Below are 57512 nucleotides of genomic sequence, written 5' to 3' on the forward strand. Positions count from 1 at the left end.
ACTCGGCCGCGGCGTGGCTCGCCGCGCAGGGCGGCTGGCATCTCGCGCTCGCCGTGTGGGCCGCGCCCGCGCTCGTCACACTCGCGCTGTGGCGGGCGAAGGCGCCACGCGACGCCGTGCGCGCAACGGCCGTATCGGCCCCGCTCACCGCGTTCGCCCGCATTCCGCGCGCGTGGCAGCTCGCGCTGTTCTTCGGGCTCAGCAACAGCGGCTACGCCAGCCTCGTCGCGTGGCTGCCCGCGTTCTACCGCGGCATCGGCATGAGTCCGCAAGCGAGCGGCAACCTGCTCGCGTGGATGGCGCTGTTCCAGGCGACCGGCGCGCTCGCGATGCCGATGCTCGCAAAACGCTCGCCCGACCGTCGCGCCGCGCTGTGGCTCACGCTCGCGCTGCAGGCGGCCGGCTTCGTCGGGTTCGCGACGCTGCCCGCGGTCGCGCCGTGGCTCTGGGTCGCGAGCGTCGGCCTCGGTCTCGGCGGCTTCTTCTCGATGAGCCTGATCGTCACGCTCGACCACCTGCCCGATGCCCGGCTCGCCGGCGCACTCGCCGCGTTCGTGCAGGGCATCGGCTTCCTGACCGTCGCGGCGAGCCCCTGGCTGATCGGCTGGCTGCGCGACGCGGGCGGCGGCTTCGCGATCGCGTGGTGGATGCATCTCGGCGTGATCGCCGCGATGGCCGCGCTGAATGCCGCGTTCGCGCCCGCCGGCTACCGGCACAGCATGGCGCGCATCACCGGCGCCGCCCGCTAAAGCCCCCCTTCGAATCCGGACGTTTCGCCGGCCGCTTCCGGCGCGACGTCCAGCCGCCCGCGCATGGCCGGGCGCGGGCAGTCACGCCCATCGGCCGCTGGTTCGCTGCACGACAAACAACATCAATTGGTATTGGAGACAGACATGAAAAAACTCGTTCTGGCCGTTGCGCTCGCGCTGACGGCCGGCGCCGCCGCCGCGAAAGACCCGGCGGTACTGCGCCTCGGCGTCGCCCCCAGCTATGCGCCGTTCGAATCGCTCGCGCCCGACGGCAAGCTCGTCGGCTTCGACATCGATCTCGGCAATGCGATCTGCGAACGGATGAAGGTGCGCTGCGTGTGGGTCGAGAACGCGTTCGACGGGATGATCCCCGCGCTGAAGGCGCGCAAGTTCGACGGCGTGCTGTCGTCGATGAGCGTGACCGAGAAGCGCCTCACGCAGATCGCGTTCACGGACAAGATCGACAACGTGCCGCCCCGGCTCGTCGCGCGGCGCGGCTCGAACCTGCAGCCGACGCCCGAATCGCTGCAGGGCAAGAGCGTCGGCGTCGAGCAGGGTTCGACGCAGGAGACTTATGCGCGCACGTACTGGGAGCCGAAAGGCGTGATCGTCCGCACGTACCAGACGCAGGATCTCGTCTACCAGGACCTGCTGTCGGGGCGGCTCGATGCGTCGCTGCAATCGTCGGTGCAGGCCGACCTCGGTTTCCTGAAAACGGCCAAGGGAGCGAACTTCGAATTCGCGGGGCCGGCGCTGCATGACCCGAAGACGCTCGGCGTGGGTTCGGCGATCGGCGTGCGCAAGGATGACGACGCGCTGCGCACGCAGATCAACCAGGCGCTGGCGAGCCTGATCCAGGACGGGACGTACCAGCGGATCGCGAAGAAGTATTTCTCGTTCGACATCTACAACTGACGGGAACGAACGGACAATGCAAAGCGGCGTCACGCATGCGTGCGCGACACCGCTTCTTCGTTGACCGAATGATATCGACTACGCCGCTCGCTGCAACAGGTCGGTGGCGAACGACTTCGCATGCGCGACGGCTTCCTGCGCGTCGCCGAACACACCGAGTTCATCCCAGTGTTCTTCGGCCGCGTACGTTCCCTTCACGGCGAGCGCCCGCTGAACGCTCAACTGCGCGGCGTATTTGCCGTCCTGCAACGGCCGGGCCGTTGCAACCACCTTGTGCGGCGGGCTGGCCCGCTCCGGCTGAACCAGTTCGACGGCGCCACCGGCCACGTCGACATACATCAACTCGTTCCTGGTGTTGCAGTCCGGGCAGTAGAAACACCACCCCGCGTCCTCTTGACGGGGCCTGACCTGCCCGCGAGCCAGCACGGCGCGGCATGCAACGTTTTCGCAGATGAACGGCATGGCAGTCTCCGAAGTTGTTTGTCGGAAATCCTAGCATGTCCGTCCGCCGTCAACCACCGGCATCGGCGAGATTGCCTTGCGGTTGGTCAGGTTCGGGCGCACCAGCCCCTGGCACGGCTCGCACGCATGTCGACCACGCGCTCGCAAGCCTCTCGTCAGCCGGGATACACTGTCTGCCCGACCCACGAATCAAGCCATCCTCCATGTTGATCCGCGTTGCCACGCCGTCCGATGCCATCCCGCTTGCCGAATTGAAGCGCGACACGTTTCGCGAAACCTTTCTGCAAGACGGATTCAATATCGACTACCCGCCGCACGATCTGGCTGCGTACGAGACTCAAGCCTACTCGGTGGAAACGGTCACGGGCCAGCTCAACGATCCCCAGTGCCGCACGTGGGTCGCCGAAAGTGACGACGGCCGGCTGGTGGGGTATGCACACGCGGGGCCGTGCAAGCTCCCGCACCCGGAGGTTGCCGACGGGTCGGGGGAGATCCATCAGATCTACCTTCGGCGCGGTACGCAAGGGACCGGCGCCGGGCGCGCGTTGTTCGATTCCGCACTGGATTATCTGGCCACGGAACGCCCCGGCCCGGTGTGGCTCGGCGTGTGGTCCGGTAACGCGAAGGCCATCGCCTTCTATGAGAAAGCCGGTTTCAGGAAGGTCGGCACGTACGATTTCAAGGTCGGTGAAGCGACCGACCTGGAGTTCATCTACCGTCGTTGACGCCATGGATCGAGAACCGGTGCGATTGACACGCTCCGGTCAATCGCGAAAGGGCGCGAAACCCGGAGAAGAACGGAACGCAGCCTGTCTCTCCGACATTCTGTCGCACTCCTCGTGATCGATCGACGCGCCGACGCACGCCGGTTGCATTGATTTCGACCACAATCCAGACGCGGCATGCGAGTCGACTTCGATTCACCGAGGTCACCATCCACCTTCTCGCCGACCCTTGTTGCGTCACACGGATTTCTGCACAATAAACGACTGCACTGAATTTCAACCGCGCCGCGCCTTTCTGCATGCAACGCAGGCATGCCTCATTTTTCAATTCTGTCCTGATTCAATATCTTCATGGCAATCTGCGCAACGATGACACCAGAATCCGAAATACTCGAGCTGCACACTCAATTCCAGCCCAATGTAACTTGCCTGAACGAAGATATTTCCTACACCGTCAATGCCGACGGAACCTTCATTCAGGAAGTCTGCTTTCAATTGCGCATCGAGACCGACCAAGGCGTTCAGGAACATGGTCAGATTTCGCTCCGTTACAGCGAATCGCTGGAAACGCTCACGGTAGAAAGCGCATATACGACCACTGCGGACGGAGAGCGCCTGGAAGTCAGCACCGACAGAATTCTCGAGCAGCAGACGGCGGAGAGCGCGCGCGCGCCGATGTTCGACGACAACAAAGTCAAGGTCGTGGTGTTCCCGTCAGTCGGCATCGGAGCCACGCTTACGCTGAGGTATCGCCGATTCCTCAGGAAGCCGGTTTTTCCCGGACACCTCGCGGTGGTGGAATACTTCGGTTGCGAAATACCGCGACAGAAGACGGCACTGACGATTCATGCACCGGCTTCGATGATGTTGAATGTCGACGCTGTCGATTTACCTGGCGGGCGCACTACGTCGGACGATCCCGACAGGCAGCGCTGGCATTGGCATCTTCCCGCACAGCCCGCTCGTCTGCCGGAATTCGATTCGGTCAGTGAAGTCGATTACAGCCCGCGGGTGGCAGTCACGACGTTTCCCGATTTCGATGCCGTCGGCGCGGCATATCTGCATCACGCAGCCCCTCAGGCCGCGATAACGCCGTCCATTCGCGCACTCGCGGACAAATTGACCGAAGGCGAGACAGACCCGCTGAAACAGGCCGAGATTCTATATAACTGGGTCAGCACGAACATTCGGTATGTCGCCATTCACCTGGGTCACGGCGGAGTGATCCCGCACGACGCGGATACGGTCCTGGCAGCAGCCTATGGCGATTGCAAGGATCACGTCACACTGCTTGAAGCGTTGCTCAGCTCGAAAAACATCCGCAGTTCGCCGGTACTGGTCAACTCCGGCTCCGTCTACTGGTTGCCCAAGGTCGCGCTCCCCCTGGGGATATTCGATCATGCGATCACCTATCTTCCGGATTTCGATTTGTTCGTCGATTCGACTGCCGCCTCGGCCCGATTCGGTACGCTGCCCACTGCCTTGCTGGGCAAATCGGCGCTGGTCATTCGGCACCACGACCATTCGGCGCGCGTCGTCCCCCTTCCGGTTTCCACGCCCGACAACGCACGCGTTCGCACCGTCACCCATATCACGCTCGATCGGGAAGGCAATGTCGCCGGCACCAGCAGGATCGAGAACGAGGGGCCGTTCGACTGGATTGCACGACAGATCTTCGCATCCATTCGCCCCGGGCAAGAGGCTCAGGCCGCCGCGCGTGTCCTGATGGTTACGGGGCAGGACGGCAATGGAACCTACCGGCACAGTGGGATCAACGACCTGAGCCGCCCGTTTTCTTACGAAACGACGTTCCAGTTGCCCGATTACGCGCTACTTCCAGGGCCGGGCGCCATTCCTGTTCCCGTTGGATTGAGCAGCTTCAGCAGTATCCGCGCAGCGCTCGAACAAGACGGATTGACGGCGCGAACCCATGCGATGCCCTATGTCGGTCGTCTGATCGACGAAATGACCGTCATCGTTTTCCCGGAACATATCGCGATCCCTAAATTGCCATCCGCCACGCGAATATCGTCGCCGCTCGGTGCGTACGCTTCGTCTTATCAAGCGAGCGGGCAGACTGTCACCGTGACGAGGCAGCTCGAACTGCGGCTCGCCGGCCCGCTCCTGGAACCGGTGCAATATCTGCATTTCAGGGAAATGGCTCGCAAGATCAAACGGGACCTCCGGACACAACTCGTCTATTTCTGACTGACAGAAAGATCGAGCTTTCCAAGACTTGCGACAAGTTTCAGGCGCGCGCTTCGCCACTTCGACACAGCGAGCACGCGCTGCTTCTGCGCATCCGCAAGCGCCGTCTGCGCATTCAGCAATTCGGTAAACGTGCCCACCCCTTCCTTGTAGCGCCCGCGTGCCACATCGAGTGCGCGCCGCGCATCCGCCAGCAACTCCCGCGAGTTGGACAGGTTTGCAGCATCCGCGCGCAGGCTCTGGTAGCTCGTCCAGACTTCGAGCGACACCTGCAGTTCGGCGTCGTGCAATGCCGCTTCCTGTGCATCCGCCTGAGCCTGCGCCTGCCCGGTGCGATAACCGGATGCGAATCCCTCGAACAGTGGAATCGTCAACTGCACGCCGATCGTGCTGCCGCGACTACCCGTGACCGGCACCGATTGCTGCTGGTACGACGGACTGTTCTGCGTCATGCTGCCGATCAGCGCGATGGTCGGACGGCCCTGCGCACGCGCGGCATCGACATTCGCACGCGCGGCGTCGAGTCTCGCGCGTGCGGCCGCGAGCTTCGGCTGACGCCGCTTCGCCTCATCGATCAATTGGTCGACGCCGGCATCGAGTTCGGCCTGACCTTCCACAGTCAACTCCGGTGAATCGATCCGGACCGGCACGTTTGCATCGAGGCCCATCGTCACCGCCAACGCGCCGCTCGCGACCTTGACTTCGCCGTCGGCGCTCACTCGGTCGAGCATGGCGCGTCGATAGCTGGTGCGTGCCTGCAGTTCGTCGGCAAGCGTCCCGGCGCCAGCGGCGTGCTTGGCCGATGCCTGCACGAAACTTTCTTGCGCGATCGATTCGGTACGCCGCGCGGCGTCGAGCGACGCCCGTGCGTTGCGTAGCGCGTAGAACGCCTGCGCGGCGTTGAGGATCACGGATTGCAGTACCTCGTCCTGGACGGCATCGGCGACCACGAGCAACGCACTGGCGCGCCTCCGAGCCGCGTCACGCTTGCCAAAATCGAACAGTACCCAGTTGAGGGTCAGCATGCCGTACCTGCTCGACGTGTTTTGCGACCGGCGTATCTCGCCCGCACCGAATGCACTGTAGTCGTAGGTCGTGGACAAGGTGTCATGCTCGACACCCACCGTCGCATTCACCGTCGGCAGGTATGCGGAATCGGCGACGCCGAGCGCCGCGGCTTGCACGCGCGCTTCCGCCCATGCCCGGCGTGCCTGCGGAGCCGCACAAATTGCCCGCAGGATCGCGTCGTCGAGTTCGAGCGGGCGATCTTCCGGCATTGCGCGGCACGACGCGTCCCTCAACAACGGTGTGGCCGGCGTTGCCGATACATCGTCAAGTGTGCGAAACACGTCGATCGCTTGCGCATTGGCGCAAGAGGGCATTGTCAGCATGGCAATCGAAACGGCAGCGATCAGGCACGGCTTCATGACCCCACCCGCAGATGGCGTTCCGCCGCGTCAGCGCTCGGCGCATCGAGCGCCTCGAGCGCACCTGTTGCCACCGTCGGCCGATCGGATACGATCCGTCCGTCTCTCAGCGTCACGACCCGATCGGCGGATGCGATCGTTTCCGGGCGATGCGCGACGATGATGCGCGTCATCCGCAACGCGCTGACGGCCACATTGACCTGCTGTTCGCGCTGAAGGTCGAGATGACTCGTGGCCTCATCGAGCACAAGAATCGCCGGGCGCTTGTACAGCGCGCGGGCAAGCAGCACACGTTGCTTCTGACCGCCCGACAACACCGTGCCCATGTCGCCTACGAGCGTGTTGTAACCCATCGGCATCTCGACAATATCGTCATGCACCGCCGCAAGCCGCGCGCATTCGACGATCCATTGCGTGTCGGCGTCCGGATCGAAGAAGCTGATGTTGTCGGCTATCGACCCGGCAAACAACACGTCGTCCTGCAATACGGTGCCGACAAGCGCCCGCAGCCGCCGGAGCCCGAGCCTGTCGACGTCGACGCCGCCGATCCGCACCTGGCCGTCGGTCGGGTCGAGCACGCCGAGCAGCACGTTGACGAGCGTCGTCTTGCCACAGCCGGAAGGTCCGACGAGCGCAACCGATTCGCCCGGAGCGATTTTCAGTGACACGCAGTCGAGCACCGCCGGCTCGCCGTCCGCATAGCGGAAACCGATCTCGCGAAATTCGATGCCTGCCGGGAGATCGTCCGACTCGCCAGGCACGTGTCGAAGCGCCGCGTCCGGCTCAGGCTGCGTGAACACGATGTCGGCAAGTCGCTCACCTTGCAGCTGCAACATCCGGACTTCAAAATACTTGTCAATCAGACTGCCGACGCGAGAGTCAAACTGACTCTTGTACGCATTGAACGCCATCAGCACGCCGACGGTGAACTGACCGTCCATCACCATCCGCGCGCCCAGCCACACGATCAGCAAGCCCTCGATACCGAACAGCAGGCCGTTGAGGTGCTGGTAGAGCAACTGCAGCTTCTGTACATGCAGCCCCGCGTTGACCTGCTCGACGAGCAGCGACAGCCAGCTCGCGTGACGCTCGTCCTGCCTGTTGAACAGCTTGATCGTTTTCACGCCGCGCACGGTCTCGAGGAAATGGGTCTGCTGCCTGGCCGCTCGCACGATCTGCTCCTCGGTCGCCCGTCGCAGCGGCTGGTACCAGAGCCAGCGCAGCAGCGCGTACAGCCCCATCGCGACAAGCGCGACACATCCGAGCACACGACTGTAGATGAACATCATCGCCAACGTGACGATGGTCATCAGCCCGTCGATCACTGCACTCAGGAACGATGTCGTCAGTGTCTGCTGAATCGTGTCGACCGCGCCGAAGCGCGACACGACATCGCCGAGACTGCGACGCTCAAAATAGCGCATGGGCAGGCTCAGCAGGTGCGTAAACGCATTGGCGCGCCACTGCACGTTGAGGGTCGTGCCGAAGTACATCAGCGCCCATGCGCGGATTGCGCTCGTCGCCTGCTGCATCAACAGCAACAGGGCGAAGCCAAGCGCGAGCACGGTCAACAGGTCACGGTCCGCGCCGACGACCACCTCGTCGATCACCCACTGCAGGAAGAACGGCTGCACCAGCGCAAAGATCTCGAGTGCAAGCGCGAGCAACAGCACTTGGCCAAGCGAGCGCGACAAGCCCGATACGGGCCCGAGCAATGCGCGCAGCTTGACGGCCGGCGCGGCATCGCGCAACGCGAAGCTTCCGGTCGGCCACAGCTCCAGCGCGACACCGGTAAACGAACCCGACAGTACATCGAGCGGCAGCTTACGGACGCCCTGGGCCGGATCGTGGATCACCGCGAACTTTCCGCACACCTCCTTCAATACGACGAAGTGGTTGAAGTTCCAGTGCAGGATGCACGGCACGCGTAGTTGATCGAGCCGATCGAGATCCACCTTCAATGCCCGCGTACCGAGATCGAACCGCCGTGCTATTTCGATCAGGCGACCGAGACCGGTCCCCTTCAGCGAAACGGGAAAACGGCCGCGCATCGTCGCCACGTCGACGTGGTGGCCGTGATAGCCGGCAATCATCGCAAGGCATGCGAGTCCGCATTCGGTGGCCTCGGTTTGCAAAAGCATCGGGAGCTTGCTGCCGACGCCGAACGAGAGTCGGTCGAGAATGAACATGGGGGACCAAGAAATCAGAGTTTGCCCGTCAGGCTATAAAGCGGTTCAAGCACCCATTCGTACAACCGACGGCGCTCCTGGAGGACGTCTGCCTGCAACGCCATGCCGGCCTGAAGCGGTTGAGGTTTGCCGTAGGCCGTCACCGTCTGCGCGTCGAGCATGGCGGTCACTCGATAGAACGCACCGTCGCCGCCGCGATCAGAAACATCGTGTATCCCGCTCGTCGACAGCTCGGCGCTCGATAGTGCGGTGCGTGCGATTGACGTTACATGCGCACCGTACTGGCCGAACTTCTGATACGGATACGCCTGATAGCGCACTCGCACCGGATCGCCGACACGCACAAAGCCGATAGCCCTGCTCGGCACAAATAGATGAACCTGCCAACGCGCCCCGTCCGGCACGATACTCGCCACCGGACGGGTGGTATCGATCGTCTGGCCAGGTTCCGCGATCACGGCAGTCGCAACCCCCGTCTCGGGCGCCGTGATTACCAGCTCACGTCGCGCCTCGCTCTCGATCAGCGACTGGTCGATCTCGATCACGTTGCGATCGATTTGCGAGAGCTGGTTCTGCTGCTTGAGACGAATGCCTGCGATCTCGTTGACCGCTTCCTTGAGCGACTGCTGCACACTGGCGCGATCACGCTGCAAACCGAGCAGCTTCGATTGCTGGTCGAGCAGGTCCGCCTGTCGCTGCTGGAACTGGTCGGTCGAGATGTAGTCCTGCGCCAGCAGCCGCTTGTAGCGAGCGACGCCGTCGGCGGCAATCGCCGCACGTTCGTGTTGGCCCGCGAGCTGATCGTCGAGGCGTGCGAGCTCCGCCCGCAGGCTCGCGGCCTTTGCTTCCAGCGTGTCGCGCGCGTCTTGCTGCAGCACGCGCGTCTTGTCCATCTCCTGAAGCAACGAGCGCTTGCGCAGGCGGGCCTGCTCGATCAGCGCCGCCTGTGTGCGCCCTTCGGCCGCGCTCTGCAGGTCGGTCGACACCGCGTAAAGCACCGTACCACGCGTCACGTGACTGCCTTCAGCAACAGTCTTGCGCAGCACGATGCCCGGTTGCCATGCGTAGATTTTCACGAGGCCCGTATCGGGGACGACGACGCCTTCGACCGTCGAGCGACGCGTATAGCTGCCGAGCGCAAACAACATCACGACTGCAAGCGCCATGCACGTCGCGGCAACCGTCAGGATGCCGAGCGACACGGGGCGCACGAGCACGATCTCGCCAACTGTCGGCGTGCGCTGGCCTGCCTGCGCTTCAGATCTGAACAGCGAGGAAAAGACGGACATCAATTGGCGCACATCAAACGATCAGACCTGTCGGCCAATGCCGCCGTGCAACCCCGACTGCCATCTCGACACCCAAGGCTTCGTTCCGTGTGCGCATGCCAACCCACCCATTGTCCAGACTATTGAATACGCGGCATTTTTCCGCAGATTCGCTCGATTTCCACTTCGCCGTAGAAGGCAAGCATCGAATGCAATTCGTGGCGCTGCCGTACGATCCTGCCGAACGCCTCGGGGCTGTACATTTCACTTTCATTCCCATTCACAAACCTGAATCGGTCTTCCACCAACAGAAACTCGATCCTCAGATCGCTCTCTCGCCAGACATCCACGACCATCCCGCCTTCGTATCTCAATACCAGCAGCGACTGCCGCTTCTGTCTGTTGATGAACTCGTCGGTGACGTCGCTCTCCTCGCCGGCTTCGACGATTCCCTTCAGCATCTGCTTGACCGCGTCGCGATTCAGGCAGGCCGATGCACCCAGGTACTTTTTCCTGTTGATACCGAAGCTGCGAACCAGGGCATCACCGGAGATGTTCATCGTGCTTCCCAGGTCGGATACCAGGCCAAGGATCTCCGCATATGCGCTGGTCAGCGCCTGATGCGGCTGCGGCCATCGGGCCGGGCGAACGACGCCGTCATGCACGAAGTCCCAAAACGACAGCCAGTCGAACTTCCCCGACAGACTGAAAAGACGAGTATCGTGCTCGTCCCGCCCGCCTTCGACATCCAGCTGCGCAACCCACTCGACCAGTGTCGATTTGACTTCGGATATCCAGCCCGCCACGACCGGGACGTCTGCCATTTTTTCGGCGAGAACGTGCGGCACCCCTGCCATGCACAAAAAATATCGCGCAAATTTCACATCGAATTCGCGCGAGAACTCGCGAATCGCATACCCGAGGACCTGCGCAGAAAATGCGTCATCCTTGATCCAGTATTTGTTCGCATAAAAACATATCGAAGAAATACTCTTCATGATCGGCAGATGCTCCCGCGAAGCCTTGTTCCAGATGGCCTTCAGATCCGGCAGCGATTCCGCACCAAACGCCAGCAACGACATGACGGAGGTGAAATCGAGAAGACGTCCGTCGATCGATACGTTCGACGACGTGCAACCATGTGCCATGAAGCGGGATCGCATGTACGCCAGTTGAGCTGCAAGTCGACGCGCGAACTCACCGAGCCCCGCGGAGAATCGCTCCTTGTCCGTCATGGCGAGCCACTGTTGCTCGGCAATGACAGCCGGTCGCGGCAGGACCTCTCCCAGGTATCGAACCGAATTTCTGACACGACGAACATCCGCCTCGCGATGCCACGATGCATCGCGAATCGGCTTGAAATAAATTGCGCGCTCGAAATGCGCGGGCCGGATTTCCGGCCTTCTGATCAGCAATGCGCGTGCACTGCCGTCGACATGTGCCTGTTCCGCGATTTTCAGAACGGCCACCACCCGCTGCACACCGAAAGGAACAACCTCTTCGAGAATCTCGCTCCATGCCGCCTCATAGATCGCGTCTACCAGCGACAAGTGACCATTTGAATGCGCGCCATCCGAATCGCACCCCAGCAGCAGATTTGCTCCAATGCCCTTTACCTGCAGATCGATCGACAAGCCACATCGCACTCCGCCGCCGTTATTGACGATCTCTTCCCCGCCATAGCGCTCGCTCAGCCATATCTGCTGCTCGGCACGTCGATCGCGAGGGCGGGTGGCGAGAATAAAGGCACATTGGTCGACCAACGTGCGCGTGCTTATCGCCTCGGCGTCATTCTTGTAGACGAGGCTTGCCCCTTTGACCCGTTCTACCAAGATCGGCACAAATACATCGTCGAGCTCATTGAGCGTCATCACCTGCCCTTTCATTCTGATTATTTTCGATCTCGATCCGTCGCTTGCGACGGCAGTCACACTCGCGAGGCGTGCGGTATCACGACAGCGCCTTTCTACGAACACGCGAGCCCGAAGACTCACGACGCGTCAGCCAGAAGAACGCGTCGTGTTCGCGGGAGAATTTTTCCTTGATGAATCGGGAAACGGCCGCCAATCCACCACGGCGAATTGAAAGATCGATTAACCAGAGGTCACGCCCTTCATTCCATTCTGACAAGTGCGAGATAAATCCACCGCGCTCGACTATCCGGACGACATCGTCCGAAAGAAATGCCCAGGTGACGAAGCCAACCGGTTTTCCGCTTGCATCGAAAAATATCTTGATCTGCCTGAGTTCGATCGCCGGCAGAATCCACGCATTCAGGCGAACGAGTTCGTGATTCGATACCGCGGATTTCGCAAGCATCAAACTCGCGACACACCCAAGTTCCTCATATTTCTTTCTGATGAGATCATCAGTGAAGTCACTTCTTTCAGCCATGCAATGCAATCGGTATCGGGTATGAAGACAGGCGGCTGCAATCGCTCGCAGCCGCCCGGGCGTCAGCTATGTTTCACGGTTGCCGACCCGTGATCAGCCGCCTCCGCCGCCCGAAAAACCGGCCACGGCACCGCCAATTCCACCGGACACCATGCCACTGATGCCACCGGCGCCGACAGGCGCTCCGACGGCTGCAGCGCCAAGCGCGCCCCCAATGCCGCCGACTACCGAACCCTTGAGTCCGCCGATGATTGCCCCGCCGACATTCCCCCCTCCAGCAACGATCGTGAGTTCCTCTTCGGTCAACTCACGGCATACGCCGACTGCTTCGTATGCAAATCCACTCTCAGCATATTTCAATTATCACCTCTTACGTCCGATTAAATAAAACAACCACTGCCCAAGCGCTGCAGCAACGGCACCCGACACGATTGTCGAGTACGTTCCTGCAGGTACTACATCGAACCACCGAATGATTCCGTAAGTCAGCAAGAACAAGATAAAGGTCAGAAATATTCTGACAACCATCGATTGCAACACTCCCCCTCCCTACTATCCAGCCATCGCCGGCACCAGGATAAAAACAACAAAATGCGTACGAGTACGCCGCTGCTTCACGAGAAGCATCAACGACGCCATTTGTTACAAAGAATTACTTTGCCATGACCAATATTAATCGGGCAATCAGCGCAATTCACAACAATTCATTTTTATTGCGTCATTAATACCGGGGCAATACCCAATCGTTTTAATCGGGAAATAGCGGAGACTTGACAAAATCGAAAAATTCCCCATTTTAGGAAATGAGGATGCCATGGAAAACATCGAAACAATCAGTCCGATTGTTTATGCGCACGTTAATGACGACCTGATACGCTCGATATGCTTGATCGCCTCACTGGGGCGAGTTTGAGGACGAAGCGACTCTCAACCATGTTGTTTCCGAGGCTGCGATTGCATTGCGAGCGCTAGAGGTCCACCATGCCATTCGGCGTGCACGTGACGATGGCAGCCTCGGTTGCCCGCAAGGGGAATGCCTTGGCATCCTGCGCCGGCACATAACGTTCTCGGCGGTCAGGCGTCGGTGGCCAGGCTTCCGCATTCTGGATCGCTCAAAAAAAAGTCGGCCCAAACAGGACCGACCTTGCGCAGAACGAACCGCCTGGAGCGTTACAACTTTTAATAGCGGCTGCGCCCCCACAGCGTCTCCGGCTCGTCGAGCAAATGACGCAACCCGCTGCGCTCCAGCATCGTTTCCGACACTTCCACGACGCGCTCGAGAATCGCCTGCTCGTCGACCGACAACACGCGCCGATCCTCCATCAGCACCCTTCCGCCGACCATCGTCATGCACACGTCGGCCGCGTTCGCGAAGCACGTCACGCGATACACCGGCATGTTCATCGGCATCATGTGCGGCCGGAACAGGTCGACGAGGATGATGTCGGCGAGCTTGCCGGCTTCGAGCGAGCCGACTTCGTGATCGACCGACAGCGCCTTCGCCGCGTCGATCGTCACCATCTCCAGCACCTTGCCGTGCGGCAGCACGTCCGGGTCGCGGAAATGCCGGCGGTGGTAATGCATGCACTGCCACATATGGCGGAACATGTCGTAGCCGCGATCGGGCGCCGCGCCGTCCGACGCGATCGCCACCGTCACGCCCGCATCGATCAGCTCGGGCACCGGGCAGCGCCCGATGATCGACATGATCGCGCTCGGGTTGTGGACGATCGCGGTGCCGGTTTCGACGCATGCCGCGATGTCGTCGTCGGTCAGGTCGATGCTGTGCGACATGAACGACGTCGGGCCGAGCAAGCCGAGTTCGCGATGCGCGAATGCGAGCGTGCCCGCGCGGTGGCCGTCCTGCGTGAACGTCAGCCCGCGCTCGCGCGCCAATCCGCCGTAGCGCGCGGCCTGGTCGCGGAAGTCGCGCTCGTACTGCGCGAGTTCCGGGTCGTGCTCGGGCCCGTACACGGGCAGCGTGAGCGCGATGCGGATCCGGCCGCCGGCATCGCCGTGGCATTCGTCGATGATGCTGTTGCACACTGCGTACATCGTGTCGAAGTCGATGTCGCGCGTGTCGCTGCCGTCCGGCGTGTGGCGCGTATAAGCACGCGGCGCGGGCGGACGCGACGGGCCGACCGCGACGATCGAGCGCGTGCCGGTGCGCACGACCGCATCGCAATGGCGCCGTGCATAGACCGGATCGTCGACGCGCATGATCGAGTTGCCGCCGCCGAGCAGCGACACGCCCGTCGTCACGCCGGCCTTCAGCCGCTCGAGCGCGGCAAGGTGCGATTCGGTTTCCCAGAACGCCTCGTCCGATGCGCGCGCGTAGATCGTCTCGGCCGCGGCCGACCATGCGTCGCCGTCCGCGCCGCCGATCGTGCGCAGCATCGCGTGGCCCGCATGCGCGTGGGCATCGATCAGGCCAGGCAGCACGGCCTTGCGGCGCGCGTCGATCGTGCGTGCGGCGCGATAGCGGGCCTGCAGTTCATCGGTGCCGCCCACGGCGACGATACGATCGCCCTTCACGGCAACCGCGCCATGCTCGATCACGCGCCGCTGCGGGTCCATCGTGATCACGCAGCCATTCGCGATCAGCGTGTCGATCGCTTCGCGGCTGTCCGCTCGGTTGTCCTCGGTCGTCATCGCACAGTGTCCTGTTGTCGTTCGATTGATTTCATTGCCGTCCAGCCGTCACGCGGAACCAACCGGCGCTGCAACCCGCGCCTTCAGCCTGCGCTGCCCCGCGCTGATCACGATGAACACCACTGCATTCACCGCGAGCGCGACGAGCCCGGGGTTGATCGACGTCAGCGTGGTCGACGCGCCGGGGAACAGCGACGCGAGCGTCACGCCATAGTAGTTCGTCATCGCGATCACGATCGCGCCGGCGGCGATCCCCGCGAACGCGCCTTCACGCGTGCCGAACGGCCGCTTCAGGAAGCTCGAAGCAAGCATCGGCACGAGCTGCGTGAGCAGGCTCGACGAGAAGATCGCGAGCGTGACGAACGTCGCGCCGCCGCGCAGCACGAAGTAGACGACCACCAGCGTGAAGATTGGCAGCGCGATCCGCGCGACGCGCGTCACCTCGCGGTCGGTCGCGTTCGGCGCGAAACCTTCGCGGTAGATGTTGCGCGCGATCGTCGTCGACGCGTTCAGCATGATCAGCGAACCCGGCACCAGCGCGGTCAGCAGGCCCGTGCCGCCGACGATGCCGACGAACCACGCGGGGAACGTCTGCTTCACGAGGCGCAGCAGCGCAAGATCGGCCTGCGCGCCTTCGAGCCCATGCACGGTCATCACGGCCGCGAAGCCGACGAGGAACAGGAACGCGATGAGCACCTGGTACAGCGGCATCAGGATCACGTTGCGGCGCAGCGCGCGCTCGTCCTTCGCGACGTAGATCGCGGTGAAGCCGTGCGGATACAGGTAGTAGCCGAGCGACGTGAGCAGGATCGTCGAGTTGTACCAGCTCAGGTTGAAGCCGTGCGCGGGCATGCGCAGCAGTTCGGGATGCGCGGCGTCGATCTTCGCGAACATCGCGCCGAGGCCGCCGTAGTAATGCGTCGGCAGGTACAGGCCGAGGAAGATCGCGATCGCGAGGATCAGCACGTCCTTGAAGATCGCGATGCTCGCCGAGCCGTGGATGCCCGACACGACCATGTACACGGCCATCAGCGTCGCGGCGATCCAGATCGCGGCCGCCTGCGGAATCAGCCCGTACGACATCTCCGACACGATCACGCCGAGCCCGCGCAACTGGATCATCAGCAGCGACACCATCGCGAACACCGCGACGACCGACACCAGCACGCCGATCGCGCGGCTGTCGTACTTCGCCGCGAAGTAGTCGGCGAACGACACGAGCCCGCGCGCCTTCGCGTAACGCCAGACGGCCGGCAGCATCCAGTAGCCGATCACGAACGCGAGGCAGCCGTACGACAGGATGTAGAACGCGGGCACGCCCTTGCTATAGGTCCAGCCGCTCGCGCCGAGGAACGAGAACGTCGAGAACGCCTCGCCGGCCATCAGCAGGAACGTGAGCAGCGAGCCGAAGCCGCGCCCGCCGACCGCCCACTGCTCGAGCGTGAGCTTGCGGCCGCGGCGCGCCATCACGCCGATCGCCAGCGCGAACACGGCGAACGCCGCGATGATGAGGATCGATGCGTTCATCGCGCGTCTCCCGAGCGGCCGGCGCGGGCCGCGTCGCGCTCGTCGAGATGGAACAGGATCGCGAGGATCGCAGCAGTCGCGGCCATCCAGATCAGGTTCCACACGAGCAGGAACGGCAGCCCGAACAGCAGCGGCCGCACCTCGGCGAGCGAGCCGCCCGTGTACATCCCGACGAACGGCAATGCCGCCAGCAACAGTTTGAGTTTCATGAGTGCCTCCTCCGGAAGACGCGCGTGTGCGTCAGAACATCAGAACTTCTGGCGGATGCCGACCACCACCGCCACCTGCGACGTCGTTGACGACGCGCTGTCGGTGCCGTCGATCCACGCGTGGCCGATACCCGACGACGCCTTCTGGTAGAAGCCGTTCACGTACACGTCGGTGCGCTTGGACAGCAAGTACTGCACGCCGGCCGATACCTGGTGGTAGTGGCCGCTGTCGCTGGCGCGCGCGACCTGCGTATAGGTGTAGCCGGCCGCGGCCATCAGCGCCGGCGTGATCATGTAGCGCAGGCTGCCTTCGTAGTTGTTGAAGCGCAGCGCGCCGCCCGTCGCCTGCCCGAAGTTCGAGCCCGTGTACAGCAGGCCGAGCGTGGCCGGCCCGATCGCGTAGCTGCCGCCCGCGCCCCAGATCTGCTGGCGGATCGCGTGCCCGAGGCTCGCACCGAACACCGATTCCGACGCCGGATAGTAGTTATCCGAAGCAACGGCGCCGCTCGTGCTGACTGCGGGATGGTTCACGCGCGCATACGCGGCGCCCGCGTTGAGCGGCCCGTTCACGTACGTGACGCCCGCGCTCCAGCTGTTGTCGTTCGCGAAGCCGGTCGAGTTCGAGAAGCCGTACACGAGGTTCGCCTGCAGGCCCGCGATCGTCGGCGACACGTACTTCACCGCGTTGTTGGTGCGGAACGTGTTGTTGATGTCGTCGTTGTCGAACGGGTGCGTCGAGTACTGAGCGAGGAAGCTGCTCATCTGCAACGAGCCGAGGATGTCCTGCGTCGAGTTGTACTGGCGGCCGAGCGTCACCGCGCCCCAGTTCGCGCCGCTCAGGCCGACCCACGCCGAACGCCCGAACATCCGGCCGCCCTGCCCGAGCGCACCGTTCGCGACGTTGAAGCCGTTCTCGAGACGGAAGTTCGCTTTCAGGCCGCCGCCGAGATCCTCGGTGCCGATCAAGCCCCAGCGCGGGCCCGATTCATTGCCGCCCGTGAATTGCCACAGTGCGTGGCCTTTCGCGTTGTTCGTGTAGGTCACACCCGCGTCGACGATCCCGTACAGCGTCACCGTCGACTGCGCGTGCGCGGCGCCGGCAAACAGCATGGCAACGGCTGCGCCCACGCCTGCGGCGCCCGTCTTCCCGCCCTTCATTCGCACCATCTCCGTCTTCTCCTTCTCCAAACCTGTTCATCGGTGTGTTGTGTTTTTTTTGAGCCTGCCCATACGCGCCGACCGGGTTGTATAGACAGTCGCTGGATGGTATCCAGCCGCAATCACATCAAGAAATGAAATGTTCAACTGGGTGTCAGTTGAAAATCGAATGGCGGGGAGAGGAGCGGGGACGGCGCGCCGCTGCAAGAGAAACGAAAGCGCGCGAGTCCGCTGGACGCGGCGCGCTTTGCTCAGACGTGAATGGCGTGCGTAAGCAAGCTGACGAAACGGCGACGGGCGATGTGCCGATGTGGTTTTCCCTGACAGCCCGTGCATCGCACTATCGCCGTGCGAAGCGGGCCGATAGCCCACGCGATCGAGGCGCGGCGATGCAACGCCGCCCTCTCGTCGGGCACGCCCGGTTGCAGCGCGCTAGCGCAGCCGGTCGACGACCGCGCGCGCCACCATGCTCAACGCATCGCCACGTTCGAGCGCCGCACGCGGCCGTATCGCAGCGCCTTGCGCATCGAGCGCGCGCGGCGCGAAGTCCGGCGACGACGAGAACTTGACGATCGTCAGCGCGTGCTTCGGATCGACGAGGATCGACTGGCCGAACCGCCCCGCCGCTGCGACCGTGCCGTCGCCGTCGTTCACCTGGTACCAGTAGTCGCGATACGCATAGCCGTCCTTGCCCGCGATCACGTTGCCCTTCGCGAACAGCGCCGCGTTGTGCGCGGGCTGCAGTGCCGTACGAATCGTCGCGGCGGGCAGCGCACCGCGTGCCCCGCCGAGCCCCGTGCGCACGCGCTCGGCAAAGCGCGCCGCATCGCGCAGCGTCGTGTACAGGCCGCCGCTCGCCATCGCCATCGCGTTGCGGTCGACGACGACGTACGCATCGTCTTCCGCGAAATCGCGCCACAGCCACCGCTCGACCAGCGCGCTCCACGACTGCCCCGTCGCGCGCTGCATCGCCCACGCGACGGCTTCCGGCGAGCCGTTCTGGTAGAACCACGTGCTGCCGGGCGCCACGTCCGGCACACGCTGCACGGTCAGCAGGAACTCGGCGATGCTGGCCGGCGCGCCTTCACGGTGCGGCACCAGACCGACCGCGCCAAACAGGCCGAGATCGGGCGGGATGCCCGGTGCGTACGCGGTCGGCACTTCCATGTCCAGGTTCTGCTGCAGCGTCGCGCCGCCGAACGGCGTGTCGGCGAGTTCCGGCACCGTGCGCGCGAGCGGCGCGCCCGCGTCGAGCACGCCGGATTCGATCATCTGCGCGGCCAGCAGGCCCGTCACCGATTTCGTCATCGACGCCCACGCGTGCGGCTGGTCGGGCCGGAAGCCGTCGAAGTAGCGCTCGTAGACGATCCGGCCACGCTGCACGACGATGAAGCCGTCCGTATGCGTTGCGCGCAGGTAGGCGTCGAGCGTCAGCGTCTCGCCGCCGATCGTCACTGGCAGCGTGTCGAGGCCGGAGGCCGGCTGCTCGGGCAACGGCATCGGCGAAGCCGCGTGCCGAATGCCGGCCGTCGGCGCGAGCAGCCGCGTATTGCCCAACGCCCAGCGCAGGCGCGCCGGCGTGAATGCGTTCGCCTTGTTGACGACCTGTTCGGCCGGCGGCGGGAAGCCCTGCATCATGCCCGGTGTGACGGCGTCGATTGCAGCGGGCGCAGCGGGCGCGATCGCGGCGAGCGCGAGCCCGCCGGCCAGCACGACGGTGTCGGCCAGCCGGCGAGCGCGCCGGGTAGCGGTAGAGCATCGATGAATTCGCATCGAATCATGTCTCGTAGTGGAAAGAAAACGCTCTCGAGCCCGGCGATCACGGCTGCTGGCCGTCGATGCGCAGCAGGTTCGACACCGACGCGACCCCGTCGACACGCCGCGCAACCTCCGCCGCGAGATTCACCTGGTTCGTATCCGTGACCGAGCCGCTGAGCGTCACGCCGCCGTCGCGCACCCGCAGGAGGATGCGCGTGACGTTCAGGTTCCTGGTGCGCGCGAGCGCCGTGCTGACGCGGCGTTTCAGCTTGCGGTCGGCCGCCTTGCGTTGTGCCGGCGACAGATCAGTTGACGCAGGCACCTGCGCCGATGCCTGCACGGCCGCTTCCGCCGATGCCTGAACCGCCGCGCTCGCGGCATCGGGTTGCGCGTGGGCGGCGACAGTCCAGCATGTCGCCGTCAGCAGCGCCGCAGCCAGTCGGGATGAAGTCCGCATGATCGATTCACTCTCCTGAAAAATCGTTGAAAAAACCTCAGAACTGCGTCATCAGCCCGATCGACACACCGGTCGTCGCGCTCGCCCCGCGCCGCAGGTTCAGCGCCGCGATCGTCGCCGGATCGCGCATGTACGCACCGGTCAATCCGTTGCGATCGACCTCGACATACAGCTCGGTGCGCTTCGACAGGAAGTACTCGGCGATCGCGTAGGTCGTCAGCTTGTGACCGTCCGCGCCCGACACGTTGCCGAGATTGCGTGCACGGTCGTAGACCGCGGCCGCGCTCAGCTGCACCGACGGCAGCGGCTGCACGACGATGCCGAACGACGGGATATCGTCGCGCCGCGACCGCGCGCCGGCCTTGTTCGCGCTGACGTTCAGCGACGCGTAGCTCAGGTAGAAGCGCGCACGGCCGAGCTGCAGCGTGCCGCCTGCCTGGATCGTCTGCGCCGACTGCGAGCCGTCGGGGCTGTACGTCTTCGCATACGACACGCCGCCCATCAGGTCCGAATACGTGTACATCGCCGCAGTCGAATAGCTGGTGCCCGCATGCGAACTGCCCGCGACGCCGCCGGGCGAATAGTTCGCACCGAACCGCAGGCCACCCACCTGCCCGAGATACTTGATCGTGTTGTTGAAACGCGAGTCGAGCGTGAAGAAGTTGCCGTCGAACTGCACACCCGGCTCGACCGCGAGCGATTGCCCGCGCCCGCCGAGCGGATCGAGCGCGATGCCGAGGTCTTCCGCGACGTTGAACTGGCGGCCGAGCGTCAGGCGGCCGAAATCGCCGGCCAGGCCGACATACGCCGCTTGAGAAAACAGCGTGCCGGACGTTTTGAGCGCACCGGTGCCGCTGTTGAACGCGCCGTCGAGCACGAACAGCGCCTTCAGCCCGCCGCCCAGATCCTCCTTGCCGCGAATGCCGAACTCGTTGCCCGCGATGATGTTGTTGTTGAACCCGACCTGACTGCCGCCCGGCAGCCCGTTAACCCAGCGCACGCCGCCGCCGATCCGACCGAACAGCGTCACGCTCGACTGCGCGTGCGCGCTCCCCCACAGCGCGCCGATCAGCGCCGCCGCGATCATCTTCTTCATGTCTCCTCCTGCCGCGTCGTCGCGCGGCGTATCGTGGTACTGCTCCCGTCGAAAGGCGCCGCTGCCCGACTGGCGGGCCGCACGCCGAATGCGATGCAATGCGAAGCGATGTGCGCGGCAGGCGCTAGCGGCCGCACGCGCCGACCGGCGGCGCAGCGCACCCCGTGTCGCCCGCGAGGCGCCGCAGCGAACGCTGCGGATCGAGGCACCAGGCGCCGAGCAGGCCGCATGCGATCAGCACGACGCCGCACACGACGCTCGCCTGTTCGAAGCCGCGCGCGACCGACGCGCCGCTCGCCTCGATCAGCATCCCGGTGACGACCGGCGCGCCGAGGCCCGCGAGCGACGCGAAGCCGTTGCTGAGCGCGAGCACGCCGCCACGCTGTGCGTCCGGCGTCACCTCGGCGAGCATCGCAGGGCCGATCGAGTACATCGTCAGCGTCAGGCCGCTGCCGACCGTCAGCAGCACGAGCTTCGCCGCGCGCGGCAGCTCGGGCACCGGCAGCATGGCCAGCATGGCGCCGGCGATGGCGAGCGTGACGGCGATGAACGTGCCGCGTCCGTGCCGCGACGGCATGCCGCGTGCAAGCAAGGTTTGCGACAGCCATGCCAGCGCGAGACTGAGCGGCGACGTGACCGCGACGAACAGCGCGAACATGCGCCCCGCCTCGTGCGGGCCGAAGCCGAGCCCCAGCTGCAGGTAGGTCGGCATCCACGTGAGCGTCATCGCGAGAATCCAGTTCGCCGCGAAATGGCCGAGGAAGTTGCCGAGCACCGTGCGGTCGGTCAGCAGCCGCCCGTACGGCACGCGTTCGCCGCCGGCCGCGCGCGGGCCGCGCGACAGCGTGCCCTCCTCGCCGGCCACCGCCCACGCGAGGCACCACACAGCCCCGAGCACCGCCAGCACCGCGAAGTTCGCGCGCCAGCCCCAGTGCGACGTGACGACCGGAATCGCGAGCCCCGCGATCAGCAAGCCGAGCGCGCTGCCCTGGTGCAGCAGCGCGACCGGGAGATTGCGCCGCGTATCGGGAAACCATTTGTAGATCGCGTGCGTCGCGACCGGCGACGCCGGCCCTTCGCCGATGCCGAGCAGCACGCGGCACGCGATGACGACCCAGATCGAGCTCGCGGCGAGCATCGGCAGTTGCAGCAGCGCCCATGCGGCCGCCATCGCGAACAGCAGCCATTTCGCGGGCCAGCGGTTCGCGGCGATGCCGCCCGCGACCGCCGCGACCGCGAACAGCCAGTTGAGGCTGCCGCCGATCACGCCGAACTGCGTCGGGCTCAGATGCAGGTCGCGCATCATCGGCACCGACACGAGGCCGAGCACGACCTTGTCGAGAAAATTCACCAGCATCATCAGCGCGAGCATCGTCGCGATGGACCACGCCCGTCCGGGGCGGTACTGCGCACCATTCGTCATGGCTGTCTCCTGTTTATTTATCGTCGGCGGCCGGTGGCGTCGCGCTATCCGCCGCCGTGCTCGCCGGGCGCCGGCACCCGGTCGTCACCGTCCGGCAGGCCGAGCGAGAACTTCACCGGGAAGCGCACCGCGAGCGACCGGTCGGCCGCCACCTCGCGGGCGACGCCGCGGGCGCGCACGTGCGGATCGTCGAACACCGCGCCCGCGTCAGGCACGCACGACACCGGCAGCCCGAGTGCGCCGAGCACGCGCATCCAGTCGTCCTGCGTGCGGGTCGCGAAGGTTGCGCGCAGCAGCGCACCCAGCGCGTGCCGATGCTGCTGCCGGCCCGCGCGCTGCGCGAAGCGCGGTTCCCGCAGCGCCGGATACGCGTCGCCGAGCGCATCGGCAAACACGGCCCAGAACTTGTCCTCGAGCGTCGCGAGCACGATGTGCCGGCCATCGGCGGTCTCGAACAGGTCGTTGTCGGGCATCACCCAGCGCGCCGCGTCGGGCGTATCGCGGCCGGTGCGCAGCGCCCACGCGGCCGGTGCGGTCCACGCGAAGATCGCGTCGTGGATCGACACGTCGAGATGCTGGCCGACACCGCTCGCGCGGGCGCTCATCACAGCGACCACCAGCGCGAGCGCGGCGTGCAGCGCGGCCGCGTGATCGGCCAGCCGCACGCGTGGCCGCGAGATGGTGTCGTGCAGTTGCGCGGGCACCGACCAGTAGCCGGCATCGGCAAGGAAGTTCAGGTCGTGGCCGGGACGGTTCGCATACGGGCCGTCCTGGCCGTAGCCGGTGATCGAGCACAGCACGACGCGCGGGTTCGCGTGCGCCAGCTCGTCGTAGCCGAGCCCGAGCCGCGCCATCACGCCGGGCCGGTTGCCTTCGACCACCGCATCGGCGTCGCGCACGAGATCGAGAAAGCGTGCGCGGCCGTCGGGCGTCTTCAGGTCGAGCACGATCGAGCGCTTGCCGCGGTTGAACTGCGCGAACGTGTCGGCGCCGAACTGCCGCAACGCGTCGCCGCCCGGCGGCTCGACCTTGATCACGTCCGCGCCGAGCTGGCGCAGCAACGCGCACGCATGCGGGCCGGGGAGCAGCTGGCCGGCATCGACGATCCGCACGCCGCGCAGGCACGACCAGGCCGGCCCATCGGCATCGGCATCGGCATCGGCGGCGGGCCAGGCGTCGGCCGCGTCGTCGCGGGTCGTCATGCGCCGCCTCCCGCGCCGGCCGGCTCGAGAATCGCCTTCGCGATCGTGTTGCGCTGGATCTCGCTCGTGCCGGTCAGGATCCGGAACATCCGCAGCTTGCGGAACGTCTGCTCGACCGGATGGCCGCGCGTGACGCCGACGTTGCCGTGGATCTGCACGGCCTTGTCCGCGACCTCGAAGCAGCGCTCCGACACGTACAGCTTGCAGGCGGCCGCCGTCATCCGCAGGTCGGCGCCCGCATCGGCGAGCGCGGCCGTATGCGCGATCATGCTTTCGCACGCCCACAGCGCGGCGGCCATGTCGGCGAGCATGTGCTGAATCGCCTGGAACCGCGCGATCGGGCCGCCGAACTGCCGGCGCGTGCGCGCGTAATCGAGCGACGCCCGGTACGCCGACATCGCGAGGCCGAGCATCGTCGGGCAATGCAGCAGCCGGTTCACGTTGATGCGCGACATGCCGAGCCGGAAGCCGTTGCCGACGCCGCCGAACACGTTCTCGCGCGGCACGCGCACGCCGGAGAAGCGGATGTCCGCGTCGATATGCTGGCCGGACATCGGCACGTACTCGTGCTGAACGCTCACGCCGGGCAGGTCGAGATCGACCAGCACGGCCGTGATCTGCGGCGGCGTCGCGGTGGCGTCGGTCACGCACATCACGATCGCGAAATCGGCGAACGGCGCACCGCTGATGTAGTGCTTCGTGCCGTTGATCACGAGCGCATCGCCGTCCTCGATCGCCGTCGTGCAGATGCTCATCGCGTCCGAGCCCGAATGCGGCTCGGTCAGCGCGAAGCACGTCGATTTCTCGCCGCGCATCACCGGCTTGAAATAGCGGTCGAGCTGCGCGGGCGTCGCGTACTTCAGCATGTTGCCGACGCGCGGCGGGCCGCCGAGTTCGCCGAGCACGTGCGGCGCGAGCGCTGCGCCGCTCGCGGCGAGGTCGGCCTTCAGCGCGCACACTTCGGCGATCGACAGGCCCTGGCCGCCGATCTCGACGGGCAGGCTCGCGGTATAGAAGCCGAGCGCGGCCGAGCGTTGCCACACGCGACGCAACACGTCGCGCGGCCACACGTCTTCGGAGTCGAGCTTGAGCTCGCGCTCGATCGGGCGCAGCTCGTCGTCGACGAAGCGCAGCACGGCCGCGCGCAGCGCGACGAATTCGGGGCGTTGCAGATGGTCGAACATGACGGCTCCTTCAGTTGACGCGGCGCGCGACACCGCGCCAGTACTGCTCACGCACGAGCTTGCGGGCGACCTTGCCGTTCGCGTTCTTCGGCAGCTCGGCGACGAAATCGATGGAACGCGGCAACTTGTAGTCGGCGAGCTGCGTGCGGCAGTGCGCGACGAGATCGTTCGCCTGCGCGTCACGGCCGGCACGCAGCACGACCACGGCCTTTACGGCCTCGCCCCACTTGTCGTCGGGCACGCCGACCACGCACGCCTCGAGCACGCCTTCGTGCCGGTAGAGCGCCGCTTCGACTTCGGTCGGATACACGTTGAAGCCGCCCGAGATGATCATGTCGTGCTTGCGGTCGACCAGATAGATGAAGCCGTCGCGATCGGTGCGCGCGAGGTCGCCCGTGTGCAGCCATCCGTCGACCAGCACCTCGCGCGTCAGCTCCGGCGCATTCCAGTAGCCCTGGAACACGTCCGCGCCGCGAATCACGATCTCGCCGATCGCGTCACCCTCGACTTCGCGTCCGTCGGCATCGACCACGCGCACCTCGGTCTCGCCGAGCGGCCGGCCGCACGACGCGAGCCGCTCGCGGTCGTGCAGCAGCGCGTACGCGTGATCGGCGATGCCGAGCCGCGTGACGCCCGACGTCGATTCGCTCGCGCCATAGCCTTGCGACAGCACGGGGCCGATACGCGCCCACGCTTCCTCGATGCGCGCCGGCGCCATCGGCGCCGCACCGTAGCCGAGCACCTTCAGGCTGCGCAGGTCGGCCTGCGCGAGCTCGGGCGCGTTCAGCAGCATGTTGACCATCGCCGGCACCATGAACGTGTGGGTGATGCGCTGGCGCGCGACGTCGGCGAGGAAATGCGCGGGCTCGAACGCGTCGAACAGCACGAGCGTCGCGCCGCAGAACAGGTACGGCTGCATCAGCATCCCGGACGCATGTGTGATCGGGCCGATCAGCGCGAGCCGGTCGCCGGGCTGCGCGGGGCGGTCCATCCCCAGCACGATCTTGCGCAGCGACGCGAGCCGGTTGCCATAGCTCTGCATCGCGGCCTTGATGCGCCCCGTCGAGCCGGACGAGAAATGCAGCACGGCGAGGTCGTCCGGTGCCGGCAGATAGTCGGGCGGCGTATCGCTGCCCTTCGCGACCAGCGTGTCGTAGTCGAGATAGCCGGCCACCGCGCCGCCGATCGACACGAACCGCTCGACCGACGCGAAGCCCGGCGAGTCGGGCGTGTAATCCGTGTAGCCGCGCCCGCCGATGAACGCGGCCGGCGCGCAATTGCCGACGACGTCGGCCGCCTCGGCCGCCGTGAAGCGCGGATTCAGCGCGGCTTTCACGAGGCCGGCCTTGTACAGCGCGCATTCGATCTCGACGAGCTCGATGCAGTTGCGCGCCTGGACGGCGATGCGGGTGCCGGGCGCGAAGCCGAGGCCGCGCAGCGCATTCGCGAGCCGCGTCGAGCGCTCGTCGAGCTGGCGGTACGTGACGGCGCGGTCGCGGTGGATCACGGCGGGCTGGCTGCCCCAGTAACGGGCCGCGCGCCGCAGGAAGTAGGCGAAGCTCAAAACGATTCTCCTGGTCGAACAGTGCCGCCAGTCTGTAAGATGCCCAGGCATCACCACAATGCATCACCGGATATAAAGTCATAACCAACAGGAATCCCCAGATGGACACGCGCGATCTGGAGTACCTGCTGGCCGTCGAGCGGCACGGCAGCATCGGCAAGGCCGCCGAGGCGCTGGGGCTGTCTCAGCCGGCGCTCACGAAAGCCGTGCAGCGGCTGGAGGCGCAAGTCGGCGTGACGCTGTTCGAGCGCACCGCGAACGGGATGACGCCGACGCCGGCCGGCGCACGCTTCGTCGCGCGTGCGCAGCGGATCGCGCTCGAATTCGATGACGCGATGCAGGAGATGCGCGCGATCCGCGGCGGCGAGCAGGGCGTGGTGCGGATCGGCTACTCGCCGACCGTGCCCAATGCATTGGTGCTCGGTGCGTGCCGGCAACTGATCCGCGAACGGCCGGCCGCGCGGCTGCGGCTGCGCTGCCGGCTCGCGCGCGAACTGCTCGACCTGCTCGCGGCCGGCGAGCTCGATCTCGTCGTCGCGCCCGAACCGCAGCAGCAGGACGACGGGCTCGACACCATCGCGCTGTTCGACGACCGGCTGACCGTGCTCGCCGATGCCGCCCACCCGCTGCAGCGCAAGCGCGGGCTCACGCTCGCGGATCTCGCCGATCAGGAATGGCTGCTGCCGGAAGCGACGATTCCGGTGCGGCACCGGATCGACGACGCGTTCCGCGCCCGCGGCCTGCCCGCGCCGCGGCTGCGCATCGAGACCGATTTCGGCAATACGTCGCTGCTGCAGCTGTTGCGCGGCACGCCGCTGCTGTGTGTCGGCGGCGCGGATGCGCTCGACCAGGTGACCGGGTTGCGCGCACTCGACCTGCGGGCCGGTGAACTCGAACTGGACCGCCGCATCGGCGCGATGCATCGGGCAGGCGCGTACGTGCCGCCGCTGGCGCAGCGGATGATCGCGCTGCTGCGGGAAAGCGTGGGGTAGGCACGGGAAAGCGCCGCGACCATCATCAGCGGGAGTGATGTCACTCCCCTTTTTCTGCGGATTTGACCGGGGACACGGTGCCGACAACACTAGCCCGCAGTGCTGCACAGACGGCACGCGCCCGCCTCCCCCTTCAGAGTCCGCCATGGTCCCGACCGACATCATGCAATCCCCGAGCGCCGCCCGGCCGCTCGCCGACCGGCAGCTGCGCCGGATCGTCATCGCCTCCGTCGCCGGCAACGCGATGGAGTGGTACGACTTTTTCGTGTACGGCACGGCCGCGGCGCTCGTGTTCGGCCATGTGTTCTTCCCGCCCGGTGCGTCGCCGCTCGCGGGCAGCCTCGCCGCGTTCGCGGCCTTCGCGCTCGGCTTCGTCGCGCGGCCGCTCGGCGGGATCGTGTTCGGCCACGTCGGCGATCGCTACGGGCGCAAGGCGTCGCTCGTGTGGACGCTGCTGATCATGGGCGCATCGACCTTCGCGATCGGCCTGCTGCCGACCTATGCGCAGGTCGGCGTGTGGGCGCCGGCCGCGCTCGTCGTGCTGCGCCTGCTGCAGGGCATCGCGTCCGGCGGCGAATGGGGCGGCGGCGTGCTGATGATCAGCGAGAACGCGCCGCCGGAACAGCGCGGCTACTACGCCGCGTGGAGCCAGCTCGGCGTGGGCGGCGGCTTCGTGCTGTCGTCGGCCGCGTTTCTCGCCGCGCAGGCGCTGCCGGACGACGCGTTCCGCTCGTGGGGCTGGCGGCTGCCGTTCCTCGCGAGCATCGCGATCTTCGCGATCGGCATCTACATCCGCCGCCATCTGCCGGAAAGCCGCGACTTCGAGCAAGCCGGCAAGCGCGGCGCGCACACGCACCTGCCGATCGTCGAATGCATCCGCCGCCATCCGAAGGAAATCCTGCTCGCGATGGGGCTGCGCGTGGCCGAGAACGGCGGCGCGTACATCTTCCTCGCGTTCTCGCTCGTCTACGGCAAATACGTCGGCATCCCGAACGGCGTGATGCTGACCGGCGTGATGATCGCGATGATCGTCGAGATGGGCGCGATGCTCGCGTGGGGCCGGCTGTCCGACCGGATCGGCCGCAAGCCCGTGTACCTGATCGGTGCGCTGAGCCTCGTCGCGTGCGCGTTCCCGTTCTTCTGGCTGCTCGACACGCGCGTGACGCCGCTCGTGTGGCTCGCGCTCACGGTCGGCACGGCAGTGAGCCATGGCGCGATGATCGGCACGCTGCCCGCGCTCGTCGGCGAGCTGTTCAGCACCGAGGTGCGCTATTCGGGCGTCGCGCTCGGGCATGAAGTCGCGTCGATCTTCGCGGGCGGGATGTCACCGCTGATCGCGACTGCGCTGCTCGCGCGCTATCACGCGTCGTGGCCCGTTTCGCTGTTCCTCATCGCGCTCGGCCTCGTGACCGTCGCGACGCTGTGCGTGATGCGCGAGACGCGCGTCGCGCCTGATGCCGGCACGCGCGGCGATACGGTGTGAGCGTGCTGCACGCGTCGGCCGCATCCGTGCCGTTGCCTTTTCCAGTGGGTGAGCGACTCAACGGCTCACGGTGCCGCGTGCGCGCTTTCGTGGCACCGCGAACGCGCGCGGCCGCGACGTCCGGGCTAATCGCGCGGGTCGCGCCGCCCGACGTCGAACACCGGCGCCAGTCCCAGGTGATCGAGCAGCCGCGCGAATTCACCGAGCCGCTGCCGCATGTACGCGGGCACGTCCACGTCCGCATAGTCATGGAAGCCGGCACCCGTGCGCACGCCATCGCGCCCGGTTTCCATGTTGCGCACGACGCTCTCGGCCGGCGCGAAGCGCGGGCCGATCTCGCCGGCCAGGTACTTCGACGCGTAGTACAGGATGTCGCAGCCGCCCCAGTCGATGAATTCGAGCAGCCCGAGCACCGCGAAGCGTGGGCCGAAACCGGTGCGGATGGCCGTGTCGATGTCCTCCGCGCTCGCGACGCCTTCCTCGACCATCCGCGCCGCCTCGTTCATCGCGAGCGCCTGAATGCGCGGCACGATATAGCCTGGCGCCGGCCCGCAGATCACCGGCCTCTTGCCGACGCGTTCGAGCAGCGCGGCGAGCGCATCGACCACCGCCTGGCCGGTTGCGTCGCTGCGGCTGATCTCGACGAGCGGCATCAGCAATGCAGGGTTCAGCCAGTGCGCGTTCAGCATCCGTTCGGGGTGCACGACATGACGCTGCAATTCGGTGACGACGAACGTCGACGTGGTCGACGCAATCGTTGCGCACGCATCGACATGCTCACCGAGCCAGCGCAACGCGTCGGCCTTCGCGTCGAGCACTTCGGGCAGCGCCTCGAACACGACGTCTGCATCGCGCACGGCATCGGCAGCGCCATCCCGAGAAACGATCGCGATGCGCGCGACGACCGCATCGGCCTGCGCGGCATCGACGCGGCCGAGCGCGACCTGCGCGTGCAGCGGCCTGGCGATCTCGTCGCGCGTGCGATCGTCGAACGCGCGTTGGCCAGCCGCATCGCGCCGCTTGAAGTCGATCAGCGTCACGTCGATTCCGGCAAAAGCAAACACGAGCGCGATCCCCTGTCCCATGCGCCCCGCGCCGAGCACGTGTACACGCGTCACATCGGCGGCCGCGCTCATGCCGATACTCCCGCGACTCCGTTGTCGAGCAGCGCACGCATCGCGTCCTTCGACAGCGCCGCGATCCCGAGCCGCTCCAGCGTGCGCCCTTCCGCATACAGGTCGCGCACCGCGACCGCACTCGCGATGCTCAGCAGGCCCTGCGCAACCGGCGTCGGCACGCCGGCCCAGCGCCCGCACGACACGATGAACGACAGCCCGAGCCGGGTGTCTTCGAGCATGTAGCGATGGGACCGCAGATCGATCTTCTCGCGCCAGTCGCCGCTATCGGTCAGCTTGCCGTGCGCGCCGCGCCCGTACATCCATTCGTCACCCTCAGCCGCGTAGTGATCCGCGAGCGGGAAATGCGGCGCGCGATAGCCGAGCGCTTCGCGCACCGCGATGCGTTCGGCATCCAGCGCGTTCGTCACGCGGCGGATCGACGGCTGCGTGCCTTCGTTGTGGATGTCCCATGCGTCGAAGTGTTCGAGCGGCCCGGCGTTCATCAGGATCAGCGGCGGATGGATCACCGGCCCCGCATTCATCAACGCACCGGACAACGCATCCTCGACCGGCTCGACCGACGGGTAGCCCGCGCGCAGCACGTCGAACGCCCAGCCGGCCGCATTCGCGGGAAATACACCGGTCGGCAGACGCGTCGCGTAGGCGCTGATCACGACGTCGTTGTCGCCATGCTTGCGAACGAGGTACGGCAGCGTGCCCGTCTCGGCGAATGCGACGCGCGAACGGTTGCCGGCATCGGCGGCCGCCTGCGCGAACACGAAGCTGCCGAACGTGCCGGGCGGCAGGAACACGACCTGGCCGTCCTCCAGCAGCGGCGCGACCTGCGCAGCGAGCGCGTCGTGCGACGTAGCCGGCAGCGGCACCACGACGAGTTGCGCCCCGCGCAGCGCGGCCGCGAGATCGCCGGTCAGGCGGATCGCACCCGGCGCATCGCCGAGCGGCACCGCACGCGTGCCGCGATAGTCGGTCACGTTCAGCACGCCGAGCTCGCGCAGCCGCGCATGCGGCTCGCGGTCGCGCCGCCACCACGTCACGTCGTGGCCCTTCTCGAGCAGGTCGATCGCCGCCGCATGGCAGCCGTGGCCGCCGCCCAGAACACATACCTTCATCGTCTTCTCCCGGTGATTGAGTGTTTCCGAGACTACGCGGCCGCCCCCGCCGCGTCGCTTCAGAACGCGCAACGGCACGCCCGTTCGCGCAACGCAATCGCGGCGATGCGCATGCCGCCGCGCCCGCCGCATCCGCTACGAGGTCCATGAATGGATATCGCCCTGTCCCGCCATGCGCCGAACCGGCTCGGCACGCTGCACGCCCCCGACGAAGTCGAACGCGCGGTCGCGCACCGGCTCGGGCCGCACCGGATGGCCGCACGCGGCCGCGACCCGTTTCATGCGGAGCTGTACGAAGTGCCGCTGCATCACGGCGCGCTGCTCGAACTCTGCTACGGCCGCGAAACGCGCATCGATTTCGGTGAGGATGCCGAACACTTCCTGTTCAGGCTGACACTTGCCGGCGCATGCGAGCTGCAGGCCGGCAGCGTCATGGCGCGCGCCGGCCCCGGCGAGCTGACCGTGTCGTCTCCGGCGCTCGCGAGCCGCCTGAGCACGAGCACCGATTGCCGCAACCTCGTGCTGCGGCTGGAACGCGGCGCGCTCGAACGCAAGCTGCAGGACATGCTGCAGGCCACGCTCACGCGCCCGCTGCAGTTCGATCTCGCGGCCGGCGGTGCCGACGCGGGCGCCGCGCTGCTGCTGCCGACCTTCGAATACCTGTGCCGGCTCGGCGCGCAGCCGGGCATCGGCGGGGCCGCGTCGACCTTCGGCGCCGACCTCACCACGTGGCTGATGTCGCTGCTGCTCACGCACCTGCCGCATTCGTACAGCGATGCGCTCACGCGCGGCACGCCACCGCTGCCGGCGCACGTGCGGCGCGCATGCGATCACGTCAACGCGCATCTCGGCGAACCGCTCGCACTCGCCGCGCTGGCGGCCGTCGCGGGCGTCGCGCCGCGTACGCTGCAGCACGCGTTCCGCGCGTTCCTGCACACCACGCCGGCCGCCTACGTGCGGGAATGCCGGCTCGCCGCCGTGCACGCGGCGCTGCAGCGCGGCGACGCACGCAGCGTGACCGACGTGCTGATCGCACACGGCATCCATGGCTTCGGCCATTTCGCGAAGGCGTATGCGCGGCGTTACGGCCACGCGCCTTCGGTCACCGCGAGGCAACCTCGATGACGCACTCCGCACCCGGCCGCCCGGCGGCCCCGGCCCGCGACGAATCCGCACCGCACGACAACGACCCGTCCGAACTGCGCGTGCAGGATCTCGATCTCAACTTGCTGAAGACGTTTCGTGCTGTGTACGAAGAGCGGCACGTCGGCCGCGCGGCGCTGCGGCTCGGCGTCACGCAGCCGTCCGTCAGCTACGCGCTCGGCCGGCTGCGGCTGATGTTCCGCGACGCGCTGTTCGTGCGCACCGGCACCGGCGTCGAGCCGACGCCGCGCGCGCAACGGCTCGCGCTGTCGGTCGACAAGGCGCTCGCGATCCTGCAGGACGTGCTCGACGAAGGCTCGCGCTTCACGCCCGACAGTACGCAGCGCGTGTTCCGCCTGCACATGAGCGATTTCGCGGCGAGCGCGTTCCTGCCGACGCTGCTCGCCGCCTTCGACCGCCGCGCGCCGGGTGCGGTGATCGAGACGCTGCACGTCGACGAATGCCAGCTCAACGTCGCACTCGAATCGGGACGTATCGACTTCGCGCTCGGGCATTTCGCCGATGCATCGAGCCACTTCCAGCGCACCGCGCTGCTGCACGAGCGCTGCGTGCTGCTGATGCCGCGCCGCACCGCGCAGCGCGTCGCGCTGCCCGACGATTACGTGCTCGATGGCGACGCGCCCGATACGCTGCGCTTCGTCGCGGTCACGTCGCATCCGCAATCGATGCAGTTGCTGGAACGGCACGGGCTGATGCCGCGCGTGCGCGCGGCGCTACCCGATTTCATGGTGGTGCCCGCGCTGCTGCAGGGCGGCGACTATGCGCTGATCCTGCCGGAGACGATCGCGATCACGTTCGCGGCGCGGCAACCGTGCGTGCTGTACGAGATCGCCGGTGCGAGCGAATGGGCCGTCAACGCGTACTGGCATCGGCGCTTCGACGCCGACCCCGGCCATCGCTGGCTGCGTGCGCTGCTCGAACTGTTCAACATCGGCGAGCTGGCGCCGTTCGACGCATGGCTCGCGCCGCAGCCGCCCGCCTGCGCATAGGAGAGCAAACGGCTCGAGCCGAGCAAGCGCACACCGGCGCGGGCCGGTCAGAACGCCGTGAGAATGCCCGCGACGATCGAACTCGCGGTCGCGCCCGGCTTGGCGACCGCGACACCGCCACCCGCCGCGCCGTTCACGACGAAGCGTGCATGCGCGCCGTTGCGCACCATCGCGGCGCCCGTGTACAGCACCGTGCGCTTCGACAGCGGATAGTCGAAGCGGATGCCGTACGAATCGGCGTTGCCGTCGCTGTCCGCGACCTTGCGGTAGTGGCCGACGCTCAGCAGCAGCGACGCGCGCCCGATCGGCACCGTCGCGCTCAGTTCCATGATGTCGCTGTGCGGATACGCGCTCTGGCTGTCGATCGCAGTCGCGACGTCGGGGCCGCCACGATGGCGCATGTACAACGCGGCCACCTTCACAACGCTGAAATCGTACGAAATCGCGCCGAGCGTGTAGTTGCCGTTCGCGGCCGGGCTCGTGCCGCCGAGCGCGGACGCAGCCACCGGGCTGAACTTCTGCTGCATATAGTCGACGTCGACCGACAGGCCGCCGCGCACGTAGTTGAGCCCCGCGCCGTACGTATCGCCGAGCGTCGCCGGCTGGCCGGCCGCGCCGTTGGTGCCGCGTGCAGCCATCGCGCGCAGCATGAAGCCCGCGTAGCGCGGCGACGTGTAGCGCATCGAGTTGCGCACGCGCAGGAACGCGGGCCCGACGAAGTTGTTCGTCGCGTTGCCCCACGCGAGCCCCGCGCCGAGGCCCGGCAGGCTGTACGTGACGAGCGTCGTGTGCAGGATCGTGTAAAGCTCGCCGAACTGCACGCCGCCGAACGGCCCCGTGATGCCGACCCACGCCTCGCGGCCGAACAGTGCGCTGCTGTTCGACAGTGCGCCGCTTGCCGCGTTGAAGCCATCTTCCAGCTTGAAGATCGTCGCGTAGCCGCCGCCGAGATCCTCGACGCCCTTCAGCCCCCACTGCGACGCCCACAGGTTGCCGCTGCCCATGCGCGTCACGTGGTTCGGCCCGGCGTTCGCGTATTCGATCGCGGTGTCGACGCGGCCGTAGAGCGTCACGCTCGATTGCGCGAAGGCGGGCAGCGCCGCGCAGGCAAGCAGCGCGGCAAGCGGTACGGCAAGCCGGTCGGCCCGCCCGTTCGGTTGGTTCATCGTCGTCGTCCCGTAGAGTTTTCGGCGCTGGTCGGCGTCGCGCCGCGTGGCATGAAGCGCGTTCGCCGCGAAGGGCCAACGCTGCCGATCAAAAACGGGCCGAGTCTAGGAACGACAATTTCGGACGTCGACGCAATGCGCTCTATAACGCTTATAGATGCGCCGCATGAGGCACGTGCGCCCCGCTGCAGGCTCGCCGCGCGGCGGCCGGCGTGCGAGACCCTGGTGTTTTCTTTATCCGGGTCGGTAAATGCCCGTGTGGTGCGGCTGTCACTCCGGCTATGGCGGCCGAATTTGGCCGACTACGCTGCGTCTCCGACACGTGCCCACGCACGCTTTCGCGCCGCGACGGCGCCCGGCCCGCCAGGCCGCTGCCGCGCGTTTCCACCGCCCGCTCCTGGAGAATCCGCATGTCCGCATCCACGGCCCGCGCTGCCGACGGCAAGCGCTATACGTACGAATGGTATGTCGTCGTCATCTGCATGCTCGCGTACGTCTTTTCGTTCGTCGACCGCCAGGTCCTCGTGCTGATGATCGAGCCGATCAAGCGCGACCTGCACCTGTCCGACACGCAGTTCAGTCTGCTGAACGGCTTCGCGTTCTCGCTGTTCTATGCGGTGATGGGGCTGCCCGTCGCCTATCTCGCCGACCGTTACGCGCGGCCGCGGATCATCTCCCTCGGCATCGCGCTGTGGAGCGTCGCGACCGCCGCATGCGGGCTCAGCCAGCATTTCGTGCAGATGTTCATCGCGCGGATGGGCGTCGGTGTCGGCGAAGCCGCGCTGTCGCCCGGCGCGTATTCGATGCTCGCCGACTACTTCCCGAAGGAGAAGCTCGGGCGCGCGATCGCCGTGTATTCGCTCGGCTCGTTCATCGGCGGCGGCGTCGCGTTCCTGATCGGCGGCTACGTGATCGCGCTGCTCAAGCATGCGAGCGCGTTCACGCTGCCGGTGGTCGGGCAGGTGCATGCGTGGCAGGTCACGTTCCTGATCGTCGGGCTGCCGGGGATCCTCGTGGCGCTGCTGTTCGCCGCGACCGTGCGCGACCCGCAGCGCAAGGGGCTCGCGCAGGATCGCTCGGGCGCCGTGCGGCGCGTGTCGATGCGCGATTCGCTGCGCTTCGTCGGCACGCATCGCGCGACCTTCTCGTGCCACTACCTCGGCTTCTCGTTCTACGCAATGACGCTGTACTGCCTGCTGAGCTGGACGCCCGCGTTCTATATCCGACACTTCGGGATGACGGCCGTCGAAGCCGGCTATACGCTCGGCATCGTGCTGCTGGTGGCGAACACGGCCGGCGTGTTCTGCGGCGGCTGGCTCAACGACTGGCTGCTGCGGCGTGGCCGCGACGATGCGCCGATGCGCGCTGGAGCGATCGGCGCCGCGTGCATGGTGATCCCCGCGACGCTGTTCACGCAGCTCGACTCGCTGCCCGCGTCGCTCGCGATGCTCGTCGTCGCGATGTTCTTCGCGTCGTTCCCGATGCCGACGTCCACCGCCGCGATGCAGACGCTCGCGCCGAACCAGATGCGCGCGCAGATCTCCGCGCTGTTCCTGCTCGTGTCGAACCTGATCGCGCTCGGGATCGGCACGACCGTCGTCGCACTGTTCACCGACCGCGTGTTCGGCGCGCCGGCGGCGGTCGGTCATTCGATGTCGATCGTCAACGTCGCGGCAGCCACGCTGGCTGCGCTGCTGCTCGCCGCCGGGTGCCGGCACTATCGCCGCAGCCTCGACCGCGAACGCGGCCATGCGTCGGCAGCCATGCCGCACACGGCCGAGACGGGCAGCAGCGCGATCGCCGCTCGCTGAATATCGGGCTCAATCGCGCAGCCTGACCATCATCCATCCCGCTGATTCAGGCATCTCTTTTTAATCGATTTGATTTATGCGATGCCCGTCCCTATTCTCGATCGCATGACGGCGCGGTAACTGCCGCGCCGCGTTTTCCCTACCCCACGGATTGACCCATGCAAGCGAACCGCCACCAAGTCCGGATCGACGCGCTGATCGACGCGGCGCAGGACATCCGCTGTTTCCGGGTTTCGCGCGTCGACGGCCAGCCGTTCGACGCGTACGAACCGGGCGCCCATATCGATGTGACCGCGCCGTCCGGCGTTACGCGGCAATACTCGCTGTGCGGCAACCCCGACGAGCGCGGCAGCTACCTGTTCGCAGTGAAGAAGGAAGCGCAGTCGCGCGGCGGCTCGCGTTCGCTGCACGACGACGTGCAAGTCGGCGCCGAGCTGTCGATCGGCGCGCCGCGCAACCTGTTTCGTCTGACGGATGAAGCGAGCGAGCACGTGCTGATCGCGGCCGGCATCGGCATCACGCCGCTGCTGTCGATGGCGTATGCGCTACGCCAGCGCGGCGCGCGCTACCGATTGCACTACTTCGCGCGCAGCCGTGAGCACGCGGCCTTCGTCGCCGAACTGTCGGCCGAGCCGTTCGCGTCGCACGTGACGTTCCACTACGGCGTCGAGCCCGACGCGCTCGCGGCCGAGCTGGGCCGCTGCGTCGAATCGGTCGACGCGCACGCTCACGTCTACACGTGCGGCCCGGGGCCGTTCATGGATGCGGTCGTCGCGGCGGCCGCGACACGCTTGCCTGAAGATTCGATCCATCTCGAACGCTTCGCGGCGGAACCGGCCGCCGCCGGTACGGGCAACACGGATGCCGCCGACGGTTTCGAGGTGCGCCTGCAGCGCAGCGGGCAATCGGTACGCGTCACGCCCGACACGTCGATCGTCGACGCGCTCGCGCGCATCGGCATCGAAGTCGACACGTCATGCGGCGAAGGTGTGTGCGGCACCTGCATGGTGCCGGTCATCGACGGCGAGCCCGATCATCGCGACCACTGTCTCAGCAAGGCCGAGCGCGCGAGCAACACGGTGATCTGCTGCTGCGTGTCGCGTGCGCGCTCCGCGGTGCTCGTGCTCGATCTTTGATGCGCGCGGTACGGGCGACGCCCGTTCAAAACGTCGCGCGTCGTCGAATCGCTCGACGACCTCGGCCAGCAACGCGCGCATCCAGCGCGCTGCCCTCGTCCTCATGAATCACGCGTCGTCGAACCGCTCGACAAGCTCGGCCAGCAACGTGCGCATCCACGCATTGCCTTCGTCTTCGTGAAAATGCTCGTGCCAGTGCATCGTCACCGGCGCGGGCGGGAGCGTGACGGGCAGCTCGTACAGGCGAAACGCATTGTCGCGGTTCAGGATCTGCGCGAGCCGCTTCGGCAGCGTCGCATACAGATCGGTGACCGACAGCACGCTCGGCAGCGCGACGAAGTGCGGCACTTCGAGCGCAATGTTGCGGCCCACGCCCTGCGCGCGCAGCGCATCGTCGAGCGCGTGGTGGCTGTGCTCGACCGATTTCACGTTGACGTGCGCGGCGCGCACGAACTGCTCGAGGCTCAGCGCGGCGCCGCTCGGCACCCCGCGCCGGCGGCCCGTCATGCACACGTAGGTTTCCTCGAACAGCACCTGATGGCGCGTGCACGGCATCAGCTCCGGCAGGTTGCCGATCGCGAAATCCAGCCGGCTCGCGCGCAGCGCTTCCTCGATCTCCTCCACCGGCAGCGGCTGCACGCTCAGCGTCACGCGCGGCGCGCGCTCGCGCAGCGCCTGGCAGATCGCCGGCAGGTACGCCATCTCGCCCGCATCCGACAACGACAGCCGGAACGTGCGCGTGCTGGTGGCCGGATCGAAGCGCTCCGCATAGCGCAGCGCAACACGCACCATGTCGAGCGCCTTGCCGACGATGCCCGCGAGTTCGAGCGCGACCGGCGTCGGCTGCATGCCCGAGCGCGTGCGCACGAACAGCGGATCGTCGAACAGCGTGCGCAACCGGCCGAGCGAATAGCTGACGGCCGGCTGCGACAGCGCGAGCCGCTCGCCGGCCTTCGTCAGGCTGCGCTCCTCGACGATCGCCTGGAATACACGCAACAGGTTCAGATCGAGATGATCGACCGATGTCATCGTAGCCTCCATCATTTGCCGTATTTATTGACTGGTCAATTTTAGATCAATTTGACGGATATGTAGTGGAAGACGAGACTGGGCACTCGACACCGCGCGTGACGCGGCCCGATTTCGCGACTCTTTCCCCACGACAACGATGAGCGACATTTCCTACCAGACGATCGACACCAGCGCGTTGCATGGCCTCGCGCAACCCGACCGCATCGCGCCCGCGATGTATCACGATCCCGCGCTGTTCGAAGCCGAGCTCGACCGCATCTTCTACCGCACCTGGATCTGGGTCGCGCACGAAAGCGAGCTGCCGAACCCGGGCGACTTCATCACGACGACGATCGGCCGCCAGCCGGTGATCGTCGTGCGCGACAAGACCGGTGAAATCAACGTGCTGCAGAACCGCTGCCGCCATCGCGGCGCGACCGTGTGCGAATCGCACAAGGGCAACGCGAAGGGCTTCACGTGCCCGTATCACAGCTGGTCCTACGCGCTCGACGGCACGCTGCGCGCGCTGCCGTATGGCGACGGCTACGAAGGCGTGTGCGAAAAAGGCGACCTGCCGCTCGTGAAGCTGCGCGTCGGCGTGTACCAGGGGCTGATCTTCGCGAGCTTCAACGACGCCATCGAACCGCTCGAGGATTTCCTCGGCGGCGCGAAGCCGTGGATCGACCTGTTCATGAAACAGGGCGCCGGCTACCCGATCAAGGCGAACGGCGAGCACAAGTTCAAGTTCAAGGGCAACTGGAAGATCCAGCTCGAGAACACGACCGACCTCTATCACTTCCCGGTCGTGCACAAGTCGTGGATGAAGTCGATCGACGACGAAACGGCCGCCGCGATCACGAGCTTCATGACGAGCGAGGACGCATTCTGCCGCGGGCTCGGCAACGGCCACAGCCTCGCGGTGCTGATGCCCGAGCTGATCGACCTCGACGAAGACGACGGCGCGCCGCTGCCCGAGCGCTTCGCGCCGCTCGCGGCGAAGCTCGCCGAGCGTCATACGCCGGACGAAGTGCGCCGCATCGTGCGTTCGCTGATGGGCGTCGGCTTCAACCTGAACCTGTTCCCGAACCTCGCGCTGTCGATGGCGTTCTTCCGCGTGCTGCGGCCGATCTCCGCGAACGAAACCGAGATCCGCCACGTCGCGCTCGCGATGGACGGTGGCCCCGACGAAGCGAACCGCGAGCGGCTGCGCATCCACGAGCACTTCCAGGGCCCGTTCGGTTTCGGCAGCCCCGACGACGCAGAAGCATGGGAGCGTGTACAACGCGGCGCGCATGCGGGCCCCGACGTGCCGATCCTCGTGAATCGCGGGCTGAACCGCGAGACGACTGCCGCGAACGGCGAAAAGACCGCGCATGCGACCGACGAGACCGGCATGCGCGAGGCCTACCAGCAATGGCGCAAGATGATGGAGCAACAATAATGGACGACCGCAACGCCCTCTTTTCCGAGCAGACCTTCGCCCGCGCGGTCGAATTCGTGTGGCGCGAAGCCGAGATGCTCGATCGCCGCGACTATCGCGCGTGGCTCGGCCTGTGGGATCCGGCCGGCCACTACGTGGTGCCGATCGATCCCGACACGACCGACTTCGCCGCGACGCTGAACTACGTATTCGACGACCAGGACATGCGCGAGAAGCGCGTGCAGCGAATGATGTCCGGCTACTCGGCGTCGGCGACCGACGCGGCGCGCACGGTGCGCACCGTGTCGCGCTTCACGCTGGAAAGCGGCAGCGCCGGCACCGTCGAGCTGAAATCGGCGCAGGTCGTCGTCGCGTACAAGCGCGGCGTCGCGACGCTGTTCGCGGCCGACGTCACGCACAAGCTGCATGTCGATGCCGAAGGCGAGATGCGGATCGCCGAGAAGGTCGTGCGCCTGATCGATTCGACCGAAGCGCTCAGCTCGATCGGCTTCCTGCTGTAAGCGGCCACCGGTTCGCCGTCGCCAACGCAACGGTGAGCCGGTCACCTTCACCTGTAAGCAGCCACCGATTCGCCATCGCCAACGCAACGGTGAGTCGGCCACCTTCACCTGTAAGCGGCCACCGGTTCGCCATCGCCAACGCAACGGTGAGTCGGTCACCTTCACCTTTCCGGACGACCATGCCCACACTCGAAGTTTTCCTGCCGGCCGGCCATGACGAAGCCCGTAAGGCCGAACTGATCGCACGGCTGACCGGTGCGACCGTCGAATCGATCGGCGCACCGATCGATTCGGTGCGCGTCCTGCTGACCGAATTGCCGGCGACGCACTTCGGCCTCGGCGGCCGCAGCGCCGCGGACGGCGCGCCGCCGTCGCTGCCCGTGATCGTCGCGATCCTGATCGCCGGCCGCACCGACGAACAGAAGCGCGCGCTGATCGCCGCGCTGTCCGATGCCGGCGCGAACGTGCTCGATGCGCCGCTGCAAGCTACCCGCGTGATCATCAAGGACATTCCGAACACCGACTTCGGCATCGGCGGCCAGACCGCGCGGGCGCTGGGGCGCTGATCGTGCGCCGCGCGTCGCTGCCCGGCCGTGACGCGACGCAGCGGCTACGCGCGTGCGCCGGCGAGCGGCAGCGTCACGCGGCAGTCGAGCCCGCCGCCCTCGGCCGGGCTGGCGGCGATCCGGCCGCCGTGGCGCGTCACGATGCTCTTGCACAGCGACAGCCCGATTCCGTTCCCACCGGCCTTCGACGACGAGAAACCGTCGAACAGCCGGTCGTGCGCGCCGGCCGCGATACCCGGGCCGTTGTCGATCGCGCGCAACTCGGCATGCCCGCCGACGTTCGCGGTGCCGAGCGTCAGCGTGCGCGGCACACGCTCGCACCCGGCGAACGCCTCGATCGCGTTGAACGCAAGATTGAGGATCACCTGCCCGATCAGCACGCGCTCGCAGCGGATCGGCAGCGGCGCATCGGCCTGCACGATCGTGACCGTCACACCGGCCTCCTTCGCGCGCAGCTCGATGAAATACGCGACGTCCGCGAGAATGTCGCGCAGGTCGGCGAGCGCGACGACCGGCTCGCGCTTCACGATGAACTCGCGCACGCTCTTGATGATCAGCGCCGCATGCTCGGCCTGCCGGTCCGCGCTGCGCAGCCCCCAGATCGCGTCGTCGATGGCGCCGCGCGCGTTCAGCCGCTGCACCGCGCCTTCGATGAAGTTGCGCACGGCCGCGAGCGGCTGGCTCAGCTCATGCGCGATCACGCTCGCCATCTCACCCATCGCGTTGTAACGGCCCGCGTGTTCGAGCATGCGCGCTTCCGCGCGGCGGGCGTCCTCGATCGCGACTTCGTCGCTCACGTCGCGAAACTGCACCAGCAGCCCGTCGAGATCGTCCTCGATCTCGACCTGCCGGCACAGGATGCGCAGCCAGCACGTCGAGCCGTCGCGCCGCACGATCCGGTAGCGCTGCGGCGCGGACGGATACGCGGACGGCGCATCGCGCAGTTGCGCGACGAGCCGGTCGCGATCGGCCTCGGAGCAGTAGTCGAGCACCTCGCCGAGCGCTTCGTCGGGCGCGAGCCCGAGCACGCGGCGGCCCGACTCGCTGATGAACTGCACGCCGCCGTGCGGCGTGACGACCGCGATGCCTTCGTCGAGGTCCTGCATGAATTCGCGCAGTCGCGCCTCGTAGCGGCGCAGTTGCTGGCGCACCGCCTCTTCCGCGCTGATGTCACGGAACTGCACCATCACGACGTCGCGCCCGCGCAGCGGCACGTATGTGGCGGTCGCCTCGGACAACATGTCGACGCCCGTGCGCGACCGGTAGCACCACTCGTACACCTGCGGGCCGTCGACGAGCGCGCGATCCCACGCGCTCACCGCGATCTCGCGCTGGTATTTCGGCTCGGGGCGCGTCATGTCCGGCGCCTTCAGCGGCAGCAGCTCCTCGACGGAAAAACCGAGCGCGATGCACGCGGCGCGGTTCGCCCATACGATCGCCTTGGTGTGCGCGTCGTGCAGCAGCACGCAGGTCGTCAGTGCGTCGAGCAGCCGGTGGAAATCGTCTTCGTCGGGGAAACTCATGATCGGCTTCGGATGAGGTCGCGCGGCATCGCGCGACCGGAAACCCAACATAGCACCGGCGGGCGCCGCCCGCATCTGAAGATTTCTTTAGCGCGGCACGGAACGTCACCAGTCGCACGGCCCAACGCACCAATTGCTGCGCGTTTTCGGCGTTTCTAGACTGACTGCATCGTCGTGACCACCCCGCATTCGAACCCCCATCCGCCCCCAGGAGACAGCCATGCCCCACGCCGCCCTCGCCCTCGACACCGCACCGAGCGCTCCCCACGCGGCCAGCGAACCGGCCGCCCGGCTGTCGCCGCTCGACGCCGTGATCGAGACCGTCGCCGCGCGCCGCGAAGAATTCGACCGCCTGTCGCACGTACCGCGCGACGTGATCGCGCTGTTCAAGCAGGCCGGCATCTATCGCGCGGGCACGCCGCGCCGGTTCGGCGGCGATGCGCTCGCGCCGACCGCGTTCCTCGACATGATCGAGCGAATCGCGACCGCCGACGGCTCGGCCGCGTGGGTCGCGAGCTTCGGCTCCGCGAACGTGTATCTCGCCGCGCTGCCGCTCGAAACCCAGGCCGAGTTGTATGCGAGCGGCCCCGACCAGGTATTCGCGGGCGGCCTGTTTCCGGTGCAGCCGGCCCAGCCCGCAGCAGGCGGCTGGCGCGTAAACGGCACGTGGAAGTTCGCGAGCGGCTGCAAGGGGGCCGACTGGCTCGGCGTCGGCATCGCCGTGCCGGGCGCGCAGGACGCCGCGCCGAACAAGCCGCGCACGGCCGTGTTCCGCGCCGACCAGGTCGAGATCGTCGAGAACTGGAACGTGGTCGGCATGCAGGGCACCGGCAGCCACGACCTGCGCGTCGATGACCGCTTCGTGCCCGAAGCGTGGACCTTCGTGCGCGGCGGCGAGCCGACCGTCGACGAGCCGCTGTACCGCTATCCGACCGTCGCGTACGCGGCGCAGGTACTGGCCGTCGTGAACCTCGGCCTCGCACGCGCGGCACTCGACGTCGTGAACCGGATGTCGGGCGGCCGGCAGACGACGACCGGCGCACCGCGCCTTGCCGACCGCGCGTACTACCGCATCGAGCTCGCGAAGGCCGAAGCGCAACTGCGCTCGGCGCGCGCATTCTTCTACGACGCGACCGACGGCGTGTGGCAATCGATCCTCGCCGGCAACCCGGTGACGCCCGACCAGGTCAGCCTGCTGCGGCTCGCAGCCACGCAGATCGCACGCGAAGGCGCGAGCGTCGTCGAACGCGCGTACCGCCTCGGCGGCACGGCGGCGATCTATCGCACGCACCCGCTGCAGCGGCTGCTGCGCGACGCGATGGTCGTCACGCAGCACGCGTTTCTCGGCGAAGGCAACTTCGACGGCGCCGGCGCGGTGTTCACCGGCATCACGCCGTTTCCCGGCTACCTGTAACCCACGTCTGTCCGAAGCTTCATTGAACCCGCATGGAGCCCGTGCCGCAATACCTTCGCCGGCCGGCTCGCGCCCTCAACCGTTTCCTCTGGAGAACCTCCCATGTCCGATTCGAATCCGCTGCCGCTGCGCGTCCTGTTCTGCTGCGGCGTGTCGCAAAACTTCTTCGACCTGCCGCGCGAGAAGATCGGCGAAGTGTGGCAGGCGTACGGCGCGATGCTCGCCGCCGTCGAAGCGATGCCCGGCGTGCGCGTGCTCGGCGTGATGGATGACGACCGCCTCGTGGTCGGCCAGGCCGACGGCGCACCGTGGACCTTCTACATCATGGCCGACGTCGCCGACTTCGACACGACGGTCGCCGTGTGCAACCTGTATCGCACGACGCCGGTCGGCGAATACAACCTGTGGCGCTACGGCAAGATCGAAGCGCGCGTCGGCCGTGCGCTGACGGTGCCGCCGGCCGCGAAGCCCGCGGCGTGAGGCGCGCGATGACCGACCTGTCCCCCGGCCTGATCGATGCGCTCGCGCAGCGCCTGGCGGCGCTCGACGCCGAGCGCGCGGTGCGCGCGACAATGACGCGCTACATGGCGCTGTGCGACGTGCCCGAGGATACCGGCGACGGCCCGTCGCTCGCCGGGCTGTTCACGCCCGACGCCGTGTGGGAAGGCATCGGCCCGCAGTACGCGCACAAGTTCGGCCGGCTCGAAGGCACGGCCGCGATCGTCGCGATGCTGGGCCGCTACCTGCCGCCCGATCCGCACTTCTCGGCGAACCTGCACTTCCTGACGTCGGAGTCGATCGAGATCGGCGCCGGCAACACGAGCGCGCGCGGCCGCTGGATCATGCTGCAGGCGTCGCGCTACGCGGACGGCTCGGCCGAGTTGATCGCCGCGCGGCTGACCGTCGATTTCGCGCCGGCCGCTAACGGCTCTGCGTGGCTGATCCGCCATTTCCGCACCGAACGCGTGCTCGATGGCCCATGGCCGCTCGCCGCTGCGCCACGGTCCTGATTCCCGATGCTTCCCATCGCTTGCTCACGATACCGACCATGACAGGCTTCATCGACACTTTCACGCTCGGCGGCCCCGGCCCCACGATCGCGATCAAGGACACGATCGACATCGCAGGCTATCCGACCCGCGCGGCGAGCCGAGCGCTCGCCGATGCCCGGCCGGCCACGCAACACGCGGACGTCGTCCGCCTGCTGCTCGACGCAGGCTGGCAGATTGCCGGCAAGGCGAACATGCACGAGCTTGCGTTCGGCATGACCGGCATCAACGACTACACGGGCACGCCCGTCAATCCGCAGGACGCGACGCGCATTCCGGGCGGCTCGTCGAGCGGTTCCGCTTCGCTCGTCGGGCTCGGTACCGTCGATGCAGCGCTCGGCACCGACACGGGCGGCTCGATTCGCGGGCCGGCTGCCTGCTGCGGCGTGGCCGGGCTGAAGCCGACGTTCGGCCGCGTGTCCCGGCGCGGCGTCGCGCCCGTCGAAACCACGCTCGATTGCGTCGGGCCGTTCGCGCGCGACATCCGCACGCTGGTTGCGGTGATGGCCGCGATTGCGCCGGGTTTCGATCGTACGCAAGCGACGGCCTCTGCCGCAGGCTGCACGATCGCGCGCATTACGGTCGACGCCGATCCGGCCATCGCCGCCGCGCTCGACGCGGCCGTACGCGCATCGGGCCTGCATTCGCACGCGGTCGTGCTCGACGACATGCCGGCGTCGTTCGCCGCCGGGCTCACCGTGATCAACGCGGAAACGTCGCGCGCGTTCGGCCATCTCGTCGAAACCGGCAAGCTCGGCGCCGACCTCGATGCGCGATTGCGTGCGGCCGCAACGACTACGCCTGCGGCATTGAAAGAAGCCGAAGCCGTACGCGCCCGCTTCACCGCACAGGTCGACGCCGCGCTCGAACACGCGGACGTGCTCGTGCTGCCGACGCTGCCCGCGCTGCCGATCACGCTGCAGCAGGCGCGCGATGGCGTATCGGTGATCGCGATGTCGTCGCTGATCCGGCCGTTCAACCTGAGCGGCCATCCGGCACTCAGCCTGCCGCTACCGCTCGCCGGTTCGCCGCTGAAGGCCGGCCTGCAGATCGTCGGGCGCAAGGGTGCGGATGAGCAGGTCTGCGCGATCGCGGCACACTTCGAAGCGGCACTCGCCGCATGAACCACGATGCGGGCGCGGCGGCATCCGGCACGCGCTCGCGAACCACGGAATCACACACCATGTCAGACCGAGTCGTCCTCGTCACCGGTGCCGCGCGCGGGCTCGGCGCCGTCATCGCCGAACGTTTTCATGCGGCCGGCTACCGCGTCGCGCTGGCCGATATCGCCGCCGACGCCATTCAGGCGCACGCACGCGAACTCGACCCGAGCGGCGAACGCGCGATCGCGCTGCCGCTCGACGTCACGTCGAAACGCGATTTCGAAGCCGCGCGCGATGCGCTCGTCGCACGCTGGGGCACGATCGACGTGCTCGTGAACAACGCGGGCGCATCGAAGGTCGTGCCCGCGATGGAGATCACGGCCGAGCAGTTCGACCAGGTGATCGACGTGAACCTGCGCAGCGTGCTGTTCGGCTGCCAGGTGTTCGGCCAGTACTTCGCGTCGCGCGGCGCGGGCCGCATCGTCAACATCGCGTCGCTCGCCGGACAGAACGGCGGCTCGGCGACGGGCGCGCACTACGCGGCCGCGAAGGGCGGCACGCTGACGCTGACCAAGGTGTTCGCACGCGATCTCGCCGCACAGGGCGTGACCGTCAACGCGATCTCGCCGGGCCCGCTCGACTTGCCGATCGTGTATGAAAGCGTCGCGCCGGAGAAACTGCGCCAGGTGCTCGCGAGCCTGCCGGGCGGCAAGCTCGGGTCGGCCGGCTTCGTCGCGGATGCCGCCGTGCTGCTCGCGTCGGGCGACGCGCATTTCGCGAACGGCGCGTGTTGGGACATCAACGGCGGGTTGTACATGCGCTGAGCACCGAGTACCGAGCACCGCATGCAGCGCCTCGCCGAACCCCGGCAAGGCCCTATCGCGACGACTCCCCGTCGTCGCCCCACACGACCATCACGTCGCGCACGAGCGCGGCGATCGACGTCGCGCCGAGCTTCTCCTTGATGCTCGCGCGATGCACGTCGACGGTCTTCACGCTGATCGACAGATCCGACGCGATCTGCTTGCTGCCCTTGCCGTCCACCACGCCGCGCAGCACTTCCTTCTCGCGCGCGGTCAACGCATCGAGCCGCTGGCGCAGCTCGCGGTGACGCTGGCTCACCGCATGCCGCTGCTGCGCGAGCCGCAGCGCGCGTTGCACGCGCTCGAGCATCTGCTGCGAGTTGTACGGCTTCTCGACGAAATCGATCGCGCCGTTCTGCAGCGCGCGCACGGACATCGGGATATCGCCGTGCCCGCTGACGAAGATCACCGGCAGCGTCGCGCCGCGCGCGTTCAGTTCCGCCTGCACGTCGAAGCCGCTCTTCTCCGGCATCCGCACGTCGAGCACCAGGCACGCGGGCAGGTTCACGTCGAAGCGCGCGAGAAAATCGGTGGCGTTCGCGAATCCTTCGGACGCGATGCCGACCGATTCGAGCAGCCACGCGAGCGACGTCCGCATGCCGTTGTCGTCGTCGACGATGTATACGATCGGTGCGGGTGACGTCATCGCGGGTGTCTCACTGAATATCGGTATCGGTATCGCACGCGCCGCATACGGGGCCGGGTGCCGGCGCGTCGCGCGCGTCGTTCGCTGGGGGTGTGCGGCACATCATAACGAGCCGAAAACCCGCTGAAAACCCCTTCACGTGCCGCATGAACGTGCAATCCCGATTTTTTTCGCGCGATGCGCCACGCATCTAGGTAGAACCTTTAGACGTGTTGGCGAGAACGCCATCTCCATCGTCAATCGTGCGAATGGTCGCCGGCATTTTCGCGTCGTACGCTTGGGTCATTGTCGGCGACGCGGCGCTGCACCGGCAGTGCCACGCGATCGCCGCTTTCGTCCAACCAGGAGCGCCCATGTCTTCCACGACCGATATCCCGCGACCGGCACGCGTCGAGCCGAGCGACGCGCAGAAGGCCTTCCGGCAAGCGATGGCCCACCTCGGCGCGGCCGTCAACGTGATCACCACCGCCGGGCCGCACGGCCGCTGCGGCATCACCGCGAGCGCCGTGTGCTCCGTCACCGATACGCCGCCGACGCTGCTCGTGTGCCTCAACCGGTCGAGCGCGATGCGCACGACGTTCGAACGCAACCGCCACGTCTGCATCAACGTGCTGCCGGCCGAACACGAGCAACTCGCACGGCATTTCGCGGGGCTCACCGACCTGCCGATGGCGCGGCGCTTCGACCTGCCCGTGTGGGATCGCGGTGAACAGGACGTGCCCGTGCTGCGCGACGCGCTCGCGAGCCTGCAGGGCACGATCGCCGACATGAAGGAAGTCGGCTCGCATTCAGTGATGTTCATCGAGGCGACGTCGATCCGCGTGCGCGACGACGGCGACAGCCTGATCTACTTCAGCCGTGCGTTTCATCGCGTGTCGCGCACGGCGTGCGTGCGGTGAACGGCGCGTTTAGCGCGTGACTACGCGGCGGCTCGCAACGCACGCTGCCCGGCCGCGAGCGCGGCGCCCGCGAACAGCGTCAGCGCCGAATACACGAGCCCGCGCGCGAGCCCCGCGCTGTCCGACACCCAGCCGATCGCGACCGGACCGGCGATCTGCCCGAACGCAAAGACCGTCGTGAACGCGCTGATCCCCTTCGCCCAGCCGTCCGGCGGCAGGTTGTGGCGCACGAACGCCGTCGTCGATGCGACGGCCGACAGGAACGTCGCGCCGAACAGCACGCCCGACGCGAACGCGGCCACCGGATGCACGAACATCGCCGGCATTAGCGTCGCGATGCCGAGCAGCGCGTTGAGCACGGCGAGCGCCTGGCCGCCGCGCATCCGGTCGAGCAGCCCCGACCAGAGCCGCGCCGACACGATGGTCGCGACGCCGAGCATCACGTAGAACGCGGCAACCACCGTGCCGCTCATCCCCGCGCCGCGCAGCAGCGCGACGATGAAGGTCATGTAGCCGATATAGCCGACGCCGAACAGGCCGTAGCCGGCCAGCGCAAGTGCGAAGCGCGCGGGGCTCGCGGTCGCGGCCGCCGTCGCATCGCCGCGCGGCGCAGTCGGTGCCGCATGCACGCGCTCGATGCGGCGCGCGGCTGACACGGCCACCGCCGAGAACAGCACGCACGCGAACGCGAGCGCGAACCATGCGGGCTGCCAGCCATGGTCGCCGTGAGAGAGCGTCGCCGGCACGAGCAATGACGATGCGACGATGCCCCATCCCGTGCCGCCGTAGTAGAGCCCGAGCAGCAAGCCCGCATCGCGCGGCGACGCCGATGCGAGCCGCGCGGCCAGCACGCCGCCGCTGATGAAGGTCAGCGCGCTGCCGACACCGGTCGCGAGCCGCTGCACCAGCAGCGCATGCATGCCGGACGTGAGCCCGCACGCGGCCATCAGCAACGCGGTCAGCACGCATCCGACCGCCAGCAGCGAGCCTGCTCGCCAGCGCCGCGACAGCCACGGAAACGCGAGCGCACCGACCAGGTAGCCGGCCGCGTTCGCCGTGTTCAGCGCGCCGGCCTGCGCGAACGTCCAGCCGAGATCGGCCTTCATCGGCGGCAGCAGCAGCGCATACGAAAAGCGCGCGAGGCCGAGCGCGATCGCGCTGCCAAGCGACAGGCAGATCGCGAGCCGCCACGCGGCGATGCGATGGGGGTCACGTTCCGGGAAGGTGCCGGTCGCGCCGGTGTCCGGCCGCGACGGGCCGGCCTGCTCCGGTTGCGGCGCTGCGCGCATCGCGTGTCTCCTTGGTCGTTCGAAGCCGCGGCAAGTCGTGACGGCGGAACCGGTGTTCCGCACGCGCCAATCCCGACTGTCGAGGCTTCCGATTCTGTCGACGATCATACTTGAGCCGTCGCGGGCCGGCATGCGTTGGCGGCAGGAACCCGGCCGCGGCAGCCGGATCGTCGATGCATCGCGCGCCGCAAGCCATCGCGGGCGCACGTCGGCCGCTTGCCCGCGCTACCCCCGCAATCCCGCGATGAAGGCGGTGAACAAAGCGCGTCCCTCGGGCCATTCCGCCAATCCCGCTTCCGTATTCAGATGGCCGCGCGGGCCGAGCAGCAACGGCGTCGCGCCCCGCTCGCTTGCCCATGCAATGCCGCGCCCGGCCGGGTCGTACCCATCATCCGAACTGGCGATCGCCAGCACCGGCAAGCCGCCGAAATCACCCTGCGGCACATGCGCGAACGCACTGGCCGCAGCCGGAAAGCGCGGGCAGCCCGGATCGGGCACCGCAACGAGCCACGCAGCGCGCACGACGCGCGTCGACGCCGCCCGCCAGTGCGCGAACAACAGGCAACCCAGCGAATGACAGATCACCACCGGCGGCGTCGCGGCTTGCGCAACGGTTTCATCGAGCGCCGCCATCCAGTCGCGCAGGTCGGGCGCATCCCACGACGCAGGCGCCATGCGCACGGCGCCTGGAAGCGCGGCCTCCCAGTGGCTCTGCCAATGATCCGGTCCCGAGTTGCCGATCCCCGGCACGATCACGATCGTCTGGTCCATCTCCGTCTCCATGAATGAGCGAGCTCGCAGTCTGGCCTGCCGGAAACCGGCCGGGAATGGCAAGTCATCGGATATTGAGACAATATGCCGATGAATTAACGGAGCGGGAAAGCGGACATGTCGAACGGAGAGCTCGATCGCCTGGATCTGTCGATCCTCGAGGCGCTTCAGGAAAATGCGCGGATGCCGCTGTCCGAAGTGGGCCGCCGCATCGGCCTGTCGCAGCCGGCCACTTCGGAGCGCGTCAAGCGGCTGGAAGAACGCGGCATCATCGCGGGCTACGGCGCACGGATCGACCCGGCCGCGCTGGGGTTGGGGATGATGGCCATCATCCGGCTGAAGACGACGCACGAACACATCAAGCCCGCGCTGCGCGCGTTCGCCGAGATGCCACACGTCATCGAGGTCCACCGGATGACCGGCGAGGATTGCTTCCTGCTGAAAGTCCTGGTGCCGACACCGGGACAACTGGAAACCATCATCGATGCGATTGCCCGCTTCGGCGCGGTCACGACGTCGCTGGTGCTGCGGTCCGAGCCGGCCAAACCGCTCGGCAAGGCGCTGCTCGGTTGACACGGGCATCGGGCCGCTGACGCGCCGTCGATCACCGGCGACGCGTTCGCGCGCATGCAAGGTCACCGCCAACACCACCGGTCGCGGCGATTGAATTCCTGATGAAAAATCGCCGAATGCAATGCAACGCATGAGATTCCGGTCATTGAAAAAAATGACGTCGAATCCGTCATTCGCTTTATCGGTGTTTTAGCGCACGCGACCCGCAAATTCCCCGTGTTTAGCACGTCTCGGCTAAAAACCTTGCAACGCATTGCATTCGTAAATTCCTCAGACTAATATCAACGCCACTCGTCGCGCATTCACGAAATACGTGATGAGGAGTGGCAACTTTTTAGCCGCGCTTTCATGTTGAATCACTCATGTTCACCACAGGAGAATTGACATGCAGGACACCCAGCAGATCGAATTGCTTGACTGGATGCAGGAAGACACGCACCCCGAGGCCGTCGACATGATGGTCGAGGACGCCGTGGTGCCGTTCGGCACCGCGCTCTGGCCGGTCTGAGCGGGCCACCCGTTCTCGCGGAAGGGCCTCGGCCCTTCCGCCGCTTCCGGAGACACGCATGCTGAACCTGCACCGCGCACTGGGCTTCCACCCCGCGCTGCGCGACAAGCTGGCGCGCGGCGAGTCGGGAAATCTGCTGGTCGGCCATGACACCCGCAACCGCGACATCGCGTTGCGCGCGTTTTCCGCCCTGCCCGATTCGCTCGACGCGACCACACTCTGCCTCGAAAGCACCCCGCCCGCCGATATCGCCGCCGCGCTCGATCGTGCCGATCTGTTCGTGCTGCTGTACGACTCGTCGTGCCTGCCGACGCCGTCGCCGAGCGGGCCGCCGTTCCTCGCCGCGATCCGTCCCGCGATCGTCGAGCACTGGAGCAAGTCGGTCCTGTTCAAGGATTACGGCCCGCATCTCGACGAGGCATTCGCCGAATCGCTCGACGACATCGCGGCGCGCAACGGGCGGCTGATCGCCGCGGCCGCGCGCGCATCGCAGATCCGCTTCATCGATGAAGCCGGCAACACGCTGACGGGCTCGCTCGCGCCGGACCAGAAATGGACGAGCGTGGACGGAATGGGCAACCTCGACGTCGTGCCCGGCGAAATCGCGACGCACGTCACCGATCTCAACGGCTCGGTCGTCTTCAGCGGCACGTTTCTCGGCACCGTGCCGTTCGCGATCAAGTACAAGGTGGCCGAGCAGCTCGCCACGCTGCAGGTCGAGAACAGCATGATCGTCGGGTTCGACACGGACAACGATGGCTTCCGCCGCGATTTCGCCGCCTATCTCGACCGACATCCGAATCACCGGCGGATCGAGGAATTCGGCATCGGCACGAACCTCGGGATTCGCGGGCTGTACGGCCGCAACGCGGGGTTCGAGGAACGCCATCCGGGCCTGCACCTCGGGCTCGGCGGCGGCGAAAACGGGAGCCACCACCTCGACCTGATCTTCGCGCGCGGCACGCTCGCGCTCGACGACCGGATCGTGTTCGACGGCGCGTTCGCCGTCTGACGAAGCGGCCGCGTGCTCAGGCTTCGGCGGCCGCCGTGTCGCCGAGCCACTTGTACATCACGAGGCTGTCGACGAAGCCGAGCCGTGCATGACGATACGCACGCGGCAAGCGGCCGACGATTTCAAACCCGAGCTTCTGCCACAGCGCGACCGCCACCTCGTTCGTCGACACCACCGAGTTGAACTGCATCGCGAGGAAACCGCGCTCGCGCGCGACCTGCTGCGAGTGCTCGCACATCAAGCGCGCGACGCCGCGGCCGCGCGCGGCCTCGCTCACCATGTAACCGCAGTTGCTCACGTGATTGCCGGGGCCGCCCGCGTTCGCCTTCAGGTAGTACGAGCCCAGGACCACGCCGTCTTCTTCGGCGATCCACGTGCACAGCGGCGCATCGAGCCACAGTGCGCGCGCCGCTTCCTGTGTCGGCGCCGCATCGAATGCATAGGTTTCCTGAGCGGCGACGATGGCGCGGTAAGTCGGCCAGAAGCGCGGGAAATCGTCGTCGGTCATCGGGCGAATCGTGATCATGCGGAGGCTCTCGTGATGGGAATGTCGGCAGGAATGCCAGCGATCGTACCGTGATTCAGGAACGGCCGCCGTCCCGTTGCGCCGCGCTGCGATACGCGCCCGGCGGCACGCCGTACCAGCGCTTGAACGCCTGCGAGAAGCTCGACAGGTCGCTGAAGCCGAGCCGCTCCGCGACTTCCGCGAGCGACAGGCGCGCGTCGCCGAGCAGCGTCTCGGCCATCGCGCCGCGCGCCTGCGCGAGCAGCGCCCGGAACGTCGTGCCCTCCTCCTGCAACCGGCGCTTGAGCGTGCGCGGGCTCGTGTTCATCAGCCGCGCCATGTCCTCGAGCGAGAACGGCGCGTGGCCGGGCGTCGCGCTCAGGTACTGACGCACCATCTCCGACGTGCCCACGCGCGCGCGCCGCGCTTCGAGCAGCTGGCCGCACATCTGCTCGCACATCGACACCGTCAGCGGATTCGCATGCGGCAGCAGCCGGTCGAGAAACACGCGGTCGAATGCGAGGCTGTTCGCGCGCGCCGAGAAGGCAGGCTCGACGCCGGCGATGCGCGGCACCGGCATGGTCGGCGTGCGCGCCGCCTGCACCGAGAAGCGCGACAACGCGAATGTGTCGTCGCCGATTTCCTGCAGCAGCACGGCCGCGGCCGTCATGTCGCGCTCGACGAGAAACCGGCTCACCGTACCATCGAGTTCCGGCGCGCCGAAATTGAGCATGCACGTGCCGCCTTCCTCGCGGTACGTGATCACCGTGAACGCATAGGTGAGCGGCAGGAAGCGCAGCGCCAGCGCGAGCGCGTCGCGTGCGGTCGCGCTGGCGATCAGCCCGTAGCCCCACACCCCGTACGCGGAGAAGTGATAGCGCTGGCCGACCTCGAACCCGAGGCCCGGCGCACGCCCGAGCGCGCGCAGCAGGTTGCCGGTCAGCCGCAGTTCCTGCGCGGCCGTCACCTCGACCTTCGGATCGTCGAGCTGCGCGTCCGCGAGGCCCGTGCCGGCCAGCAGCGTCGCGTGCGGCACGCCGCGTTCGTCGCCGAAATCGACCAGCAGCCGGGCGCTGGCCGGACTCCGGGTGAAATCCCAGAAGCTCATGCGGAGAAACCCTCGAAGCGCCGATTTGGCCCAAATACTAAAACAATTGTCCCGAAGCAGCATTGGTGTTTTCCCATGCGGCCAGCACCATCGGCGTCATCCAGTCGTCATCCGAACGACGCCATCGCCCTCCGGAGGAGACACCATGCGACCGAGTCGCCCGACCGATCCCGCAGCCCGCTTCGCATGCCGGCGCGACGCTTTCGTCGCGTTCGCCCGCGCCCCCGCCCCACCGCTCGCGCCCCGCCTGCCGCACACCGGCCGCCCGGGCACGCTGCCGCGCCCCGCTTGATCCATCGACCCTCAGAGGACGAATCCATGAGCAAGACTTTCGACTACATCGTCGTTGGCGGCGGTTCGGGCGGCAGCGTCGTCGCCGGGCGGCTGACCGAGGACCCGGCCGTGACCGTCTGCGTGCTCGAGGCCGGCGGCCGCGGCGACGGCACGCTCGTCAACGTGCCGACCGGCGCGGTCGCGATGATGCCGACCCGCATCAACAACTGGGCCTTCGACACGGTGCCGCAGCCGGGTCTCGGCGGGCGCATCGGCTACCAGCCGCGCGGCAAGGTGCTGGGCGGGTCGTCGGCCATCAACGCGATGGTCTATATCCGCGGCCATCGCGTCGACTACGACGGCTGGGCTGCGCTCGGCAACGAAGGCTGGAGCTACGACGACGTGCTGCCGTACTTCCGCCTGAGCGAGCACAACGAGCGCTTCGACGATGCGTGGCACGGCCGCGACGGCCCGCTGTGGGTGAGCGACCTGCGCACCGGCAACCCGTTCCATGCGCGCTACCTGGAAGCCGCGCGGCAGGCCGGCCTGCCGCTCACCGACGATTTCAACGGCGCGCAGCAGGAAGGCATCGGCATCTACCAGGTCACGCAGAAGCACGGCGAACGGTGGAGCGCGGCGCGCGCGTACCTGCTGCCGCACGTCGGCCGCCGCGACAACCTGACGGTCGAGACGCATGCGCAGGTACTGCGCATCCTGTTCGACGGCACGCGCGCGATCGGTGTCGAGGTGCGGCAGCGTGGCGAGGTCCGCACGCTGCGCGCGCGGCGTGAAGTCGTGCTCGCGGCCGGTGCGCTGCAAACACCGCAGTTGCTGATGCTGTCGGGCGTCGGCCCGGGCCGCGAACTTCAGCAACAGGGCATCGCCGTGCACGCCGACCTGCCCGGCGTCGGCCGCAACCTGCAGGATCATCCGGATTTCATCTTCGGCTACCGCACGCGCAGCGTCGACACGATGGGCGTGTCCGCGGGCGGCGGCCTGCGCATGCTGCGCGAGCTGGCGCGTTTTCGCCGTGAACGACGCGGCATGCTGACGTCGAATTTCGCGGAAGGCGGCGGCTTCCTGAAGACGCGCGCCGGGCTCGATGCGCCGGACATCCAGCTGCACTTCGTCGTCGCGCTCGTCGACGATCATGCGCGCAAGCTGCACGCCGGCCACGGGCTGTCGTGCCACGTGTGCCTGCTGCGGCCGCGCAGCCGCGGCTCGGTCACGCTGAACAGCGCCGATCCGCTCGCGGCGCCGCGCATCGATCCCGCGTTCTTCGACGACCCGCACGACCTCGACGACATGGTCGCGGGCTTCCGCCTCACACGACGGCTGATGGAAGCGCCGGCACTCGCCGGCTGGACCACGCGTGACCTGTTCACCGCGAACGTCAACACCGACGATGAAATCCGCGACGTGCTGCGGCGGCGCACCGACACCGTGTATCACCCGGTCGGCACATGCCGGATGGGGCACGACGCGCTCGCCGTCGTCGATCCGCAACTGCGCGTGCGCGGCCTGCAGGGGCTGCGCATCGTCGATGCGTCGGTGATGCCGACACTCATCGGCGGTAACACCAACGCACCGACGATCATGATCGCCGAGAAGGCTGTCGACCTGATCCGGGGCGTGTGCCGCACGACCGCACAACCGAAAGGCGAAACCGTCAGGACAGCGACGGATCGTGACATCGTTCCCGCATCGTGCGCCGCGCACGATGCCATCCAGCCCGAGGAAACCCGCCATGTTGTCGCCTGATACCTCTCGCGCCGCCGAATCCGCCGCACCGCTTGCGGCGATCATCATCGGCGCCGGCTTCGCCGGCATCGGCATGGCGATCGCGCTGCAACGTGCCGGCATCCACGATTTCACGATCGTCGAGCGTTCGCACGACGTCGGCGGCGTGTGGCGCGACAACCGCTACCCGGGCGCCGCCTGCGACGTGCCCTCGCACCTGTACTCGTTCTCGTTCGAGCCCAATCCGGCGTGGTCGCGCGTGTTCGCGCCGCAGCCCGAAATCCATGCGTACCTGCAGCATTGCGCGCGCAAGTACGGCCTCGCACGCTACCTGCGCTTCGGCGCCGAAGTCGCGCACGCACGCTACGACGAAACCGCCGCGCTGTGGCGCGTCACGCTCGCCGACGGCACGACGCTCAGCGCCGCCGTGCTCATCAGCGGCACCGGGCAGTTGAGCCGCCCCGCGATGCCCGACTTGCCCGGCATCGACACGTTTCGCGGCCGCGCATTCCACTCCGCGCACTGGGATCACGACTATTCGCTTACGGCCAAGCGCGTGGCGGTCGTGGGCACCGGCGCGTCGGCGATCCAGTTCGTCCCGGCGATCGCGGGCGACGTGAAGCAGCTGGTCGTATTCCAGCGTTCGCCGGCCTATGTGATGCCGCGCCCCGACCGCGCGTACCGCCCGTGGGAGAAGGCGCTGTTCCGCCGGCTGCCGTGGGCGATGAAACTGCATCGCGCATCGATCTACCTGCGCTACGAATCGCGCGCGATCGCGTTCACGCGTCTGCACAAGCTGATGAAGGTCGCGGTCGGCCGGCCGTTCCACACACTGCTTGCACGCGATGTGCCGGACCCGGCGTTGCGCGCGCAACTCACGCCCGACTACCCGATCGGCTGCAAGCGCATCCTGCTGTCGAGCGACTACCTTGCCGCGATGAGCCGCGACAACGTCGAGCTCGTCACGCAGCGGATCCGGCGCGTGACGGAGGACGGCATCGAGACCGTCGACGGCGTGCAGCATCCGGTCGACGCGATCGTGTACGGCACGGGGTTCGCGGCGACCGAGTTCCTGTCGCCGATGCGCATCACGGGCCGCGATGGGGTCGACCTGAACGACGCATGGCGGCGCGGCGCGCAGGCGTATCTCGGGCTCACCGTG

At 67.1% G+C, this 57512-nt stretch carries 51 protein-coding genes (1 of these 51 running past the window's edge); 24 read left to right on the plus strand and 27 right to left on the minus strand.

Features of this window, described 5'->3' with window-relative positions:
* The coding region (locus F3J15_RS16385) for an MFS transporter (protein ID WP_166892501.1) at positions 1-749 on the plus strand (749 nt) is incomplete at its 5' end.
* A gap of 144 nt (positions 750-893) precedes the next feature.
* Entirely contained in the window at positions 894-1664 is a 771-nt protein-coding gene (locus F3J15_RS16390; protein ID WP_166892504.1) for an ABC transporter substrate-binding protein, read from the plus strand.
* A gap of 78 nt (positions 1665-1742) precedes the next feature.
* On the opposite strand, the gene F3J15_RS16395 is transcribed toward F3J15_RS16390, so the two are convergent.
* Positions 1743-2126, minus strand: coding sequence for a hypothetical protein (locus tag F3J15_RS16395; RefSeq protein WP_089486405.1), 384 nt, complete (start codon positions 2124-2126; stop codon positions 1743-1745).
* 203 nt (positions 2127-2329) lie between these two features.
* Here F3J15_RS16395 and F3J15_RS16400 point away from each other — a divergent pair, with 203 nt between their 5' ends.
* Together F3J15_RS16400 and F3J15_RS16405 are read left to right on the plus strand one after the other, a co-directional pair.
* Entirely contained in the window at positions 2330-2851 is a 522-nt protein-coding gene (locus F3J15_RS16400) for a GNAT family N-acetyltransferase (RefSeq protein ID WP_046549341.1), read from the plus strand.
* A 351-nt stretch (positions 2852-3202) separates the two neighbouring features.
* Complete coding sequence (locus tag F3J15_RS16405; protein WP_240158929.1) at positions 3203-5059, plus strand: DUF3857 and transglutaminase domain-containing protein; 1857 nt, start codon at positions 3203-3205, stop codon at positions 5057-5059.
* On the opposite strand, the gene F3J15_RS16410 is transcribed toward F3J15_RS16405, so the two are convergent.
* The 16 genes from F3J15_RS16410 to F3J15_RS16485 all read right to left on the minus strand — a co-directional run bounded on the left by F3J15_RS16410 (position 5050) and on the right by F3J15_RS16485 (position 26567).
* Positions 5050-6486: a TolC family protein gene (locus tag F3J15_RS16410; RefSeq protein ID WP_166892507.1), complete on the minus strand. Its 1437-nt coding sequence runs from the start codon at positions 6484-6486 to the stop codon at positions 5050-5052. The two genes, F3J15_RS16405 and F3J15_RS16410, sit on opposite strands and share 10 nt — an antisense overlap.
* Entirely contained in the window at positions 6483-8675 is a 2193-nt protein-coding gene (locus F3J15_RS16415; RefSeq protein ID WP_166892511.1) for a peptidase domain-containing ABC transporter, read from the minus strand. Before F3J15_RS16415 ends, F3J15_RS16410 begins: the two co-directional genes overlap by 4 nt.
* A 14-nt stretch (positions 8676-8689) precedes the next feature.
* A complete protein-coding gene (locus F3J15_RS16420) occupies positions 8690-9964 on the minus strand; it encodes an HlyD family efflux transporter periplasmic adaptor subunit (RefSeq protein WP_166892514.1) in 1275 nt (424 codons plus the stop codon).
* 119 nt (positions 9965-10083) lie between these two features.
* A complete protein-coding gene (locus F3J15_RS16425) occupies positions 10084-11829 on the minus strand; it encodes a hypothetical protein (protein ID WP_166892517.1) in 1746 nt (581 codons plus the stop codon).
* Positions 11830-11893: 64 nt separating this feature from the next.
* Complete coding sequence (locus tag F3J15_RS16430; protein WP_166892520.1) at positions 11894-12337, minus strand: toxin-activating lysine-acyltransferase; 444 nt, start codon at positions 12335-12337, stop codon at positions 11894-11896.
* Between the two features lie 1179 nt (positions 12338-13516).
* On the minus strand, positions 13517-14989 hold the full coding sequence (locus F3J15_RS16435) for an amidohydrolase family protein (RefSeq protein WP_166892523.1): 1473 nt from the start codon (positions 14987-14989) through the stop codon (positions 13517-13519).
* Positions 14990-15037: 48 nt separating this feature from the next.
* A complete protein-coding gene (locus tag F3J15_RS16440; RefSeq protein ID WP_166892526.1) occupies positions 15038-16516 on the minus strand; it encodes a sodium:solute symporter in 1479 nt (492 codons plus the stop codon).
* The gene (locus F3J15_RS16445) at positions 16513-16725 is read right to left on the minus strand and encodes a DUF3311 domain-containing protein (protein WP_166892529.1); all 213 of its coding nucleotides are present in this window, start codon (positions 16723-16725) and stop codon (positions 16513-16515) included. Before F3J15_RS16445 ends, F3J15_RS16440 begins: the two co-directional genes overlap by 4 nt.
* A gap of 39 nt (positions 16726-16764) precedes the next feature.
* Complete coding sequence (locus tag F3J15_RS16450) at positions 16765-17835, minus strand: porin (protein ID WP_240158931.1); 1071 nt, start codon at positions 17833-17835, stop codon at positions 16765-16767.
* 480 nt (positions 17836-18315) lie between these two features.
* Positions 18316-19656 carry a serine hydrolase gene (locus tag F3J15_RS16455; protein ID WP_166892535.1) on the minus strand — a complete coding sequence of 447 codons (1341 nt, stop codon included), beginning with the start codon at positions 19654-19656 and terminating at the stop codon, positions 18316-18318.
* Between the two features lie 46 nt (positions 19657-19702).
* Complete coding sequence (locus F3J15_RS16460) at positions 19703-20098, minus strand: BON domain-containing protein (RefSeq protein ID WP_166892538.1); 396 nt, start codon at positions 20096-20098, stop codon at positions 19703-19705.
* 37 nt (positions 20099-20135) lie between these two features.
* Entirely contained in the window at positions 20136-21194 is a 1059-nt protein-coding gene (locus tag F3J15_RS16465) for a porin (RefSeq protein WP_166892541.1), read from the minus strand.
* A 124-nt stretch (positions 21195-21318) separates the two neighbouring features.
* Entirely contained in the window at positions 21319-22617 is a 1299-nt protein-coding gene (locus F3J15_RS16470) for an MFS transporter (protein ID WP_166892544.1), read from the minus strand.
* 44 nt (positions 22618-22661) lie between these two features.
* Entirely contained in the window at positions 22662-23819 is a 1158-nt protein-coding gene (locus F3J15_RS16475) for a CoA transferase (protein ID WP_205190830.1), read from the minus strand.
* Positions 23816-25003: an acyl-CoA dehydrogenase family protein gene (locus tag F3J15_RS16480; protein WP_166892547.1), complete on the minus strand. Its 1188-nt coding sequence runs from the start codon at positions 25001-25003 to the stop codon at positions 23816-23818. The genes F3J15_RS16475 and F3J15_RS16480 overlap by 4 nt, the downstream gene beginning before the upstream one ends.
* A 10-nt stretch (positions 25004-25013) precedes the next feature.
* A complete protein-coding gene (locus tag F3J15_RS16485; RefSeq protein WP_166892550.1) occupies positions 25014-26567 on the minus strand; it encodes an AMP-binding protein in 1554 nt (517 codons plus the stop codon).
* Between the two features lie 101 nt (positions 26568-26668).
* On the opposite strand from F3J15_RS16485, the gene F3J15_RS16490 reads away from it, so the two are divergent.
* Both F3J15_RS16490 and F3J15_RS16495 read left to right on the plus strand, forming a co-directional pair.
* Positions 26669-27559: a LysR family transcriptional regulator gene (locus F3J15_RS16490; RefSeq protein ID WP_089486418.1), complete on the plus strand. Its 891-nt coding sequence runs from the start codon at positions 26669-26671 to the stop codon at positions 27557-27559.
* Between the two features lie 145 nt (positions 27560-27704).
* A complete protein-coding gene (locus F3J15_RS16495; protein ID WP_166892552.1) occupies positions 27705-29042 on the plus strand; it encodes an MFS transporter in 1338 nt (445 codons plus the stop codon).
* Positions 29043-29167: 125 nt separating this feature from the next.
* Here F3J15_RS16495 and F3J15_RS16500 read toward each other — a convergent pair whose 3' ends face one another.
* Together F3J15_RS16500 and F3J15_RS16505 are read right to left on the minus strand one after the other, a co-directional pair.
* Positions 29168-30178: a 3-hydroxybutyryl-CoA dehydrogenase gene (locus tag F3J15_RS16500; protein ID WP_166892555.1), complete on the minus strand. Its 1011-nt coding sequence runs from the start codon at positions 30176-30178 to the stop codon at positions 29168-29170.
* Entirely contained in the window at positions 30175-31290 is a 1116-nt protein-coding gene (locus F3J15_RS16505) for an NAD/NADP-dependent octopine/nopaline dehydrogenase family protein (RefSeq protein ID WP_166892558.1), read from the minus strand. Before F3J15_RS16505 ends, F3J15_RS16500 begins: the two co-directional genes overlap by 4 nt.
* Before the next feature lie 150 nt (positions 31291-31440).
* Between F3J15_RS16505 and F3J15_RS16510 the strand changes: the two genes are divergently transcribed.
* Positions 31441-32415, plus strand: a complete 975-nt coding sequence (locus F3J15_RS16510; RefSeq protein WP_166892561.1) for an AraC family transcriptional regulator — start codon at positions 31441-31443, stop codon at positions 32413-32415.
* The gene (locus F3J15_RS16515) at positions 32412-33443 is read left to right on the plus strand and encodes a LysR family transcriptional regulator (protein ID WP_166892564.1); all 1032 of its coding nucleotides are present in this window, start codon (positions 32412-32414) and stop codon (positions 33441-33443) included. Before F3J15_RS16510 ends, F3J15_RS16515 begins: the two co-directional genes overlap by 4 nt.
* 47 nt (positions 33444-33490) lie before the next feature.
* On the opposite strand, the gene F3J15_RS16520 is transcribed toward F3J15_RS16515, so the two are convergent.
* Complete coding sequence (locus F3J15_RS16520) at positions 33491-34609, minus strand: porin (RefSeq protein ID WP_166892567.1); 1119 nt, start codon at positions 34607-34609, stop codon at positions 33491-33493.
* Between the two features lie 410 nt (positions 34610-35019).
* On the opposite strand from F3J15_RS16520, the gene F3J15_RS16525 reads away from it, so the two are divergent.
* The gene (locus F3J15_RS16525; protein ID WP_166892570.1) at positions 35020-36420 is read left to right on the plus strand and encodes an MFS transporter; all 1401 of its coding nucleotides are present in this window, start codon (positions 35020-35022) and stop codon (positions 36418-36420) included.
* A 158-nt stretch (positions 36421-36578) separates the two neighbouring features.
* Entirely contained in the window at positions 36579-37556 is a 978-nt protein-coding gene (locus F3J15_RS16530) for a PDR/VanB family oxidoreductase (RefSeq protein WP_166892573.1), read from the plus strand.
* Between the two features lie 108 nt (positions 37557-37664).
* Here F3J15_RS16530 and F3J15_RS16535 read toward each other — a convergent pair whose 3' ends face one another.
* Positions 37665-38585 (minus strand): LysR family transcriptional regulator, encoded by a 921-nt coding sequence (locus tag F3J15_RS16535; protein WP_089486427.1) that lies wholly within the window; start codon positions 38583-38585, stop codon positions 37665-37667.
* A 139-nt stretch (positions 38586-38724) separates the two neighbouring features.
* Here F3J15_RS16535 and F3J15_RS16540 point away from each other — a divergent pair, with 139 nt between their 5' ends.
* The 3 genes from F3J15_RS16540 (at position 38725) to F3J15_RS16550 (ending at position 41074) form a co-directional block, all read left to right on the plus strand.
* Positions 38725-40008 (plus strand): aromatic ring-hydroxylating dioxygenase subunit alpha, encoded by a 1284-nt coding sequence (locus tag F3J15_RS16540; RefSeq protein WP_166892576.1) that lies wholly within the window; start codon positions 38725-38727, stop codon positions 40006-40008.
* Complete coding sequence (locus F3J15_RS16545) at positions 40005-40508, plus strand: aromatic-ring-hydroxylating dioxygenase subunit beta (RefSeq protein WP_166892663.1); 504 nt, start codon at positions 40005-40007, stop codon at positions 40506-40508. The genes F3J15_RS16540 and F3J15_RS16545 overlap by 4 nt, the downstream gene beginning before the upstream one ends.
* A gap of 179 nt (positions 40509-40687) precedes the next feature.
* On the plus strand, positions 40688-41074 hold the full coding sequence (locus tag F3J15_RS16550; protein WP_166892579.1) for a 2-hydroxymuconate tautomerase family protein: 387 nt from the start codon (positions 40688-40690) through the stop codon (positions 41072-41074).
* Positions 41075-41118: 44 nt separating this feature from the next.
* Here the strand turns inward: F3J15_RS16550 and F3J15_RS16555 are convergent, their stop codons facing one another.
* Positions 41119-42672, minus strand: coding sequence for an ATP-binding protein (locus F3J15_RS16555; protein ID WP_166892582.1), 1554 nt, complete (start codon positions 42670-42672; stop codon positions 41119-41121).
* Between the two features lie 145 nt (positions 42673-42817).
* Here F3J15_RS16555 and F3J15_RS16560 point away from each other — a divergent pair, with 145 nt between their 5' ends.
* From F3J15_RS16560 to F3J15_RS16580, 5 genes are all read left to right on the plus strand, one after another.
* Positions 42818-44011, plus strand: a complete 1194-nt coding sequence (locus F3J15_RS16560; RefSeq protein ID WP_166892585.1) for an acyl-CoA dehydrogenase family protein — start codon at positions 42818-42820, stop codon at positions 44009-44011.
* A gap of 102 nt (positions 44012-44113) precedes the next feature.
* Positions 44114-44491 carry a hypothetical protein gene (locus F3J15_RS16565; RefSeq protein WP_011356094.1) on the plus strand — a complete coding sequence of 126 codons (378 nt, stop codon included), beginning with the start codon at positions 44114-44116 and terminating at the stop codon, positions 44489-44491.
* Positions 44492-44499: 8 nt separating this feature from the next.
* The gene (locus tag F3J15_RS16570; protein WP_166892588.1) at positions 44500-45021 is read left to right on the plus strand and encodes a nuclear transport factor 2 family protein; all 522 of its coding nucleotides are present in this window, start codon (positions 44500-44502) and stop codon (positions 45019-45021) included.
* A gap of 38 nt (positions 45022-45059) precedes the next feature.
* Entirely contained in the window at positions 45060-46184 is a 1125-nt protein-coding gene (locus F3J15_RS16575) for an amidase (protein WP_166892591.1), read from the plus strand.
* A 59-nt stretch (positions 46185-46243) separates the two neighbouring features.
* Positions 46244-46987, plus strand: coding sequence for an SDR family oxidoreductase (locus F3J15_RS16580; RefSeq protein WP_166892594.1), 744 nt, complete (start codon positions 46244-46246; stop codon positions 46985-46987).
* 52 nt (positions 46988-47039) lie between these two features.
* On the opposite strand, the gene F3J15_RS16585 is transcribed toward F3J15_RS16580, so the two are convergent.
* Positions 47040-47672: a response regulator gene (locus tag F3J15_RS16585; RefSeq protein ID WP_043178278.1), complete on the minus strand. Its 633-nt coding sequence runs from the start codon at positions 47670-47672 to the stop codon at positions 47040-47042.
* 353 nt (positions 47673-48025) lie between these two features.
* Here F3J15_RS16585 and hpaC point away from each other — a divergent pair, with 353 nt between their 5' ends.
* Positions 48026-48571, plus strand: a complete 546-nt coding sequence (hpaC, locus tag F3J15_RS16590; RefSeq protein WP_166892596.1) for a 4-hydroxyphenylacetate 3-monooxygenase, reductase component — start codon at positions 48026-48028, stop codon at positions 48569-48571.
* A gap of 20 nt (positions 48572-48591) precedes the next feature.
* On the opposite strand, the gene F3J15_RS16595 is transcribed toward hpaC, so the two are convergent.
* Positions 48592-49860 (minus strand): YbfB/YjiJ family MFS transporter, encoded by a 1269-nt coding sequence (locus F3J15_RS16595; RefSeq protein WP_166892599.1) that lies wholly within the window; start codon positions 49858-49860, stop codon positions 48592-48594.
* A gap of 225 nt (positions 49861-50085) precedes the next feature.
* The gene (locus F3J15_RS16600) at positions 50086-50631 is read right to left on the minus strand and encodes an alpha/beta hydrolase (protein ID WP_166892604.1); all 546 of its coding nucleotides are present in this window, start codon (positions 50629-50631) and stop codon (positions 50086-50088) included.
* Between the two features lie 117 nt (positions 50632-50748).
* On the opposite strand from F3J15_RS16600, the gene F3J15_RS16605 reads away from it, so the two are divergent.
* The 3 genes from F3J15_RS16605 to F3J15_RS16610 all read left to right on the plus strand — a co-directional run bounded on the left by F3J15_RS16605 (position 50749) and on the right by F3J15_RS16610 (position 52724).
* Positions 50749-51204 carry an Lrp/AsnC family transcriptional regulator gene (locus tag F3J15_RS16605; RefSeq protein ID WP_011356102.1) on the plus strand — a complete coding sequence of 152 codons (456 nt, stop codon included), beginning with the start codon at positions 50749-50751 and terminating at the stop codon, positions 51202-51204.
* A 385-nt stretch (positions 51205-51589) separates the two neighbouring features.
* Complete coding sequence (locus F3J15_RS38110) at positions 51590-51712, plus strand: hypothetical protein (RefSeq protein ID WP_006766865.1); 123 nt, start codon at positions 51590-51592, stop codon at positions 51710-51712.
* Between the two features lie 58 nt (positions 51713-51770).
* On the plus strand, positions 51771-52724 hold the full coding sequence (locus F3J15_RS16610) for a leucyl aminopeptidase (protein WP_166892607.1): 954 nt from the start codon (positions 51771-51773) through the stop codon (positions 52722-52724).
* Positions 52725-52740: 16 nt separating this feature from the next.
* Here F3J15_RS16610 and F3J15_RS16615 read toward each other — a convergent pair whose 3' ends face one another.
* Both F3J15_RS16615 and F3J15_RS16620 read right to left on the minus strand, forming a co-directional pair.
* Entirely contained in the window at positions 52741-53250 is a 510-nt protein-coding gene (locus F3J15_RS16615; protein ID WP_089447162.1) for an N-acetyltransferase, read from the minus strand.
* Positions 53251-53305: 55 nt separating this feature from the next.
* Positions 53306-54337 (minus strand): AraC family transcriptional regulator, encoded by a 1032-nt coding sequence (locus F3J15_RS16620; RefSeq protein ID WP_166892610.1) that lies wholly within the window; start codon positions 54335-54337, stop codon positions 53306-53308.
* Positions 54338-54655: 318 nt separating this feature from the next.
* Between F3J15_RS16620 and F3J15_RS16625 the strand changes: the two genes are divergently transcribed.
* Together F3J15_RS16625 and F3J15_RS16630 are read left to right on the plus strand one after the other, a co-directional pair.
* A complete protein-coding gene (locus tag F3J15_RS16625; RefSeq protein ID WP_166892614.1) occupies positions 54656-56371 on the plus strand; it encodes a GMC family oxidoreductase N-terminal domain-containing protein in 1716 nt (571 codons plus the stop codon).
* Positions 56358-57512, plus strand: the beginning of a protein-coding gene (locus tag F3J15_RS16630; RefSeq protein WP_166892617.1) for an alpha/beta hydrolase fold domain-containing protein. 1296 nt of this gene lie beyond the right edge of the window; 1155 of the gene's 2451 nt are visible here — the first part of the coding sequence; it begins with the start codon at positions 56358-56360; its stop codon lies off the right edge, out of view. The genes F3J15_RS16625 and F3J15_RS16630 overlap by 14 nt, the downstream gene beginning before the upstream one ends.

Source organism: Burkholderia sp. Ap-955 (genome assembly GCF_011753045.1).
In the GTDB taxonomy this organism is placed as follows: domain Bacteria; phylum Pseudomonadota; class Gammaproteobacteria; order Burkholderiales; family Burkholderiaceae; genus Burkholderia; species Burkholderia lata_D.

Bases quoted from the DNA above. Each gene is read 5' to 3' on its own strand.
- F3J15_RS16390 (WP_166892504.1), top strand. From the start codon at position 894: ATGAAAAAACTCGTTCTGGCCGTTGCGCTCGCGCTGACGGCCGGCGCC.
- F3J15_RS16395 (WP_089486405.1), bottom strand. From the start codon at position 2,126: ATGCCGTTCATCTGCGAAAACGTTGCATGCCGCGCCGTGCTGGCTCGC.
- F3J15_RS16400 (WP_046549341.1), top strand. From the start codon at position 2,330: ATGTTGATCCGCGTTGCCACGCCGTCCGATGCCATCCCGCTTGCCGAA.
- F3J15_RS16405 (WP_240158929.1), top strand. From the start codon at position 3,203: ATGGCAATCTGCGCAACGATGACACCAGAATCCGAAATACTCGAGCTG.
- F3J15_RS16410 (WP_166892507.1), bottom strand. From the start codon at position 6,486: ATGAAGCCGTGCCTGATCGCTGCCGTTTCGATTGCCATGCTGACAATG.
- F3J15_RS16415 (WP_166892511.1), bottom strand. From the start codon at position 8,675: ATGTTCATTCTCGACCGACTCTCGTTCGGCGTCGGCAGCAAGCTCCCG.
- F3J15_RS16420 (WP_166892514.1), bottom strand. From the start codon at position 9,964: ATGTCCGTCTTTTCCTCGCTGTTCAGATCTGAAGCGCAGGCAGGCCAG.
- F3J15_RS16425 (WP_166892517.1), bottom strand. From the start codon at position 11,829: ATGAAAGGGCAGGTGATGACGCTCAATGAGCTCGACGATGTATTTGTG.
- F3J15_RS16430 (WP_166892520.1), bottom strand. From the start codon at position 12,337: ATGGCTGAAAGAAGTGACTTCACTGATGATCTCATCAGAAAGAAATAT.
- F3J15_RS16435 (WP_166892523.1), bottom strand. From the start codon at position 14,989: ATGACGACCGAGGACAACCGAGCGGACAGCCGCGAAGCGATCGACACG.
- F3J15_RS16440 (WP_166892526.1), bottom strand. From the start codon at position 16,516: ATGAACGCATCGATCCTCATCATCGCGGCGTTCGCCGTGTTCGCGCTG.
- F3J15_RS16445 (WP_166892529.1), bottom strand. From the start codon at position 16,725: ATGAAACTCAAACTGTTGCTGGCGGCATTGCCGTTCGTCGGGATGTAC.
- F3J15_RS16450 (WP_240158931.1), bottom strand. From the start codon at position 17,835: ATGCTGTTTGCCGGCGCCGCGCACGCGCAGTCGACGGTGACGCTGTAC.
- F3J15_RS16455 (WP_166892535.1), bottom strand. From the start codon at position 19,656: ATGCGAATTCATCGATGCTCTACCGCTACCCGGCGCGCTCGCCGGCTG.
- F3J15_RS16460 (WP_166892538.1), bottom strand. From the start codon at position 20,098: ATGCGGACTTCATCCCGACTGGCTGCGGCGCTGCTGACGGCGACATGC.
- F3J15_RS16465 (WP_166892541.1), bottom strand. From the start codon at position 21,194: ATGAAGAAGATGATCGCGGCGGCGCTGATCGGCGCGCTGTGGGGGAGC.
- F3J15_RS16470 (WP_166892544.1), bottom strand. From the start codon at position 22,617: ATGACGAATGGTGCGCAGTACCGCCCCGGACGGGCGTGGTCCATCGCG.
- F3J15_RS16475 (WP_205190830.1), bottom strand. From the start codon at position 23,819: ATGACGACCCGCGACGACGCGGCCGACGCCTGGCCCGCCGCCGATGCC.
- F3J15_RS16480 (WP_166892547.1), bottom strand. From the start codon at position 25,003: ATGTTCGACCATCTGCAACGCCCCGAATTCGTCGCGCTGCGCGCGGCC.
- F3J15_RS16490 (WP_089486418.1), top strand. From the start codon at position 26,669: ATGGACACGCGCGATCTGGAGTACCTGCTGGCCGTCGAGCGGCACGGC.
- F3J15_RS16495 (WP_166892552.1), top strand. From the start codon at position 27,705: ATGGTCCCGACCGACATCATGCAATCCCCGAGCGCCGCCCGGCCGCTC.
- F3J15_RS16500 (WP_166892555.1), bottom strand. From the start codon at position 30,178: ATGAGCGCGGCCGCCGATGTGACGCGTGTACACGTGCTCGGCGCGGGG.
- F3J15_RS16505 (WP_166892558.1), bottom strand. From the start codon at position 31,290: ATGAAGGTATGTGTTCTGGGCGGCGGCCACGGCTGCCATGCGGCGGCG.
- F3J15_RS16510 (WP_166892561.1), top strand. From the start codon at position 31,441: ATGGATATCGCCCTGTCCCGCCATGCGCCGAACCGGCTCGGCACGCTG.
- F3J15_RS16515 (WP_166892564.1), top strand. From the start codon at position 32,412: ATGACGCACTCCGCACCCGGCCGCCCGGCGGCCCCGGCCCGCGACGAA.
- F3J15_RS16520 (WP_166892567.1), bottom strand. From the start codon at position 34,609: ATGAACCAACCGAACGGGCGGGCCGACCGGCTTGCCGTACCGCTTGCC.
- F3J15_RS16525 (WP_166892570.1), top strand. From the start codon at position 35,020: ATGTCCGCATCCACGGCCCGCGCTGCCGACGGCAAGCGCTATACGTAC.
- F3J15_RS16530 (WP_166892573.1), top strand. From the start codon at position 36,579: ATGCAAGCGAACCGCCACCAAGTCCGGATCGACGCGCTGATCGACGCG.
- F3J15_RS16535 (WP_089486427.1), bottom strand. From the start codon at position 38,585: ATGACATCGGTCGATCATCTCGATCTGAACCTGTTGCGTGTATTCCAG.
- F3J15_RS16540 (WP_166892576.1), top strand. From the start codon at position 38,725: ATGAGCGACATTTCCTACCAGACGATCGACACCAGCGCGTTGCATGGC.
- F3J15_RS16550 (WP_166892579.1), top strand. From the start codon at position 40,688: ATGCCCACACTCGAAGTTTTCCTGCCGGCCGGCCATGACGAAGCCCGT.
- F3J15_RS16555 (WP_166892582.1), bottom strand. From the start codon at position 42,672: ATGCGGGCGGCGCCCGCCGGTGCTATGTTGGGTTTCCGGTCGCGCGAT.
- F3J15_RS16560 (WP_166892585.1), top strand. From the start codon at position 42,818: ATGCCCCACGCCGCCCTCGCCCTCGACACCGCACCGAGCGCTCCCCAC.
- F3J15_RS16565 (WP_011356094.1), top strand. From the start codon at position 44,114: ATGTCCGATTCGAATCCGCTGCCGCTGCGCGTCCTGTTCTGCTGCGGC.
- F3J15_RS16570 (WP_166892588.1), top strand. From the start codon at position 44,500: ATGACCGACCTGTCCCCCGGCCTGATCGATGCGCTCGCGCAGCGCCTG.
- F3J15_RS16575 (WP_166892591.1), top strand. From the start codon at position 45,060: ATGACAGGCTTCATCGACACTTTCACGCTCGGCGGCCCCGGCCCCACG.
- F3J15_RS16580 (WP_166892594.1), top strand. From the start codon at position 46,244: ATGTCAGACCGAGTCGTCCTCGTCACCGGTGCCGCGCGCGGGCTCGGC.
- F3J15_RS16585 (WP_043178278.1), bottom strand. From the start codon at position 47,672: ATGACGTCACCCGCACCGATCGTATACATCGTCGACGACGACAACGGC.
- hpaC (WP_166892596.1), top strand. From the start codon at position 48,026: ATGTCTTCCACGACCGATATCCCGCGACCGGCACGCGTCGAGCCGAGC.
- F3J15_RS16595 (WP_166892599.1), bottom strand. From the start codon at position 49,860: ATGCGCGCAGCGCCGCAACCGGAGCAGGCCGGCCCGTCGCGGCCGGAC.
- F3J15_RS16600 (WP_166892604.1), bottom strand. From the start codon at position 50,631: ATGGACCAGACGATCGTGATCGTGCCGGGGATCGGCAACTCGGGACCG.
- F3J15_RS16605 (WP_011356102.1), top strand. From the start codon at position 50,749: ATGTCGAACGGAGAGCTCGATCGCCTGGATCTGTCGATCCTCGAGGCG.
- F3J15_RS38110 (WP_006766865.1), top strand. From the start codon at position 51,590: ATGCAGGACACCCAGCAGATCGAATTGCTTGACTGGATGCAGGAAGAC.
- F3J15_RS16610 (WP_166892607.1), top strand. From the start codon at position 51,771: ATGCTGAACCTGCACCGCGCACTGGGCTTCCACCCCGCGCTGCGCGAC.
- F3J15_RS16615 (WP_089447162.1), bottom strand. From the start codon at position 53,250: ATGATCACGATTCGCCCGATGACCGACGACGATTTCCCGCGCTTCTGG.
- F3J15_RS16620 (WP_166892610.1), bottom strand. From the start codon at position 54,337: ATGAGCTTCTGGGATTTCACCCGGAGTCCGGCCAGCGCCCGGCTGCTG.
- F3J15_RS16625 (WP_166892614.1), top strand. From the start codon at position 54,656: ATGAGCAAGACTTTCGACTACATCGTCGTTGGCGGCGGTTCGGGCGGC.